General features: G+C 67.5%; 53 protein-coding genes and 1 pseudogene (1 of these 54 cut by a window edge). 27 read left to right on the forward strand and 27 right to left on the reverse strand.

Going from position 1 to position 55213, the window contains the following annotated elements; all coding sequences use genetic code 11:
• From tatC to ACW7G2_RS11295, 4 genes are all read right to left on the reverse strand, one after another.
• On the reverse strand, positions 1-654 hold the 5' portion of the coding sequence (gene tatC, locus ACW7G2_RS11280) for a twin-arginine translocase subunit TatC (RefSeq protein WP_456975789.1). Its footprint begins 120 nt before the window's first position; 654 of the gene's 774 nt are visible here — the first part of the coding sequence; the start codon lies at positions 652-654; the stop codon falls past the left edge of the window.
• Positions 638-1063: a Sec-independent protein translocase protein TatB gene (gene tatB / locus ACW7G2_RS11285; RefSeq protein WP_456975791.1), complete on the reverse strand. Its 426-nt coding sequence runs from the start codon at positions 1061-1063 to the stop codon at positions 638-640. The genes tatC and tatB overlap by 17 nt, the downstream gene beginning before the upstream one ends.
• 24 nt (positions 1064-1087) lie before the next feature.
• The gene (tatA, locus tag ACW7G2_RS11290) at positions 1088-1318 is read right to left on the reverse strand and encodes a Sec-independent protein translocase subunit TatA (protein WP_456975792.1); all 231 of its coding nucleotides are present in this window, start codon (positions 1316-1318) and stop codon (positions 1088-1090) included.
• Between the two features lie 86 nt (positions 1319-1404).
• Entirely contained in the window at positions 1405-2304 is a 900-nt protein-coding gene (locus ACW7G2_RS11295; RefSeq protein WP_456975898.1) for a lipid-binding SYLF domain-containing protein, read from the reverse strand.
• Positions 2305-2473: 169 nt separating this feature from the next.
• Between ACW7G2_RS11295 and hemH the strand changes: the two genes are divergently transcribed.
• Entirely contained in the window at positions 2474-3487 is a 1014-nt protein-coding gene (gene hemH / locus ACW7G2_RS11300) for a ferrochelatase (protein ID WP_456975794.1), read from the forward strand.
• 7 nt (positions 3488-3494) lie between these two features.
• Positions 3495-4337: an alpha/beta fold hydrolase gene (locus ACW7G2_RS11305; protein ID WP_456975796.1), complete on the forward strand. Its 843-nt coding sequence runs from the start codon at positions 3495-3497 to the stop codon at positions 4335-4337.
• 8 nt (positions 4338-4345) lie between these two features.
• On the opposite strand, the pseudogene ACW7G2_RS11310 reads toward ACW7G2_RS11305, so the two are convergent.
• From ACW7G2_RS11310 to ttcA, 4 genes and pseudogenes are all read right to left on the reverse strand, one after another.
• Positions 4346-4525 (reverse strand): annotated as a pseudogene (locus ACW7G2_RS11310) (M48 metallopeptidase family protein); the annotation flags it as partial.
• Entirely contained in the window at positions 4480-5298 is an 819-nt protein-coding gene (locus ACW7G2_RS11315; protein WP_456975798.1) for a M48 family metallopeptidase, read from the reverse strand. The gene ACW7G2_RS11315 and the pseudogene ACW7G2_RS11310, both read right to left, overlap by 46 nt.
• Before the next feature lie 74 nt (positions 5299-5372).
• Entirely contained in the window at positions 5373-6281 is a 909-nt protein-coding gene (locus ACW7G2_RS11320; protein WP_456975800.1) for a recombination-associated protein RdgC, read from the reverse strand.
• 87 nt (positions 6282-6368) lie between these two features.
• Positions 6369-7223, reverse strand: coding sequence for a tRNA 2-thiocytidine(32) synthetase TtcA (gene ttcA / locus ACW7G2_RS11325; RefSeq protein ID WP_456975802.1), 855 nt, complete (start codon positions 7221-7223; stop codon positions 6369-6371).
• Between the two features lie 98 nt (positions 7224-7321).
• Between ttcA and ACW7G2_RS11330 the strand changes: the two genes are divergently transcribed.
• Both ACW7G2_RS11330 and ACW7G2_RS11335 read left to right on the forward strand, forming a co-directional pair.
• On the forward strand, positions 7322-8371 hold the full coding sequence (locus ACW7G2_RS11330; protein WP_456975804.1) for a class 1 fructose-bisphosphatase: 1050 nt from the start codon (positions 7322-7324) through the stop codon (positions 8369-8371).
• 39 nt (positions 8372-8410) lie between these two features.
• The gene (locus ACW7G2_RS11335) at positions 8411-8617 is read left to right on the forward strand and encodes a YdcH family protein (protein WP_456975806.1); all 207 of its coding nucleotides are present in this window, start codon (positions 8411-8413) and stop codon (positions 8615-8617) included.
• A 45-nt stretch (positions 8618-8662) separates the two neighbouring features.
• On the opposite strand, the gene plsB is transcribed toward ACW7G2_RS11335, so the two are convergent.
• From plsB to ACW7G2_RS11350, 3 genes are all read right to left on the reverse strand, one after another.
• Positions 8663-11278, reverse strand: coding sequence for a glycerol-3-phosphate 1-O-acyltransferase PlsB (gene plsB / locus ACW7G2_RS11340; RefSeq protein WP_456975808.1), 2616 nt, complete (start codon positions 11276-11278; stop codon positions 8663-8665).
• 69 nt (positions 11279-11347) lie between these two features.
• Positions 11348-12028 carry a hypothetical protein gene (locus ACW7G2_RS11345; protein ID WP_456975810.1) on the reverse strand — a complete coding sequence of 227 codons (681 nt, stop codon included), beginning with the start codon at positions 12026-12028 and terminating at the stop codon, positions 11348-11350.
• Positions 12029-12131: 103 nt separating this feature from the next.
• Positions 12132-12455, reverse strand: a complete 324-nt coding sequence (locus ACW7G2_RS11350; RefSeq protein ID WP_456975812.1) for a hypothetical protein — start codon at positions 12453-12455, stop codon at positions 12132-12134.
• A 213-nt stretch (positions 12456-12668) separates the two neighbouring features.
• Here ACW7G2_RS11350 and sctU point away from each other — a divergent pair, with 213 nt between their 5' ends.
• Positions 12669-13778 carry a type III secretion system export apparatus subunit SctU gene (sctU, locus tag ACW7G2_RS11355; RefSeq protein WP_456975814.1) on the forward strand — a complete coding sequence of 370 codons (1110 nt, stop codon included), beginning with the start codon at positions 12669-12671 and terminating at the stop codon, positions 13776-13778.
• A gap of 24 nt (positions 13779-13802) precedes the next feature.
• On the opposite strand, the gene sctT is transcribed toward sctU, so the two are convergent.
• The 6 genes from sctT to ACW7G2_RS11385 are packed head-to-tail and all read right to left on the reverse strand — an operon-like array spanning position 13803 to position 18706.
• Complete coding sequence (gene sctT, locus ACW7G2_RS11360) at positions 13803-14591, reverse strand: type III secretion system export apparatus subunit SctT (RefSeq protein ID WP_456975816.1); 789 nt, start codon at positions 14589-14591, stop codon at positions 13803-13805.
• A complete protein-coding gene (gene sctS / locus ACW7G2_RS11365; RefSeq protein ID WP_343259032.1) occupies positions 14588-14863 on the reverse strand; it encodes a type III secretion system export apparatus subunit SctS in 276 nt (91 codons plus the stop codon). The genes sctT and sctS overlap by 4 nt, the downstream gene beginning before the upstream one ends.
• A gap of 33 nt (positions 14864-14896) precedes the next feature.
• Entirely contained in the window at positions 14897-15907 is a 1011-nt protein-coding gene (locus tag ACW7G2_RS11370; protein WP_456975818.1) for a hypothetical protein, read from the reverse strand.
• 9 nt (positions 15908-15916) lie between these two features.
• Positions 15917-17026: a type III secretion system cytoplasmic ring protein SctQ gene (sctQ, locus tag ACW7G2_RS11375; RefSeq protein ID WP_456975820.1), complete on the reverse strand. Its 1110-nt coding sequence runs from the start codon at positions 17024-17026 to the stop codon at positions 15917-15919.
• Positions 17019-17618, reverse strand: coding sequence for a response regulator transcription factor (locus ACW7G2_RS11380; RefSeq protein ID WP_456975822.1), 600 nt, complete (start codon positions 17616-17618; stop codon positions 17019-17021). Before ACW7G2_RS11380 ends, sctQ begins: the two co-directional genes overlap by 8 nt.
• Positions 17619-17620: 2 nt before the next feature.
• On the reverse strand, positions 17621-18706 hold the full coding sequence (locus ACW7G2_RS11385; protein WP_456975824.1) for a sensor histidine kinase: 1086 nt from the start codon (positions 18704-18706) through the stop codon (positions 17621-17623).
• Here ACW7G2_RS11385 and ACW7G2_RS11390 point away from each other — a divergent pair.
• The 13 genes from ACW7G2_RS11390 to ACW7G2_RS11450 all read left to right on the forward strand — a co-directional run bounded on the left by ACW7G2_RS11390 (position 18696) and on the right by ACW7G2_RS11450 (position 29584).
• Positions 18696-19277 carry a flagellar biosynthetic protein FliO gene (locus ACW7G2_RS11390; protein WP_456975826.1) on the forward strand — a complete coding sequence of 194 codons (582 nt, stop codon included), beginning with the start codon at positions 18696-18698 and terminating at the stop codon, positions 19275-19277. The genes ACW7G2_RS11385 and ACW7G2_RS11390 overlap by 11 nt on opposite strands.
• 283 nt (positions 19278-19560) lie before the next feature.
• Positions 19561-21609, forward strand: coding sequence for an FHIPEP family type III secretion protein (locus ACW7G2_RS11395; RefSeq protein WP_456975828.1), 2049 nt, complete (start codon positions 19561-19563; stop codon positions 21607-21609).
• 74 nt (positions 21610-21683) lie between these two features.
• Complete coding sequence (locus ACW7G2_RS11400) at positions 21684-22907, forward strand: FHA domain-containing protein (RefSeq protein WP_456975830.1); 1224 nt, start codon at positions 21684-21686, stop codon at positions 22905-22907.
• Between the two features lie 82 nt (positions 22908-22989).
• Positions 22990-23319 carry a hypothetical protein gene (locus ACW7G2_RS11405; protein ID WP_343259024.1) on the forward strand — a complete coding sequence of 110 codons (330 nt, stop codon included), beginning with the start codon at positions 22990-22992 and terminating at the stop codon, positions 23317-23319.
• Positions 23320-23345: 26 nt separating this feature from the next.
• On the forward strand, positions 23346-23786 hold the full coding sequence (locus ACW7G2_RS11410; protein ID WP_456975832.1) for a hypothetical protein: 441 nt from the start codon (positions 23346-23348) through the stop codon (positions 23784-23786).
• Between the two features lie 61 nt (positions 23787-23847).
• Complete coding sequence (locus tag ACW7G2_RS11415; protein WP_456975834.1) at positions 23848-24606, forward strand: hypothetical protein; 759 nt, start codon at positions 23848-23850, stop codon at positions 24604-24606.
• 9 nt (positions 24607-24615) lie between these two features.
• The gene (locus ACW7G2_RS11420; RefSeq protein ID WP_456975836.1) at positions 24616-25251 is read left to right on the forward strand and encodes a hypothetical protein; all 636 of its coding nucleotides are present in this window, start codon (positions 24616-24618) and stop codon (positions 25249-25251) included.
• On the forward strand, positions 25248-25940 hold the full coding sequence (locus ACW7G2_RS11425) for a FliH/SctL family protein (RefSeq protein ID WP_456975838.1): 693 nt from the start codon (positions 25248-25250) through the stop codon (positions 25938-25940). Before ACW7G2_RS11420 ends, ACW7G2_RS11425 begins: the two co-directional genes overlap by 4 nt.
• Entirely contained in the window at positions 25937-27262 is a 1326-nt protein-coding gene (locus ACW7G2_RS11430; protein ID WP_456975840.1) for a FliI/YscN family ATPase, read from the forward strand. Before ACW7G2_RS11425 ends, ACW7G2_RS11430 begins: the two co-directional genes overlap by 4 nt.
• Complete coding sequence (locus ACW7G2_RS11435; RefSeq protein WP_456975842.1) at positions 27259-27765, forward strand: hypothetical protein; 507 nt, start codon at positions 27259-27261, stop codon at positions 27763-27765. Before ACW7G2_RS11430 ends, ACW7G2_RS11435 begins: the two co-directional genes overlap by 4 nt.
• The gene (locus ACW7G2_RS11440; protein ID WP_456975844.1) at positions 27762-28439 is read left to right on the forward strand and encodes a hypothetical protein; all 678 of its coding nucleotides are present in this window, start codon (positions 27762-27764) and stop codon (positions 28437-28439) included. The genes ACW7G2_RS11435 and ACW7G2_RS11440 overlap by 4 nt, the downstream gene beginning before the upstream one ends.
• A gap of 222 nt (positions 28440-28661) precedes the next feature.
• Entirely contained in the window at positions 28662-29174 is a 513-nt protein-coding gene (locus ACW7G2_RS11445; protein WP_456975846.1) for a hypothetical protein, read from the forward strand.
• Between the two features lie 77 nt (positions 29175-29251).
• A complete protein-coding gene (locus ACW7G2_RS11450; RefSeq protein ID WP_456975848.1) occupies positions 29252-29584 on the forward strand; it encodes a hypothetical protein in 333 nt (110 codons plus the stop codon).
• A gap of 212 nt (positions 29585-29796) precedes the next feature.
• Here the strand turns inward: ACW7G2_RS11450 and ACW7G2_RS11455 are convergent, their stop codons facing one another.
• The 3 genes from ACW7G2_RS11455 to ACW7G2_RS11465 all read right to left on the reverse strand — a co-directional run bounded on the left by ACW7G2_RS11455 (position 29797) and on the right by ACW7G2_RS11465 (position 34559).
• Positions 29797-30312 carry a hypothetical protein gene (locus ACW7G2_RS11455; RefSeq protein WP_456975850.1) on the reverse strand — a complete coding sequence of 172 codons (516 nt, stop codon included), beginning with the start codon at positions 30310-30312 and terminating at the stop codon, positions 29797-29799.
• A 1309-nt stretch (positions 30313-31621) separates the two neighbouring features.
• Positions 31622-32515 carry a 5'-nucleotidase, lipoprotein e(P4) family gene (locus tag ACW7G2_RS11460; protein ID WP_456975852.1) on the reverse strand — a complete coding sequence of 298 codons (894 nt, stop codon included), beginning with the start codon at positions 32513-32515 and terminating at the stop codon, positions 31622-31624.
• A gap of 58 nt (positions 32516-32573) precedes the next feature.
• Positions 32574-34559 carry a UvrD-helicase domain-containing protein gene (locus ACW7G2_RS11465; RefSeq protein ID WP_456975854.1) on the reverse strand — a complete coding sequence of 662 codons (1986 nt, stop codon included), beginning with the start codon at positions 34557-34559 and terminating at the stop codon, positions 32574-32576.
• Between the two features lie 169 nt (positions 34560-34728).
• Between ACW7G2_RS11465 and ACW7G2_RS11470 the strand changes: the two genes are divergently transcribed.
• Positions 34729-35442, forward strand: coding sequence for a hypothetical protein (locus ACW7G2_RS11470; protein WP_456975856.1), 714 nt, complete (start codon positions 34729-34731; stop codon positions 35440-35442).
• 49 nt (positions 35443-35491) lie between these two features.
• Positions 35492-36115, forward strand: coding sequence for a thymidine kinase (locus tag ACW7G2_RS11475; RefSeq protein ID WP_456975858.1), 624 nt, complete (start codon positions 35492-35494; stop codon positions 36113-36115).
• A 19-nt stretch (positions 36116-36134) separates the two neighbouring features.
• Here the strand turns inward: ACW7G2_RS11475 and ACW7G2_RS11480 are convergent, their stop codons facing one another.
• From ACW7G2_RS11480 to mutM, 3 genes are all read right to left on the reverse strand, one after another.
• Complete coding sequence (locus tag ACW7G2_RS11480; RefSeq protein WP_456975860.1) at positions 36135-38978, reverse strand: protein kinase domain-containing protein; 2844 nt, start codon at positions 38976-38978, stop codon at positions 36135-36137.
• 43 nt (positions 38979-39021) lie between these two features.
• Positions 39022-39594 (reverse strand): ECF-type sigma factor, encoded by a 573-nt coding sequence (locus tag ACW7G2_RS11485; RefSeq protein ID WP_456975862.1) that lies wholly within the window; start codon positions 39592-39594, stop codon positions 39022-39024.
• A gap of 61 nt (positions 39595-39655) precedes the next feature.
• Positions 39656-40468: a bifunctional DNA-formamidopyrimidine glycosylase/DNA-(apurinic or apyrimidinic site) lyase gene (gene mutM, locus ACW7G2_RS11490; protein ID WP_456975864.1), complete on the reverse strand. Its 813-nt coding sequence runs from the start codon at positions 40466-40468 to the stop codon at positions 39656-39658.
• Positions 40469-40627: 159 nt separating this feature from the next.
• Here mutM and ACW7G2_RS11495 point away from each other — a divergent pair, with 159 nt between their 5' ends.
• From ACW7G2_RS11495 to ACW7G2_RS11515, 5 genes are all read left to right on the forward strand, one after another.
• Positions 40628-41836 (forward strand): DesA family fatty acid desaturase, encoded by a 1209-nt coding sequence (locus ACW7G2_RS11495; protein ID WP_456975866.1) that lies wholly within the window; start codon positions 40628-40630, stop codon positions 41834-41836.
• A 59-nt stretch (positions 41837-41895) separates the two neighbouring features.
• On the forward strand, positions 41896-42231 hold the full coding sequence (locus ACW7G2_RS11500) for an EF-hand domain-containing protein (RefSeq protein WP_456975868.1): 336 nt from the start codon (positions 41896-41898) through the stop codon (positions 42229-42231).
• Between the two features lie 169 nt (positions 42232-42400).
• Positions 42401-42712 (forward strand): DUF485 domain-containing protein, encoded by a 312-nt coding sequence (locus ACW7G2_RS11505; RefSeq protein ID WP_456975870.1) that lies wholly within the window; start codon positions 42401-42403, stop codon positions 42710-42712.
• The gene (gene actP, locus ACW7G2_RS11510; RefSeq protein WP_456975872.1) at positions 42709-44370 is read left to right on the forward strand and encodes a cation/acetate symporter ActP; all 1662 of its coding nucleotides are present in this window, start codon (positions 42709-42711) and stop codon (positions 44368-44370) included. Before ACW7G2_RS11505 ends, actP begins: the two co-directional genes overlap by 4 nt.
• 68 nt (positions 44371-44438) lie before the next feature.
• Complete coding sequence (locus ACW7G2_RS11515; protein WP_456975874.1) at positions 44439-44882, forward strand: universal stress protein; 444 nt, start codon at positions 44439-44441, stop codon at positions 44880-44882.
• A 301-nt stretch (positions 44883-45183) separates the two neighbouring features.
• On the opposite strand, the gene ACW7G2_RS11520 is transcribed toward ACW7G2_RS11515, so the two are convergent.
• On the reverse strand, positions 45184-46566 hold the full coding sequence (locus ACW7G2_RS11520) for a DcaP family trimeric outer membrane transporter (RefSeq protein WP_456975876.1): 1383 nt from the start codon (positions 46564-46566) through the stop codon (positions 45184-45186).
• Positions 46567-46754: 188 nt separating this feature from the next.
• On the opposite strand from ACW7G2_RS11520, the gene acs reads away from it, so the two are divergent.
• Both acs and ACW7G2_RS11530 read left to right on the forward strand, forming a co-directional pair.
• Positions 46755-48707, forward strand: coding sequence for an acetate--CoA ligase (gene acs / locus ACW7G2_RS11525; protein WP_456975878.1), 1953 nt, complete (start codon positions 46755-46757; stop codon positions 48705-48707).
• Positions 48708-48815: 108 nt separating this feature from the next.
• Positions 48816-49484 (forward strand): response regulator, encoded by a 669-nt coding sequence (locus tag ACW7G2_RS11530; RefSeq protein WP_456975879.1) that lies wholly within the window; start codon positions 48816-48818, stop codon positions 49482-49484.
• A gap of 33 nt (positions 49485-49517) precedes the next feature.
• Here the strand turns inward: ACW7G2_RS11530 and ACW7G2_RS11535 are convergent, their stop codons facing one another.
• From ACW7G2_RS11535 to cls, 3 genes are all read right to left on the reverse strand, one after another.
• Positions 49518-50153, reverse strand: coding sequence for an exopolysaccharide biosynthesis protein (locus tag ACW7G2_RS11535; protein WP_456975881.1), 636 nt, complete (start codon positions 50151-50153; stop codon positions 49518-49520).
• 78 nt (positions 50154-50231) lie between these two features.
• A complete protein-coding gene (locus tag ACW7G2_RS11540; protein ID WP_456975883.1) occupies positions 50232-53645 on the reverse strand; it encodes a hybrid sensor histidine kinase/response regulator in 3414 nt (1137 codons plus the stop codon).
• An 83-nt stretch (positions 53646-53728) separates the two neighbouring features.
• Positions 53729-55150, reverse strand: a complete 1422-nt coding sequence (cls, locus tag ACW7G2_RS11545; RefSeq protein WP_456975885.1) for a cardiolipin synthase — start codon at positions 55148-55150, stop codon at positions 53729-53731.
• Between the last annotated feature and the right edge of the window lie 63 nt (positions 55151-55213).

Here is a 55213-nt window from a genome sequence, read left to right on the forward strand (position 1 = left end):
CGAGATCACATCCGGCGGGGTCACCACCGCGGCCAGGATGAACACGCCGACGATCGCGTAGCCGCGCCATTCGCGCAGCTGGTCGGGGGTGACCCATCCGAGCAGGGTCAAGATCACCAGCGCCACCGGCATCTGGAAGCTGAGCCCGAACGCCAGGAAGATCACCATCACGAAATTCAGGTAGGCGTGGATGTCGGTCATCATCGACACGCCTTCCGGGGTCACCGCGGTGAGGAAGGTGAACACCACCGGCAGCACCAGGTAGAACGAGAACGCGCAGCCGGCGTAGAACAGGGTCACCGCCGAGACCAGCAGCGGCATCGCCAGCTTCTTCTCGCGCTTGTACAGGCCCGGCGCCACGAATGCCCACAGCTGGTACAGCAGCCACGGCATGGTGGCGACCAGGGCGATGAAGAAGGCCAGCTTGAGCGGGGCGAAGAACGGCGAGGCCACTTCGACTGCGATCAGGTGGGCGCCTTCTGGCAGCTTGTCCAGCAGCGGCTGGGCCAGCCAGGCGTAGAGCCGGTTGGCGAACGGCAGCAGCCCAAGGAACACCAGCATCAGCCCGGTCACCGCGCGCAGCAGGCGCGAGCGCAGTTCGATCAGGTGATCGATTAGGGTGGATTCGGACGCGCCCTCAGCGTTGCTGGTCATCGTCTGCCTCCGGCCCGGCGCGTTCCGGCAGGGCCCTGGGCTGGCCGGTGTCCGCTTCGTCCCCGTTGGCCGCCGGGGTTACCGGTGGCTTGAGCGCGTCGCCGGCGTCGCGGGCGGTATCGCGGACGGAGTCTTCGATCGTGCCCAGCTCGCGACGCAGGTCCTGGCCCGCGGTGCGCATGGATTCTTCCGTGCTTTGCACGGCCTGCTTGGCATCCTCAAGGCTGCGCTTGAGTTCATCGGCGGCCAGCTCGCGCTCCAGCTCGCTGCGCACCGAGTACCACTGGGCGCGCGCGCGACGGATCCACAGGCCGGCAAACCGCGCGGCCTTGGGCAGGCGTTCGGGGCCGAGCACGATCAAGGCGACAAGCGCAATGACGACGAGCTCGGAGAATCCAATATCAAACATGTCGCAGCCGCCGCGTCCGCGGCGTCAGCGCCGCGTGCTTTCTTTCTGCTGCGCGTCCCGCTGGGAGTCGGTCTCCCGCTGCTGGTCCTCGAGCTTGGCCGGCGGTGTATCGTCGTCCGCGTCGTGCATGCCCTTCTTGAAGCCCTTGATCGCCTCGCCCAGGTCACGGCCCGCGCCGCGCAGGCGCTTGGTGCCGAAAACGAGAAGCACGACCACCAGCACGATGATCCAATGCCAGATGCTGAAAGTGCCCATAAGCTGTGGTCGAAATTCCAGAGTGATCGGAGGGGTCAGGATACCGCAGCCACCCGGTGTTTGGCGGGGCGGCAGGGCAGGCCTGTTCAGAAGCCGTCGTCGAGCGGTTCGCTGCGGATCTCGCCTTCGGGCACCGGTTCGAACGGCTGCGGCTGGGCCTCGGCGTCCGGCAGCGGCAGGGGCAGGCTTTCCGCGCCTGTGTTCGCAGCAGCCGGAGCCTGGGCTGCTGCGGCGGCGTTGGACGGAACGTTGGTCGGCGCGCTGGTCTCGGTGCCGCGCTCGGCGCGGGCCACGGCGGTGGCTTCCTCCAGGCGGTCGCGGAAGTCCACCACCGCGTTGGAGGGCGGGTTCTGCACGCGGCCTTCGAAAATCATCCTTGGCGTGGTGCCGCGGCCGTAAACGGCCTGGTTGGCCCGGTCATTGATGCTCAGCACCGCGCCGTCCAGCGCCACCCCGGCGAACAGGCCGCGAGCGCGTGACCACGACCAGATTTCGGCCTTGAGCTGGCCATCGGTGGCGGTGGACGCGTTGCGGCCGAGCGGCCCAGCAGCCACGCCGACATCGGCACCCAGGGTCAGCTTGCCGTTGACGATGCTGTCCAGGCTGCGGTCGTTGCGGAACACCATCACCACGTCGGCGGACTGCACCCCCGCCTGCAGGCCGATGCTGCCCCCGGTCAGGGTTACGAAGACAGGCTGGGACCAGGTGTCATCGGCGGTCTTGACCGACATCAACCCGTGACCGCGGCGGCCGCCGATCACCAGCCCGGCCTTGATGGTGTCGGGAACCACCACGATGGCACGGGCCTCATCGAGCAGCTTGTTGGGAATCGCGCTTTCAGGGATCTCCTGGATCTCGGCCAGCACCCTGACCGCGTTGTGCGCGCGCACATCTTCCTTCTGGCCGGCGCTGGCTACGGTAGTGACCGCCAACGATGCGGCAAGGGCGACGGGCAGCAGCAGGCGCAGGCTGGGACGGCGGGACACGGGCATCGGGAGACTCCGGAGATTCGGCGGGATACGGGAAAGACCGCACCAGGCGGTGCAAGTTCAGGCTAGGGGTGGTGGCATGAATCGGCAATGAGCCTTGCCGGCGGAACCGACTGTCGCAGCCGGGGCGCTGACAGGTGGTGCGGCTGCCTGTCATCCTATACCGATGACAAATCAAGCTCATCCGTCCCAGTCGGCCGCCGCCGCTGCGCAAACTGCTTCATCCAGAGGGCATGATGCCCTGCTCCTGGTCAATCTGGGTACACCGGACGCGCCGACGGCCGGTGCCGTGCGCCGTTATCTGGGCGAATTCCTCAGCGACCGGCGCGTGGTCCAGCTGACCCGCTGGCTCTGGTATCCGATCCTGTACCTGATCGTGCTGCCGTTCCGTTCGCCGCGGGTGGCCAAGCTGTATGCCGGAATCTGGATGGACGAGGGCTCGCCGCTGGCGGTCTACACCAGGCGCCTGGCCGAGGCGGTCGCCGTCTCCATGCCGGATGTGCGGGTGGATTGGGCCATGCGCTACCAGAAGCCGTCGCTGACCCGCGCCATCGAGCGCCTGCGGGCGCAAGGTGCGCGCCGGATCCTCGTCCTGCCGCTGTATCCGCAGTACTCGACCACCACCACCGCCTCGGTGGAAGACGTGGCCAATCGCGTCGGTGGTGATGCGGTGCGGGTGGTGCATGATTACCACGACGATCCGCAGTGGGTGCAGGCCGTTGCCGACAGCATCCGCGACTACCGGGAACAGCACGGCAAGGGCGAGCGGCTGATGTTTTCCTATCACGGCATACCGCAGCGACTGGTGGATCAGGGCGACCCCTACCACCGCCACTGCGAGGCAGGGACGGATGCGATTGTGGCGGCGCTCGGCCTGCCGGAAGGCGAAGCCATCATGACGTTCCAGTCGCGCTTCGGGCGCGAACAGTGGCTGCAGCCGTACACGGCCGGCACCATCGAGCAGCAGGCGCGCGAGGGGGTGAAACGCATCGACGTGGTCTGCCCCGGGTTTGCGGTCGACTGCCTGGAAACCCTGGAGGAGATCTCGATCGAGAATGCCGAGCTGTTCCGCGAGCACGGTGGCGAGGAACTGCACTACGTTCCGTGCCTGAACGACTCGCCGGTCCACGCTGGCGTGTTGGCCGACCTGGCGCGGCGTGAACTGGCCGCCTGGGCCTGATGTCCTGATGGACGCTGTTTCCCTGCAGATCGCGGGCGGGACCATCGCCGGCCTGCGCTCGGGTACCCCCGGTGCGCGCCGCGCGCTGGCCCTGCACGGCTGGCTCGACAACGCCGCCAGCTTTGTGCCGCTCGCCACGCATCTTGAAGGCGTGGACCTGGTGGCGCCGGACCTGCCCGGCCACGGCCGCAGCTTCCATTTGGGCCCGGGGGCGGACTATTCGTTCGCCGGCGCGGTGAACACGGTGCTGGAGATCGCCGATGCGCTGGGCTGGGATACGTTTTCCCTGCTCGGCCACTCCATGGGGGCAGGCATCGCCAGCATGGCGGCGGCGGGCTGCCCGGAGCGGGTGGAGCGGCTGGTGGCCATCGAGGCCCTGGGCGCGCTGCCGGAGCCGGCCGGACGTACGGTCGATCGCCTGCGCGAAGCCGTGGCGGCCAGTCGCAAGTTGGGCAACAGGCAGCTGCGCGTGTTCGCAGATCCTTCCCCGGCGATACGTGCGCGGATGGCGGCCAACGCGCTCGGCGAGGGCAGTGCGCGCTTGCTGGTCGAACGTGGTCTGAAGGAAGTAGAAGGCGGCTTCAGCTGGAGCAGCGATCCGCGCCTGACCCTGCCGACCATGGTGCGGATGACGCCGGAGCAGGTTGACGACCTGATTGCCGGCATTGCCTGTCCCACCAGGGTGATCTATGCCGATCCCCCCCAGCCGTACCTGCCCGAACCCGACCGCAGCCGTCGCGCCCGACTGTTGCCGCAAGGTGAGCTGGTGGTGATCGCAGGCGGCCACCATCTGCACATGGAGCAGCCGGTCGAAGTGGCCGCCGCCATCGGCGACTTCCTCGCGCACTGATTGCATCCACCCCGTCGTAGGAGCGCGCGCAGGGTGCCCTTCAGTCGCGCCCCCTCGGCGCGGAAGTAATCCCGGTGCCGGCGCCAGTCCGGGCAGCGGACTTCCACCTCATGCCAGAACGCGGGCGAATGGTTGGCCTGTATCAGGTGACACAGCTCGTGCACCAGCACGTATTCGAACGCCGCCGGNGCAGCGCGCGCAGGGTGCCCTTCAGTCGCGCCCCCTCGGCGCGGAAGTAATCCCGGTGCCGGCGCCAGTCCGGGCAGCGGACTTCCACCTCATGCCAGAACGCGGGCGAATGGTTGGCCTGTATCAGGTGACACAGCTCGTGCACCAGCACGTATTCGAACGCCGCCGGTTCCCCCAGCACCAATGACAGATCCAGCGACATGGCCCCGCCCGGTGCCAGCGACCCCCACTGCGAGGACATCTGTCGCAAGCGGATCCGGCTCGGCGCAGCGGGAAGGCCGGGCAGGTAGCGCGGCAACCAGCGACCGATGTCGGCCCGGGCCTCGGCCTCGTAGAAATCACGCAGGGCACGGGAGATGGCCGCCGGGCCGGCGCTGGCCGGATATTGCATGACCAGCCCGCCGTCGTCCTGTAGCAGCCGGGTATAGCGGGCGGTCTGCCAGCGCAGCGGCAGCAAATCTCCCCGCAACGGCAGCTCGGCATCCTGGCCCGGGACCAGGGGGCTGGTGTCCACCGCGGTCCGCCTGCCGAGTTGCTCAAGCAGCCAGTCGCGGTGCTCGAGGACAAAACGCTCGCCTGCAGCCAGGCTGGCGCGCAGTGGCAGGGTCAGCCGTGCGCCGCGATCGCCGACGCTCAGGCGGATGCGGCGTGCGCGCGGATCGCGCACCCGCAGGATCTCGATGCCGCCGCCGTCGTCCAGCGGCACCTGCATGACGTCACGTTCGATCCTGCGCGGGCGCGCAGCGGACCTGCGACCGGGGAGAAGCGTCATCCGCATGATGATACGCCCCAGGCTTGCGCCCGGAGCGCGGACTCGCGTGCTCCGGGTGCCGTTCCCGCCCGTGCTCAGGCCGCGTCAGCCTTGGACAGCTTCAGCGCAGGCTCCAGGATCGAGAACAGGCGCCGGAATTCGCCGCTCATCAGGGCAAAGCGGGCGTCGAGTTCGGCGCGGATGTCGTCCGGATCGCTGGCTTCCAGCTGGTCCACGGCGCCTTCCAGGAACTTCCACTTGCGGATCACCAGGTCTTCGCCGAGCACGAACGAAACATGGTCGTCCAGGGTGAGTGCCAGCTTGGTGACCTGCTTGCCCGACTCCAGGTGCCGGGTGATCTCGTCGGACTGCAGTTCCTGGCGCTGGCAGCGCACAATCGCGCCGTGGTCGTCGGCGTCCTTGAGTTCGCATTCCTCGCCCAGCGACAGGCCCTCGGGCAGTGGCTCGCCGGCGATCCAGCCGGTCAGCACCGCGCGCGGCGAGACTTCGGCATTGAGCGGCAGGGCCGGGAAGCTGCCCAGGGCGCGGCGGATCTCCGAGACCACAGTTTCGGCGCTCTTGCGGCTGGAGGTATCGATCACGCAGACCCCGTGTTCCAGATCCAGCAGCGCGTCGGTGCGCCCGGGGCGCACGAAGGCGCGTGGCAGCAGTTCCTGCACCAGATCGTCCTTCATCTGCTTGCGCAGGCGGCTGCCGGGCTTACGGCCCTCTTTCTCCTCTATTTCGGCCAGCTTCTGGGCCAGCAGGTCGTTGACCACGGCGCCCGGCAGCAGCCGGTCTTCGTTGCCCACGGTCAGCCACAGCGCATCACCGATGCGGTGTGAGAGGGCTTCGGCGTTGCGACCGAAGGGGGAGATGAAGCCGCGCGAGGACAGCTCCAGCGGGCCGACCGGCTTGAGCGTGGTTTCAGCCAGCCCTTCGTCGAGGTGCGACAGGTCGAGGGAGGGAGAGAAACGGAACAGGGTGAGATTGCGAAAGAACATTGAGGGACCGTGTTGGGCAGTTGTCGGGAGAATCCGCCGGCGACCGCGCGCCGGGTGGGCGCAGCGGGGCGGCGGATGAGGGGGATATCAGACCGGGTTGGTGTCGCCGGGGGTGAGACCCAGGAAATCGAACAGTTTCGGATCGGCCAGCTGCGAGGGGCGGATGTCGGCCAGGGCGCGGGCGATGATCTCGATCCGCCCGGGGGTTTGGAGCTCCCATTCGGCCATCATCCGCTGCACCTGCTTGCGCTGCAGGTTCTCCTGCGAGCCGCACAGGTTGCAGGGGATGATCGGGAATTCATTCAGGCGCGCATACTCGGCAATGTCCGTTTCGGCCGCGTACGCCAGCGGCCGGATCACCACGTGGCGGCCATCGTCGGACAGCAGCTTGGGCGGCATGCCGCTCAGTTTGGCGTGGAAAAACAGGTTGAGGAAGAATGTGGCCACCATGTCTTCGCGGTGATGGCCGAGTGCGATCCTGGTGATCCCGTTCTCCGCGGCCCAGGTGTACAGGGCGCCGCGGCGCAGCCGGGAGCACAGCGAGCACATGGTCTTGCCCTCGGGCACCACTCGCGACACCACCGAATAGGTGTCCTGCTCGATGATGTGGAAATCCACCCCCAGCGAGCGCAGGTAGTCGGGCAGGATGTGCTCCGGAAAACCGGGCTGCTTCTGGTCCAGGTTGACCGCGATGATGGAGAAATCGACCGGGGCCTTCTTCTGCAGCTGCAGCAGGATGTGCAGCAGGGTGTAGCTGTCCTTGCCGCCGGACAGGCACACCATCACCCGGTCACCGTCTTCGATCATGCCGAAGTCGGCGATCGCCCGGCCGGCCTGATGGCGCAGGCGCCGGCCGAGCCGCTCAATGTCGCGGCGCTGGCCCGGCGGGTCGCCAGCGGGGCGCGGCATGACCGGTTCGGGCAGGGGGATGACGATGCTCATCCGGCCATTGTAGCGGCAGGGCCTGCGGGCCCCGGAGGCGTTTGCCGGCGGGAAAGGCGACAATAGCCCTCCATCCGCCGCCGAGGACCTTGCCTGCCATGTCCGACACCTCCCTGACCCGTTTTTTGATCGAGGCCCAGCGCGAGGGCCATATCAATCCGCAGCTGCGGCTGCTGATCGAAGTGGTGGCGCGCGCCTGCAAGCGGATTTCGGTGGCGGTCGCCAAGGGGGCGCTGGGTGATGTACTGGGCGATGCGGTCAGCGGCGCCGGCGGCAGCAGCATCAACGTGCAGGGCGAGGCGCAGAAGAAGCTGGACGTGCTGTCCAACGAGATCCTGCTGGAGGCCAACGCCTGGGGTGGGCACCTGGCGGCCTGCGCTTCGGAGGAAATGGAGCACTGCACGCCGATCCCAGACGCCTACCCGCGCGGCAACTACCTGCTGCTGTTTGATCCGCTGGATGGCAGCAGCAACATCGACGTCAACGTCTCGGTGGGCACCATCTTCTCGGTGCTCAAGGCCCCGGAGAATGCCGGCGAACCGCGCGACGAGCACTTCCTGCAGCCGGGCACCGACCAGGTGGCGGCCGGCTACTGCATCTACGGGCCCAGCACCCTGCTGGTGCTGACCGTGGGCAACGGCACCCATGCCTTCACCCTGGATCGCGAGCAGGGCGCATTCGTGCTCACCCGCAGCGACATCCGGATTCCCGAGGAGACCAAGGAGTTCGCGATCAACATGTCCAACCAGAGGCATTGGGAAGACCCGATGCGGGCCTACGTGGACGATCTGCTGGCCGGCGAGACCGGGCCGCGCGGCAAGAACTTCAACATGCGCTGGGTGGCCTCGATGGTGGCCGATGTGCATCGCATCCTCACCCGCGGCGGAATCTTCATCTATCCATGGGACAAGCGTGAGCCGGATCGCCGGGGCAAGCTGCGGCTGATGTATGAGGCCAACCCGATGGGCATGCTGGTGGAGCAGGCGGGCGGTACAGCCAGCGACGGCCGCCGCCGGATCATGGAGATCCAGCCGGACAAGCTGCATCAGCGCGTGCCGGTGTTCCTGGGCTCGCGCAAGGAAGTCGAGGAAGCCTGCCGTTATCACCAGGAACACGACGAGGCCGGCGGCGAACGCCCGCCACAGTAGGCGGAGGCCATGGGCGCCGGGCCGGGGTAAGCTTCGGCCATGGCGCCCGACGATCCGGACGGAATCACGCAGCAGCTTGCCCGCTTGCGCGGCGAGCATCGCGAGCTTGACCAGGCGATCGTGCGCCTGCACGCGGACATTGCCAGCGACGAACTCGCCCTCAAGCGCATGAAGCGGCGCAAGCTTCAGCTGCGCGATGCGATCGCCCGGCTGGAGTCGGCGCAAATTCCTGACGAACCCGCATGACACGCTGCCCTTGCGGGCGGCACGGTGTAGAAAGGCGGGAGCGCCTTAGGCTTCTTCCGGTTCTTCTTCCGGCCGGGCCGCTTCAGGGCTGACCTTCTCGATGGTGTGGCGCAGCTCGCGGCCCAGGATCAGCTTGGCATCCCGGGCCCAGCCGTCCAGGCGCTGGTCGAAGGTGAGCTTGCTGTTGCCGTCCAGCTTCACCAGCTCCAGCTCGCGCAGCTTCTGGATGAAGCCGCGGAACAGGCTCTTGTCGAAGAACTCAGGCGCCGCCGGCGCGTACAGCAGGCTCAGCCGCTGCGCGGCCAGCTGGCACAGGCTCTCCAGCTCGCCCGCGCCCAGGGCGCCGGGCCCGTTCTTGGCCAGCACCGAAATGGCGATGTAGTAGCGCTCGAATGCCTGCTGCAGCGGGTGACCCAATGCGCGCAGGCGGAACACCTCGTCGGTCTGGCCGGGGCTGCGCTGGTAGATGCCGCCATCGTCCTCGCCCGTCCGCTGCAGCAGCCCTTCGCGCACGAACACATCCAGCGTCAGGGCAATGCGCTCGGCGAAGGTGTCCGCCTCCCACGGCAGGAACAGCTCGGCCTGCAGGAACGGGTACAGCTCTGCGCCCAGCCGCAGTAGGGTGGCGTGGCTCATGCGCCGGTTGTGCAGGAAGCAGCACGCGATCCACGCTGAAGCGGTGAACAGGTGCACCACGTTGTTGCGGAAGTACGAGAGCAACACCGCAGTGTCGCCATCGACGTTGAGCACGTCTCCCAGCGGATGGGCAACGCGGTTGAGGATGCCGATTTCTTCGCCGTGGGCCACGATCTCGGCCGGCGTATGGGGGGTGATCGTGACCAGCTCGCTGTAGGGCACCTCGGCCAGCAGCGTCCGTGACAGGGCGATCTGGGCCAGCAGGTCGGCCTCACCCATGGCGTGCTTGGGCGTGGACAGCAGTGCCAGCGCCAGCAGGTTGACCGGATTGACGTCGGCGGCGCGGTTGATGTTCACCTGGATCCGCTGGGCGATGCGTTCGACCGTTGCCGACAGCCAGGCGGGCTTCTCGTCTTCGGAGATGGGGCTGCCGTCCCAGTCCGGCGCGTGTTCGGCCAGCGCTTCGGTGAGCGGGATCGGTTCGCCGAAGTTCACCACCACCTGGCCGTAGTTGGAGCGCAGCACCCGCGGGATGCCGCGCAGCAGCTGCCAGATCGACTCCTTCTTCTTGCTCTTGCCCGACAGCTCGTCCAGGTAGCTGTTGCCCTCCATCAGCTTTTCGTAGCCGATGTAGACCGGCTGGAACAGCACAGGCCGGGTGGGTTGGCGCAGGTAGGCGCGCACGGTCATCGCCAGCATCCCGCCCTTGGGGGCCAGCAGCCGGCCGGTGCGCGAGCGCCCGCCTTCAATGAAGTATTCGATCGAGTAGCCGCCGGCCACCAGCTGCGCCACGTACTCGGTGAACACCGCCGAATACAGCGCGTTGCCGCGGAAGCTGCGGCGGATGAAGAACGCCCCGCCCTTGCGCAGCACGGTGCCGATCACCGGCAGGTTGAGGTTGATGCCCGCGGCGATGTGCGGGGGCACGATGCCGCGCACGTACAGCAGATAGGACAGCAGCAGGTAGTCCATGTGGCTGCGGTGGCAGGGCACGTAGATGATCTCGTTGCCCGGCGCGATCGCCTTCAGCCGGTCCAGGTGGTGGACCAGCACCCCGCGGTAGATCCGGTTCCACACCGTGGTCAGCAGGAAGCTGGCCGAGCGCACCAGCGGGTGCGAGTAGTCGGCCGCGATTTCCCAGGCGTAGCCGTGGGCTTTCTTCCACGCTTCCTGCGGGGTGCTGTTGTCGCGGCGGGCCTGGTCGGCAATGGCATCCTTGACCGAAGGCGTGGTCAGGACCTTGTCGATCAGCAGGCGGCGGGTGGACAGGTCGGGCCCGATCACCGCCTCGCGGATGCGGTTGAAATGGGTGCGCAGTACCCGCGACACCTTGCGTACGGTGCGCTCCGGTGTCAGGCCCTCTTCCACGCTGGCACGAAGCTCCACCGGCGCGGCGAAGCGGACCATGGTGTCGCGGCCATTGAGCAGGATGGTCAGCAGCCGGCGGAAGCGGCCCACCAGCGCCCAGTTTTCCGAAAACAGCACCGAGAACCAGCCGCTGGCCTTGTCCGGCGAGCGGCCGACGAAAATCGACACCGGCACCAGCAACACATCAAGCGCCGGATCTTCGCGGTGGGCATCGAGCAGTCTGGCCAGCGATTCGGAATGGGTCTTGGTGGGCGGGCGCTTGCCCGGCGCCAGCGCGCCCAGGGTGGAGCCCGCGTTGCGGCGGGAGAGTGCCACGTAGGCGCGCTTGCGCCCCAGCGGGTCGCCGGGAAGCGGCTGCAGCGGCGAGGGCAGGCCGGCCTGGCGGCAGGCACGCTCCAGGATCAGGGCGTTGGACAGGCCATAGTCCTCAAGCACGTAACAGACCGGGCGCCCGTCCACGAACCGCTCCGGATCGGCGGGCTCGGTTTTCAGGCCGATCCATGGCCCCAACAGGCCGCCAAGCACGCGCGCCCACAGGGGGCGTTTGTAGGGGCTCACCGCGGCGCGCGCCGGCGCGGCCGGCTGGGTGTCGGAGGGCGCTGCCGTCCCCGGCTTTTCCGGAAAAGGCAGGCGCGACTGGTCAGAAGGCTGCGACATGGGCCCATTATCACCCAGCAACGCCGGCAACCGGGCCCGAACCGGCCCGGCCCCGACTGCGGCGCGGGGTTACAGGTCGCGGACCAGCCACGTGCCGGGGGGCTGGTCGACGTCCGGGTCCAGCGCTGCCTGGGCTACTTCCGCAGGGGATTTGCCCGCCTTCCATGCAGCCGCCAGCGCGGCGAGGCGCTCGCGGGTGGCCCGGGTGTAGGCGCCTTCCAGCTCGTTCTGCACGTCGGCGGCGATCTTCTGCGGGTACAGGGTGCGGGCTTCCTCGCTGTAGTTGAGCAATTCAATCAGCCGCTCCAGACTGGTGCGGAATGTCCCGGCGCCCAGTGGCATGCGCTGGGTACGCTGCAGGTGCCAGACCGTCAGGTACTCCACCGGGCCGAGCAGGCGTCGCGGCGTGGCGCCGAAAAAATGCCCGCTGAGGCCGCCGGCCGCAAATGGATTGACCGTGTCGGGCAGCCCGGTCGCACCCCAGGAACTGAGCGCCCCGCCGGGCAGGTCCATGCGCCGCAGCGCCGCGCCCAGGGTCTCGGCCAGCAGCCGTTTGGCGCGCTCGTCGTCGCTTTCCGCCACCACGCCCAGCAGCCGCAGGAACATCGGGTAGGAATCTTCCCCCAGCCGGCGGGCCAGGCGCTTGAGCACGGTCAGGCGGTACTCGGGGTCGCTGTGCGCGGCCAGGGTCGAGACCAGCCGGTCGGCGGCGGCGCGCAGGGCGGCGGGTTCGGGGGCGGGAACGTTCATGGTTGATGGCAGCAGGCCGCGGCCGGCAACGGCAGGCGCGGAGCGCCGGACATCCGGCAGCAGAAGGGATTGCTAGGGTATCGCGGCGCGTGCCGCGGGGTGATCAGGCGGCGCCGAGCGCGGCGAAGATCGCGTCCACGCCCTGGTCGGCAGCGGCCGAAAGGTCCAGGTGGCCGAGCGCGGCTTCAAAAGCGCCATCACCGGGCAACATGCGGGTGCCTTCGCCCGCGTCGCCTTCCCAGGCGGCAGCCTGCAGTACCAGTTCGCCGGCATCGACATCCGCCTGGGCGGTGCCCGGCTCACGCGGCGCCTCGACGTGCTCCAGTCCGGCCTGCTGGCGTCCCTGCAGATCGTCCAGCGCAACCTGGCTCCCCAGGCCGCCAAGGCCGGTGAGGTTGAGGTGCGGGTTGGAGCCGATGCTGCTCATGACTGTGCGGGAGATCCTGGAAGCGTGGGGGCGGTCGACCGTCTTTGGGACCGGAATCCAATGTATGGCGCTGCAGGTCCGGTGTCACCTCGGGCCGACCCTAGGTTCCAGCGCCTGTTTTCCCCTGTTCAGGAGAGCCGCACTGGAGGCGACAATGCTGCAGCGCGGGCATGCTAGCCTCCCGCACGGTACGGGGCAAACGCAGGCGGATGGATGGCCGACAAGGGCGACAGCGGCGACAAGACCGAAAAACCGACTCCGAAAAAGGTCCGGGACGCACGCAAGGAAGGCGACGTTGCCAAGAGCAAGGACCTGACCAGCACCGTCCTGGTGATGGGCTGGGTGGCCGGCGGCTGGATGCTGATGGGCCTCATGGGCCGGCGGATCGGTGATCTGTTCGACCAGTCGCTGGGCGCGGTGGGACTGCCGTTCTTCCAGGTGCTGCCGGAGCTGGGCTGGCTGGCGGTAATGACACTGCTGTGGATGGTGCTGCCGCTGATGCTGCTGGCGGTCACGCTGGGCGTGCTGATCGAGTTCCTGCAGGTAGGTCCGGTCGCCACCATGAAGAAGATGGCGCCCAAGGTGGACAAGCTCAATCCGGTGGAGGGCATCAAGAAGATGTTCTCGATGGACAACCTGATCGAGCTGGTCAAGTCGGTAATCAAGTGCGCGGCAATGATCGGGATCGGCTATGTGGTGCTCAGCGGCATGATCGAGCGGCTGATGATGCTGCCCCACGGCAACCCGGCCGGCATGGCCGCCGCGGTGTGGCATGGGATCAAGTGGATCATGCTGTGGACGGTGGTGGTGTTCTTCTTCGTCTCGGCTCTGGACGTGTGGTACCAGAAGTTTTCCTACACCAAGAAACTGCGCATGAGCCGGCGCGACATCAAGCGCGAGGTGAAGGACAACGAAGGCGACCCGTACGTGAAGCAGCGGCGCAAGCAGTTGCATCAGGAGTGGGCGCAGCAGAACATGCTCGGATCCGTGCGCAAGTCGAACGTTGTCGTGACCAATCCCACCCACATCGCCGTGGCCCTGCAATACGAACAGGGTGAAACCGACCTGCCCGTGGTGGTTGCCAAGGGCGAGGGCCACATGGCCGAGATGATCAAGCAGGCTGCCGAAGAGGCGGGCGTGCCGATCCTGCAGAACGTGCCGCTGGCACGCGGGCTCAACGAGAAGGTCGAGCTGGACGACTACATCAGCGACGAGTTTTTCGACGCCGTGGCCGAAGTGCTGTTCTGGGCCGAAGGCGTGCGCCGCGGCGACCTGGGAAGCGACGGCGCCGGCGGAACCGGTGCGGACGGTCAGGCGGACTGACGCGCGCGGCGGCCGCTGCCGGTTTCAGCCGCCGAAGGTCCGCTGCAGCAGTTCCACCAGGCCCTTGCTCGACGCCAGCCGGTCCAGCAGCACTTCCACATAGACCCCGAGCAGCAGCAGCAGGATTGCGGTGGCCAGCCAGGCCTTGATCGGCAGGGTCAGGGCGAACACGTTGAGCTGCGGGGCAAACCTGTTCATCAGCCCGAACGACAGATCGATCACCAGCAGGATCACCATCACCGGCGCTGCCAGCACCACCAGCGTGCTCATGAACCATCCAAAGTGGCTCACGAACAGGTTGATTCCGGCGCGCTCAAGATCGGGGAAGAAGGACGTGGGTGGCCAGATGGCATAGCTGTCCATCAGCAGGCCCAGGAAGATCATGAACGCACCGCTGGCCATGAACAGCCACGCCGCGAATTCGGACAGGAACTGCCCGTGCAGCGTCACCTGGTGTCCCTGGATCGGATCGAAGGCCTGGGCCATGCCCATGCCGACCTGGTTGTCGATCACCGTTCCCGCGGCGGAAAACGCCCAGAACACCAGCCCGAACAGGTAGCCGATCGCCAGGCCGATGAACAGCTCCTTGAGCACCATCATCGGCCACTGCAGCGAGCTCGTGGTCGCGCCGGGCGCCGCAGCCATCGCCACCGGCAGGGCCACGATTGCCAGGCTGACCAGGAAGCTGTTGCGCACCATGGCCGGCATGTTCGACTGGGTGATCAGCGGCAGCATGATGAACGCGCCGATGATGCGCGGCAGGGTCAGTCCCAGCGCGAGCATGGTCTCGCTGAGCGAGCCGAACGGGTTCACTGCCGGTTGTCCCTCACCAGGCCCGGGAAGGAAGTGAAGATGTGCTCGGTGAAGGTGTACATGCTCCCGCCGATCATCGAGGCGGTCACGAACAGCGCCAGCACGATGGTCAGGAACTTCAGCGCGTAGGCGAACGTCTGCTCCTGCAGCTGGGTGGCCGCCTGCAGGAAGGCCACCAGCAGGCCGACCACGGCCGCCGCGGCGATCGGCGGTCCCGACAGGACCAGCACCAGCCACAGTGACTGGCGGGTCAGTTCCAGCATCTCAGCCATGGTGGCCTCCTCCGGTGGTGGCGCAGATCCCGGTCATGTCATCGCGTAGGTCAGCACCAGGCCATGCACCAGCTTGGCCCAGCCGTCCACCAGCACGAACAGCAGCAGCTTGAACGGCAGGGAGATGATGGTGGGCGACATCATCATCATGCCCAGTGCCAGCAGGATGTTGGCCACCACCAGGTCGATGATGAGGAACGGCAGGAAAATCAGGAATCCGATCTGGAACGCCGCGGTCAGCTCGCTCACCGTGAATGCGGGAATCACCACGATGAAGTCGTTGATCGTCAGCGACGGGTGGTATTCCTCACGCATCAGGCGCTTGGCGTTGTTGAGGAAAAACTGGCGTTCGGTGCGGTGCGAGTGCTGGATCAGGAACGTGCGCAGCGGCTCCTTGCCCGCCTCGGCCAGGCCCAGCAGGTAGTTCGCGTCGATGCCGTCGGCCGGGGGGCCGGTGGCCGCTGGCGGTGGTGGCGCAATGATTACCCGCGGCGCCGCTGGATCCTGCGCCTGCGCCTGCGCCTGCGCCTGCGCGCCCCCGGCCGGGTCCGGATCCTGCCCCACGCCACCGGTCACGTTGCGAAACAGCTCGCCCCGTTCGGGTTCGGTCGCGGCCCGGGCTTCGGCCTGGAGTGCATCGGCGGCTGCCGGACTGGTGGCGGATGCGGCCGCACCTGTGCTGGACTCCGTGGCCACGTCGCGCATGGCGTCGGTCGCGGCCCGCGCCATCGCCGCCTGCTCCGCCTGGCGGGCCTGGATATGAGCCTGCACCGTTGGCGGTGGTGGCCGGCCCTCCATGTGCGCGGTGATCGCCGCGTGGGTGTCCAGGATCACCGGATACATCACGTAGATCGAGAGCACGATCGCCAGGCCGTTGATGACCACGTTCGGCGGCACCTGCTGCAGCCCCAGCGCGTTGCGCAGCAGGCTCAGCACCACCACCATCTTGGTGAAGGAAGTCACCATCACCGCCACGAACGGCGCCAGCGCCAGGCTGACGACGACCATCAGGACCAGTGCCGGGGAGTAATTGCTGAAGTCCATCGTTTCGGCCTACTTCCAGGACAACAGGCGCACGCCGAGGGTATCGCCGACCGAAACCAGCTCGCCCTGGCCGACTGCCTTGCCGTTGGCGCGGATGGTGACGTTGGCCCCTTCCAGCTGCGCGGGTACCGGGAACACATAGCCCGGCTGCAGATCAGCCAGCTTGCCCACCGGCATTTCCAGGCGGCCAATCTCGAACACCACATTGGCCGGCAGTCCGCGCACGGCGGCATCCGGGTCGGGCGGTGGGGTCGCGGCCTCGCCCTGGTCGCCGTCTTCTACGGCCTGGGAAGGGGTGTCGGTCATGGTGGAGTCCTCGTGCATGCGTGGAATGGGTTGCGCCGGGCCCTCGATACGCCAGCCGGCGCCGGTGGGGGCGAGCGGCCAGGATTGGCCGCAGGCATGGGCCTGGAAGGCCGGCCGGCGTCCGCCGCGGCCAACCACGAACACTGCGCCCGGCGCGAGGCCTGCCCAGTCGGCCGGGGTCAGCGGCGGGATGGCGAATTGCAGTGAGACGGAGGCCGGAATCCGGCTCCAGCGGCCCAGGCGCGGCGGCGCCTCGCCTTCGAACGGCGGCTCGGCACGGGTCAGCAGGCGCGGCAGCCATTCGGCGGGCAGGCGCAGTGAACCGTGCAGGCCCGGGGCGCGGCGCGCGGCGTCCGGGTCCTCCGCAGGGGGCTCGTCATCGATCAGGAAGTCGAGCCACAGCGGGGCGCTTTCCGGATCCTGTCCGCCGCCGGCTTCCAGCAGCGGGGTCAGGGCCACCCCCAGCGCCTCGCTCAGCCGCATCAGCTGGCTTTCGTGGGCCAGGCTCCAGGCCAGGACCCGCGAGGATCCGCTGAAGTCGCTCCAGTGCAGGCCCTCGCCGATAGCCGCCGCGGTGGCTTGCAGGCGCACGCCGATGCGCGTGCCTTCGGCATCCAGCTCGAAGATATCCCCGGCTGTGCCGGCCCGGCCGGGCATGAACATGACCAGGCCATGGTCCGCCAGCAGCCAGCTGTGCGGAGCGGAGAAGAATGTCCGCAGCGCCTGCGCGTGCCCAGGCGGGACGGCCGGGATGCGTCCGCGCAGCGACACAGGCGCCGATGCGGCGGATACCGCCTTCGCAGTCTCAGGCATGTCCCAGAGCCACCTTCATCAGTTCGGGCAGCGAGCGTACCCCGAGTTTGTTCATCATGTTCGACCGGTGCAGCTCCACCGTCTTGATGCTGATACCGAGGATGTCGGCGATGATCTTGTTGGGCTTGCTGGCCACCACCAGGTCCAGCACCTGGCGCTCGCGCGGGCTGAGTTTTTCCAGGACCTGCTGGTTGATGAACCCATCGGCACGGTTGCGGGCGCTGGCAAGCGCGGCCCCGATCGCTTCGATCAGGGTGTCGTCACCGAACGGCTTCTCCAGGAAGTTGGCCGCCCCTTTGCGGATCGCCTCCACCGCCAGCGGCACGTCGCCGTGGGCGGTGACGAACACCAGCGGCAGGGTGCTGCCGCGGCGGCGCAGCTCGTCCTGGAGCTGCAGGCCGCTCATCTGCGGCATGCGGATATCGGACACGAGGCAGGCCTCGTCGGTTGGACGGCCGGCATCATAGGCTGTCAGGAATTCGGCGCCCGAGGCATACGACTCGACCTTGAAATCGGCCGTTTCCAGCAGCCAGACGGTGGATTCCCTGAAGCCGTCGTTGTCGTCGACCAGGTACACCTGGACCTGTCCCATTCTCATGTCCTCCCTTCGGCGCGCGGCAGGGTAAAGCCGAAGATGCTGCCGCCGCTCTCGCGTGGTTCGAAGAACAGGCGTCCTTCGTGGTATTCGATGATCGACCGGCAGATCGCCAGGCCGATTCCCAGGCCGTCCGACTTGGTGGTGTAGAACGGCGAGAACAGCTGCTCGCTCTCCGCAGGGCTCATGCCGTGGCCGCGGTCGCACACCCGCACCTCGATCTCACCGTCCAGGTTCACCCGGCCCTCGATGCGCAGGTCACGTTCGCCAGCGTCCACCTCGCGCATGGCCTCGATGGCGTTCTTCACCAGGTTCAGCAGCACCTGCTCAACCATCACCTTGTCGGCGTAAACGTCGGGCAGGGTGTCTGCGAGCGCCACCTCGATGTCCAGCTGCTGGCGTTCGGCTTCCAGGCGCAGGAGTTCGAGCACGGTTTCGGCGATTGCGGCCAGGCTGTGGGCGTCGCGCCGCGGTTCGCGCGCACGGACGAATTCGCGCACCCGGGCGATGACCGCAGCCGCGTGCTCGGCCTGGGTGCGGGCGGCCACCAGGGCACGCTCCACCTGCGCCGGTCCGCCGGCCTGGCCGACCAGGCGCAGGCTGCCATTGAGATAGTTCACGATGGCAGCCAGGGGCTGGTTGAGCTCATGGGCCAGGGTGGCCGCCATTTCCCCCACCGACATCAGCCGCGAGGTGAACAGCAGTTTTTCCTGGCGACTCTTGTGCGAGTCCAGCGTTTCGATCCGCGCGCTGATGTCGACCGCGGTGAGCAGCGCGAGTGCCTGCCCCTGCTGGTCAACGTCACGCCAGTACAGCGAGTACCAGCGGCCGTTATGCGGTGCCCGCACCTCGCGCCCGGCATCGACGTCGACCTCGCTGGCGCGCAGCGAGTCCAGCAGCCCGGAGCGCCGGTCGTGGCCTGCCAGGGCGCCGAATTCACGCCGGTACAGATCGTTTGCAGCCCGCAGCCGGCCGTCGTCACGGTCGAAAGCAGCGCAGGCAAACGGCACCGCCTGCAGCAGCGGCTCCAACTCGGTGGCGAAGGGCACCCCTGCTTCTTCAGGGACGGTTTCGATGATCGTCATCGCCGATTCCCGGCCCGCCCCACCGTCCGTTCCACGCTGCCGACAATGGGATACCCTGCTGCCGCGTCCCACGCGCTTCCCCCTTTCATTTCCTCACGCACCCCTTCCCGTCATGTCCCATAGAGTGCTTCGCCGCCGTGCGGCCAACGTGATTGTCTTCGCCGCACTGGCCCTGGCCCCAGGTCTTGCCATGGCAGCCGCTGCGCCTGCGGCGACCGCGCCAGCCCCCTCGTATCTGCGGGAGCTGATGGGAATCGTGGTGCCACTGGGGTTCATGATTCTTGCCCTGCTCCTGGTGCTGCGCCTCATGCGCCGCCGCTACGGTTTGACGGGCAGCAAAGCCCATTTGTCAGTCCTGCAGATCCTGCCGGTGGGGCCGCGTGAACGCGTCGTGCTGCTCCAGACCCGTGCCGGGCGCGTGCTGGCCATCGGGGTGAGCGCGCAGTCGGTCAATCTGATCACACGCCTGGAACAGGACGATGTGACCATCGATCCAGATTCGGAAGAATCCGGATCGGCACAGGCCGCACGAACGGCGAAGTCTCCACTAGATCTGCTGCTGCGGCGTTAAGCCTCCGTGATCGATTTGCGTAACGGGACGCGCGTCACAATTTGCACATGTCCCCCGGCCCAGAACGCAAGTCGGGTCGACTGAAACATGATCTTTACGCTTCGTACACTTTACACAGCTATCGTAAGTTGGCACAAAGTGACACATGAGGTCAGGGGTGGAGCGGAAGCGATGTCGTTTGCGGCAGCAGGTGCGGATTTCCTCCGCAGATCGTTTGCCCCAGATGGCAGAAGTCCCACGCCTGGTTGACGCCGCGTACCGCGGCTACAGGGGGAGGTAAACAATGCGGGCGCTGATTGGAAACCTGTTCGCCGCGCCGGCGGGCTCGGCGCCACGCGGACGGCTTGGCTACAGCGATGTATTCCTCGCCTTCGGGGCGGTGCTGATCATCGCGGTGATGATCCTGCCGCTGCCGCTGGTGCTGATCGACTCGCTGGTGGCGGTCAACATTTCGATCGGTTTCGGCCTGCTGCTGCTGGGCATCTACATTCCCAGCCCTGTCGCGTTCTCCAGCTTCCCCAGCGTGCTGCTGCTGACCACGCTGTTCCGGCTGGCCATCTCGGTCGCCATCACCCGCTCGATCCTGCTCGATGCCGAGGGCGGCCACATCGTGGAGACCTTTGGCGCGCTGGTCGCGGGGGGCAACCTGGTGGTCGGCATGGTGGTGTTCCTGATCATCACCGTGGTCCAGTTCATCGTCATCGCCAAGGGCGCCGAGCGCGTCGCGGAAGTGGCCGCACGGTTCACCCTGGATGCGATGCCGGGCAAGCAGCTGTCGATCGACTCGGACCTGCGTGCCGGCCTGCTCGACAAGGACGAAGCGCGCAGCAAGCGCCGCCTGCTGGAGACCGAAAGCCAGCTGTACGGCAGCCTCGATGGCGCGATGAAGTTCGTGAAGGGCGATGCCATCTGCGGCATCGTCATCATCATCATCAACCTGCTCGGCGGCCTGGCCATCGGCGTGCTGCAGAAGGGCATGGACCTGGGTGAGGCCACCCGGGTCTATTCGATCCTGACCATCGGCGACGGCCTGGTATCGCAGATCCCGGCGATCCTGGGCACGATCGCCGCCGGTCTGGTGGTGACCCGCACTACCAGCGACGTGGACGACAGGCATCTGGGCGAGGCGATCACCCGCCAGATCACCAAGCAGCCGCGGGTGCTGCTGATCACCGCCATCCTCGCGTTCCTCATGATGCTGGTGCCGGGCTTTCCGAAGCTGGTGTTTGCCGCGCTGAGCCTGATCCTGTTCGCTGCCGCGGGCTGGCAGTACCGTTACCAGTTCGAAACACTGCGCAAGCTGTTCCGGGTCAGCGACGAGGACCTGGCGATCAGCCAGGTGACCGCGCAGAGCGATGACATGGCGCCGCCGGCGCCGCTGCAACTGGACATCTCGCCGTCCATTGCGGTCGCGTTCGGGCAGGAGCCGGTGCGCACCCGCATGGGTGAAATTGCCCGGCGCCAGCGCGAGGAGTACGGCGTACCGGTACCCACGCCGGTGCTGCGGGTTACCACGGGTCTGGAAGAGGGCGAATATCGGCTGACCGCCTTTGGTGCGCGCCTGGCTTCCGGACGCCTGCAGCTGGAAGGCGGGCTGCGCCCGGCGCGACCCGGTGCGGCCGATGCGCGCCTGACCGGGTTCTTCCCGCCGGTGTCGGGCGAGTGGACCACCGAGCCGTCCGAAGACGCACGGCCGCCGATGGAGGTGATGGTGGATCACTGCCGCGGCGCCCTGCAGCGCCGCCTCGGCGGCTTCCTCGGCATCCAGGAAACCTCCAACCTGTTCGGACGCATGCAGCGTGACTATCCCGACTTGGTGAAGGAAATGCTGCGCGTGGTGGCCCCGCAACGGGTGGCCGATGTGCTGCGCCGGCTGGCCGAGGAAGGCGTGCCGATCCGCAACCTGCGCGACGCCTTCGAAGCCATCACCGATGTGGGTGGGCGTGAGAAGGATGTGGTGCTGCTGACCGAATATGTGCGCGTTGCGCTGAAGCGGGAAATCGCCGACCGCTATTCAGACAGCGAGCGGAATTTGCACGTACTGTTGATCCATCCCGAGCTGGAAGACAAGCTGCGTCAATCCGTAAGGGTTGCCGGCGGCGCCAGCCAACTGGCCATCTCTCCCGAGCTGGCCGCGCGTCTTGGCAATGAAGTGCGTGCGAATCTGGCGCGCATGGCCCAGGACGTCCGCCCGGTGTTGCTGTGCTCGCTCGACGTGCGCCGACACCTGCGCAAACTGATGGAAGTGGATTTTTTCGAGCTGCCGGTGCTCTCTTACCAGGAACTGGCAGCGGATCTTCGCATCGTGCAATCGGGGCAGATCAATGCATGACCTGTCCGCTCCGGGAAGCATCGCGCCCCGCACGCTGATGCGGAGTGCCGGCAAGTGTTACAGGGAGGTATGGGATGTCTGAGCCGGACGCCAACGTTCCAGACCGGGAGGGTCGCAGGCTGCTGCGGATCATCTCCGGACTGCACGCGGGCGCAAGCCGGGAGCTGGCCGAGCGCGAGATGATCCTGGTCGGCAGCGGCGACGATTGCGACATCGTCCTGGCCGACGAGGGCGTCGCCCGGCACCATGCCCTGATCAGCGTGATTGATGGTCATGGCCAGCTGCGCGCGCTGGATGCGCCGCTGCAGCTGGAAGGCCGCGTGCTGCATCCGGGCGACCCGGTCGCCATGGACCGGTTGCAACGTGTCGGGCTGGGCGAAGCCGCGCTGGCCTTCGGCGAAGAGGATGACCCCGCATGGCTGGCGCTGGCCCCCGATGGCCAGGAGCCCAGTGCGTCGCGTGCGCGCAGGATCTCCGAGCCATTCACCCGCCGCCTGCCGATGATTGCCGCGATCGCGGTGCTGTGCCTGGCCGCGCTGGCCACGTTCGTCGCAGTCGTGCCCTCCTCCGAACCGGAAGTGGATCCCGAGCAGCGCCTGAAAGCGATGGCGCTCGAGTTCAACGTGTCGGGGCGGCGGATCGAGACGGACGTCAATGGGCGCCCGGTGCTGTCCGGCATGGTGGCGGATGACACCGTGCGCCAGCGGATGCAGCAGATGATCGTGGACGAAGGGCTCGATGCCGGGCTGACGCTGACGACCGGCGCAGACCTCGCCTCGGATGTTGGTGAAGTGCTGCGCGGCGGGGGCTATCCCGGCAACACCCGCTATCTGGGGCGCGGCGAAGTGGAAGTCACCGGTTACTACAAGGACGAGGCCGCCTTCCGTGTCTTCCTGGGGACCGATGCCATGCGCAACACCGGCGTGCGCAACGTGGCACTGATCAACCGGGCCGCGCCAGCGGCCGAAGAGCCGTCTCCCGAGGAGGCCCCCGCGGTCCGGATCGTGGCTTACGAACGCGGTGAAGATCCGCATCTGCTCGATGAGCACGGCAACGAATACCGGGTGGGCATGTTCATCCCGGGCGAAGGCTCGCTCGCGTCGCTGGGAAACCATGCGTTCGCCACTGCCGGTGACGGCACGATCCGCAAGATCACCATCCGCCCGCTGTCCCCGGAAGAGCAGGAGCCAGCGGCTGCCCCGGGTGCAGGCGGCGGATCGGCAGGAGTATCCGCCGCCGCTTCACGCTCGCACGCCTGGGCGATGGAGCAGGCACGCGCGGCGGGCAGCCGCCAATGAACATTCCAGGAAAGGAATCGCAGTACGGTCCGGGGTGCCGGACCATCCAGCAGTCTCAATCCATAGCAGAAGGAGCAGCATGATGAGCGTCGACAATTCAGCCCTGAACAATTTCATCGGGCACGCAACATTCAATAACGGCCCGGCCGCCAACGGTGGCCGCGGCAGCGCGTCTTCCAGCAGCGGCAGCAGCTGGTATGAGGCGATGTCCCGTGCCTGGGGCCAGGCCCTCGACGGCCAGGCGGCACAGATCACCGAGATGTCGGCAGAGATCCGCACCGGTGGCGACCAGCCATCGAACATGGTCCAGCTGACCGCGGCCAGCCTGAAGATGCAGTTCATGTCCAACAACGCCGCCACCTCGCAGAACGCGACCGGGCAGGCGCTGGAAACCCTGGGCAAGCGCCAGTAACGGAACATCTCCACGGGAGAGTTGAAATGATTGAAGCCATCCAGGCCGCCGGTATCGAAGCGACCACCGGCGCAGCCGGCGGCGCCAGTGCCGGATCAGCGGCCCAGCCCCAGGCATCAGCCACCGAAGTCCGCGATTTCGCCCAGGCGCAGGAACGCGTTTCAGGCACCAACCAGACGCAGCAGGCGTCCGGGGCCGAGGCCGTATCGGGTCCTGCCCAGGCCGAGCCATCGCAAGGCACGCGCATGCTCATGTCGGCGTTCGACGGCCTCAACGGCGGGGCGAAGAAGATCGCCGATCTCTCGCAAAGCATGGCCAGCGCCTCCACGGTGGGTGACCTCACCCCCAGCCAGATGCTGGAAATGACCATGAGCACGCACCAGTTCCTGTTCCAGTCGCAGCTGACAGCCAACGTGGCCAACCGCACGTCCGATGGCGTGCAGCAGCTGTTCCGCCAGCAGTCCTGACTGCCATGACGGGGGAGCAACAATGATCGCGACGACAACCGGGACCGTAAGCGGAAAATGGATGCGGATCGCGGTGGTGCTGGTGGCCAGCCTGATGCTGGCCGCCTGCAGCCGCGTGACGCTGAACGACGGCCTGGACGAGCGCCAGGCCAACCGTGTACTCGGGGTCCTGCTGGCCAACGGGATCAAGGCTGAAAAGCGCACCTCGATCGCCAGTGACAGCGGCTATCAGGTGCGGGTCGGGCAGGGTGATTTCGCCCTCGCCATGCAGATCCTCGAGGCGCGTGGCCTGCCGGGGGAAAGCTTCCAGTCAACCACCTGTGAGGTGTTCCAACGGCAGGGTTTCGTGTCGTCGGCCACCGAGCAGCGTGGCCAGGAGCAGTGTGGCCTGCAGCAGGATCTGTCGCGGACCCTGTCTTCCTATGCCGGCGTCGCCCATGCCCGCGTCCATATCGCCATGCCCGAGCGTGACCCGGTGCTTGGCAAGGTTGGCCTGGCATCGGCTTCGGTGGTGGTGTTCGAACAGGCAGGGGCCAATGTCCGCAACGAGGAACACAACTTCAAGGTGCTGGTGAAGGACGCGGTCCCGGGGTTGGAGAACATCAACCACGTGACCATCAAATTCAACACCCTCCCCGCTCCGACCGACCTGGCGGGACAGGGCCGTGCGCAACCGGTGATGTCGGCGATGAGCCCGGTGACCCTGGCCATCGTGGCTGGGGTGATCGCGCTGCTGGCGCTGGCCATGACCTTTGGTAACCGCCTGCGTGCGCGGCTGAAGGGGCCGGCCAAGCCCGACGATCGGATCTGGAAGGGGTGACCGGGCGCCATGCCGCTGCAACCGCTGTTCGCCGAGGTTGATCCGGGCTGGTATGCGGGTGACGCCGCGCCTCTGGACCAGCGCCTGGTGGCGCGTGCCGGCCGCTCGCAGCTGGGGCGCAGGATGCTGGCCCGCAGGCTGTTTCAGGCGGGTGCGGCGGAAGCGCTGCTGGCGCCCCGGCCGGGGCATGCAATCCCCAGCGCGGTCATGCGCTGGCCGCGTGCGCGACTGGCGGCGCTGATCCGGGACCTGGGCGTGCTGGCATACGCGCCGTTGATCCGCGCCGAGGTTGCGCGGGATTCTGTGCGAATGCTCAAGCGGGCGTTGGGCAGCAGCTACCTGCTGCCACTGGACCGCACCATCTGGAATGCAAGGGTGGAAGACGACGTGCTGCGTCGCCTGCAACAGGCATGGGCCCCGCTCATGGCGGAGCTGCGTGCGCGGGAGGATGATGCGGCACTTCATGCCCTGTTCGAACGCCAGGGCCGCAACGAATTGCGCGGCTGGGCGGCGCACCGGGATCGTCCGCTGGGCGAGTGGGTGGCGCTGCTGCATCCGCCCGAAGAGCCCGGCCCGACACACCTGCCGGAGAAGCCGGTGTTGCTGCTGGTCACCCATCACGAGACAAAGAGGGAAGGGGCATGAGCGCGTCGACCGCACCCGGACAGAACGCGGCCCTGGGCCGACCGACACCGCGGGTGCCCCAGGATGCAATCGTGGTCACCGACCGGCGGGCGTTCGTACGTTCGGTCACTGCACCGGTGGTGCCTGCCGCGGCCTGGGCCCGGCTGTCTGAGCTCGACAGCCTGCTCGACCAGGTCAATGCGCTGTATGCGCAGGCTGAAAAGGAAGTGGCAAAGGCCCGCGAGGAAGGTCATTCCGCCGGTTTTTCGGAAGGCCTTGCCCGTGCGCAGCAACAGATGACCGGCAAGATGGCCGAACTCAATGAGCGTCGCGCGCGGGTGTTGGCGGAAGCCGCGGGCCGGATCACCGACCTGGCCTGTGCCATCGTCGCCCGGATTGCCCCGGGCTTTGACGCGCTGACCGTGGTCCCACCGCTGGTGATGCAGGCCGTGGAAGCGGCCCAGGCGGAGCAGTTCCTGCTGATCCGGGTGCACCCGGATGTGCGTGAGCGCGTGGAAGCCGGCCTGGGCGCGGTGCGCCAGGCACATCCTGCGGTGGGCGTGATCGAGCTGGTTGCTGATGAAAGTCTGGATCCGCTCAGCTGCGTGGTGGTGTCGGAAGCCGGTGAGGTCAGGGCGGGTGTGACCCAGCAGATTGAAGCGATCCGCGCCGCCTTGGCAGGGGCTGCTGCGGAGGCCGCACCGTCGTGAACGCTCCCGCTGGCGATCCGCTGCTCAGTGCGCTGTCATCGGTCACCAGCATCGAGCGCGTCGGCCGGGTGGCCGATGCCTACGGCACCCTGATCCGGGCGACCGGGCTGAAGGCGTCGATCGGCGAGCTGTGCTACCTGCGCAATCCCCGCGGCGAGGGTGATCCCGATTTCCGGCTGGCGGCCGAGGTCGTGGGCGTGGCCCGCCAGCACACCCTGCTGACCCCGCTCGGAGCGCTGGATGGAATTTCGGCCACCACCGAGGTTTATGCCACTGGTCGCCAGGCGGCTGTGCGCGCCGGTGATGGCCTGCTCGGACGGGTGCTCAATGCCCACGGCGAGCCGATTGACGACAAGGGCCCACTGGGTCCGACGGTGGATGCCCCGATCTATGCCGATTCGCCCAATCCGCTCAGCCGCAACCTGATCGAGCATCCGTTCGCCACCGGAGTGCGTGCAATCGATGCCACCATGACCGCGGGCGAAGGCCAGCGCATCGGCATCTTTGCCGTCGCCGGCGGTGGCAAGAGCACCCTGTTGGGCATGCTCGCCCGTGGCGGCGATGCCGACGTCAACGTGATCGTCCTGGTCGGCGAGCGCGGACGCGAGGTCAACGAATTCATCTACGACAACCTGGGCGATGAAGGCATGGCCCGCTCTGTGGTGGTCGTGGCCACGTCCGACCGGCCTGCGCTGGAGCGCAGTCGCGCCGCCTGGGTGGGTACGGCGATCGCCGAGCACTTCCGTGATCGTGGCAAACGCGTGCTGCTGCTGGTCGATTCAGTCACCCGCTTTGCCCGTGCCCTGCGCGATGTCGGCCTTGCCATTGGCGAGCCGCCGGCGCGGCGTGGTTTCCCGCCTTCGGTATTCAGCGCGTTGCCCCGCCTGTTCGAGCGTGCCGGCAACAACGAGCACGGTTCGATCACCGCCTTCTACACCGTGCTGGCCGAGGACGAGGACGGCGGCGATCCGATCGTCGAAGAGGTGCGCTCGATCCTTGACGGCCACATCGTGCTGTCGCGCAAGCTGGCCGCCGCTTATCACTACCCGGCCATCGACGTGCTCACCAGCCTCAGCCGCACCATGCCGCGGGTGGTGGATGAAGCGCACCTGCGGGCGGCCGGACAGCTGCGCAAATACCTGGCCAAGTACGAAGACATCGAGATGCTGCTGCAGCTGGGCGAATACAAGCGCGGCACCGATCCGGAAGCCGACGTGGCGATCGAGAAGATCGGCCCCATCCGCAAGCTGCTGCAGCAGTCGTCGTCCGACCTGGTTGAATTCAGCCAGTCCGCGGACGCTGTGAAGAAGCTGTTCCGATGAAGCGCTATCCGCTCCAGACACTGGTCAAGCTGCGAGCCCACCGCACCGACAAGGCGCGCCTGGAAATGCTGGAGAAGCAGGCGGCGGCCCGGTCCTGTCGCGAGCAGTGCGAGCGAATCGAGGCCGGGATCCAGGCGCTGGGCGAGGAGCGCGCTGCGCAGCGTCACCGCCTTTTGGATCCGCCGCCGCCCGGCCATGCCTGGCCGGTGGCGATGGAACAGCGCGAGGCGCACATCGACCTGTTGGGCGAGCGCATCGTGGCTGAACAGAAGAACCTGCAGCAGGCCCGTGAGCGGCTCAAGGCCGCCGAACAGGCGCTCGACCAGGCCAGGCAGTCCTGGCTGCGGGCGAAGGGGCGCGAGGACGCACTGCACAAGCGCAGGGATGCCTGGCGCGTTGAGCAGTTTGCACTGGAAGGTCGGAAGGAAGAGGAAGCCACCGCCGACCTGCTTCAGGGCCGCGCCATGCGCGGCATGGCCGGACAACAACGAGGTGACCCATGAGTATCGAACGCAGCCAGCTGTCGGATTCGGTGGGCGAGGCCCGCAAGACCGGCGAGAGTCGCACCGGGCGCGAACCCGCCCAGCCGGAGAGTTCCGAACGCTTCCGCAACCTCATGCAGAGCCGCCAGGAGGCGCGCGACGAGTTCAGCGCAGCCCGCTTCAAGGGCGCCGGTGACCTCGGCAAGGAGCAGCGTGCCGGAGCGCAGGACGCTGCGCACCAGGCAGCCACGGCAGACGCCGTGGAGGCCGGCCGGCAGTTCAGCGGCGACAGCGAACAGATGAGGCAGTCGAACATGGATCCGGCCGAAGTGCTGGCCATGCTGCAGGCCCAGACCGCGATGCGGGATGGAGCACAGGCTGCTCCCGTCGTGCCGCTGACGTCCAATCCAGCGGCCTTTGCCGACCTGGTGGAACGACATCTGCGACAGCTTGCCGTGGGGGGTGGCAACAGTGCCGGCGATCGTGATGGCCAGGTGTTGCTGCGGATGGCCGATGCCACCCTGCCCGGTACCGACCTGCTGCTGAGCAAGACCGCGGATGGCTGGTTGCTGCGTGCGGACGTGCGTTCGCGCGAGAGCTTTGATGCCATCCAGGAAGCAGCGCCGGAACTGGCAAGGCGCTTTGCGGAGCGCAACCTGGGTACGTTGGAAATCGATTCGCAGTTCCATGGTTGAGGATCGTGGAATGCGGGCGTCCCTAGGGTACGCCCTAGTATCGACTGGGGCGGCAATCCCCTAGAGTCGAATTCAAGAAGTGATCGGGCATGCGGGCTTGTCAGCCCGGAACCCGGGTCACAAGGGAGACCGGATTACATGTCATTCGTTCGCCGCCCAGTTGCGCCCCGCAAGCGTCCCGCGCCGAGTACCGGTGTCGTGGCTCCGCAGGCTGCCGTCCCAGTGGAGACTGCATCACCTGTTGCTCCGGAGCAGAGCCAGGAAGAGGTGCTGCGGCAGCAGGTGATCGCTGACTTCGAAGCTTCCCTGCGTGAAACGTCCAGCCTGGATGACGGAGACCTGGACGGTCTGCTGGAAACCTTCCGGCAGGCGGTCGAAGACACCCCGCTGGATGTGGCGTTGACGCCATTCGATCCCGAAGACCTGACTCTGGCCCTCAACGGGCTGGTCGACAACGGGGTGCTGGCCGAGGACGAGCGCAATGACCTCTCCCGGCAGATTGATGACGCGCTGGGTCCGCTGCAGACACCGGACGTACAGATGGCCATGGAGTTCGCCTCGCGCTGTGAGCGCGATGGTGAAGAGGCCGCCCTGGAATGGTTCCAGAACGAACGCCGCAGGTCCGAGGAGTCCGGCCAGGAGGATGTTGCTCCTGCCGACGTATCCGGAATGCCGGGTCGTGATTCGATTGTGAACTCGAAGTCGCGGAGATTGCGTGGCCCACCTCGGCGCTGACGCTTCACAGCAGACGCGGTACCGAAGTGTGTTTGTCCATAGATCAATCTATCGCTAATCCAATCGAGGAACTCATCATGTCCAATGACGTCGGCTACAACGGCAATATCAACACCTACATTTCCACCATCACCAACGCGCGCGGCGCATCCGCCTCGTCCGCAGTCGGCAAGGGCTGGCTCGTGGCGGTTGCCGAGGCACTGGGCAAGATGGCAGACGCCCTGGGCCAGAAGATTGAAAAGCAGGCGGCCAAGCTGGACTCCGCCATCCGTGCCGACAAGAAGGACGTCACGGAAATGAACGCCAAGATGCAGGCCATGACCCAGCAGATGAACATGCTGATGAACGCCATCAGCACCATCATCAAGACCATCGGCGAAGGCAACACCGCCCTGGCCCGCAAGCAGTAAGCAGGACAGAATTCCCGGGGCGGCCCGCGCCGCCTCGGGAAGCTGGATCAAAGAGGCCCCGGTTCCCGGGGCCTCTTTTTTTGTGCGGTGGGATAAGACAGGCGCCGATGCCCGCTCGGCAGGCCGCCATGTCTTCTATCCGACATGTCCTCGTATCTGACAGCCAGGAAATCCGGATTCCCGCGATCGCTCCCGCTTGCGCGGAGCAAAAACTATCTCGGTCGTCGGGCCAGCAACCAGGCTCCGATTCCGGCGCCGAACCCCAGCGCGGCCAGGCCGAGCAGGCCCGCCAGGGAACGCTGGTGGCCGGCTGGCATCAAGGTGGTTCCGCTGCCACCAAGCAGGGGCAGGAGCAGGACTACGGTGAACGCGAGGCTGATGTAGGCGGTGAGAGCGAGCAGCCAGTAAAGCCGCCGGAAAGTGCGCTCGGCCCGCTCCTGCACGTCCGGTTCGCGGCCACGCGCAGCGGTGTGACCCGGCAGTGCCGCGTTGATCCAGCCGTGCAGTCCTGAGCGCCCGGTCCCCGCTTGCCGGCGTGCAGCCGCGCTCACCGTATGCCCATGGGCCGGGACCACTCCCTCACTGCGGGCCTGGGAAGGGGCGCCGGCAAGCATCGGGTTGCCGCCCGCGGTTACGGCGGGCGCTTGGGCAGGAACGGTCGCCTGGGTCGCAGCGGCTGCTGGATTCATCGACTGGGGATTGCCAGGGATCTGCAGCAGTGAAGTCATCTGCGGATTGACTGCAGGAGGCGTCAGGAACCCACTCGCCTGGGCGGCTGAGGCTTGGGAGCCGGCAATGTGTGTGGCATTGGAGTAAGCGGTGACCGATGTCGCAGCGGGTGCAGTTGTCAGGACCTGCGTTGGGGCCGAGGCTGAGGTTGAAGCCGGCATTGGGTAATTGCCCTGCTGGCCCGCGAGTACGGCTGATGGGTGGGCGCCCGCCTGGGCGCCGTGCGCACGCATTGGCAAAAATGCAGACGGCATGGTCTGGGTTGGCGCCTGGGTGATGCCGGCGTGGCTCATCAGGTTGGCAGGACCCGCCATGCCCGAAGCTGTGGCGACGCCGGGCGAGCCGGGGCTGGTGGCCTGCGGCATGCCGGAGGTCTGGATCGGACCCGCTCCCTGGGGAGTCATGGCGGCCCGCAGTGCCTGGACAAGGGCGGCCAATGTCTGGGCCGGCGGGGCCGGGGCAAGTGGACTGGCCGGCATGCCAGAGGCCGGTGTCCAGGGTGAGGCATTGCCCGGACCGGCGTTGCCCGGCCGCCCGGTCGCTGCATCGGATCTCAGCGCGGCGGCGTCAGGCAGGGTGGACAACAGACCGCGCGCTGCAGCCACGGTTTCCCCCAGCACCCCGCGGAAGGCGGGCGGGGCGGCAGAAGCCGGAGAACCCGACTGCCCTGGCAGGGGGGAGCTCCCGGGAAGGCCGGGATTGCCAGCAGGCCCTTGCGCGCCTGGAGACGGAAGTACAGGAGGTCCCGGTGTCGGCGCGTTGCTCCAGCCAGGCCCCCGCGACGCCGCGGGCGGTCCCCCTAACTGGGGCGGGGGACCGACTCCCGGGGGCGTTTCGACGGCAGGACGACCACCGGGACCGCCCGCCCAGGGCGGAGGTCCGGGGCTGCGTCCTGCGCCGGAAAAGCCGGCCCATGCGGGCGGGCCACCGCCGGGCGGGCCGTTGGAGACGTGGCGGAAAAGCGTTGAGGAGAGCGCGGAATGGACCGAGCGCAGCGGCGAAGGTCCTCCTCCGATGAGCGAGGAGATGACCCTGGATGGGCTCGGAATGGACACCATGCCAATTGCTCCGGGAACGGATTGCTGCGACGCCGCCCCCCGTCGCGCATGTTGCTGTAACGCTACCCGTGCGGGCGCTCCGTGAAAGCTGGGGCTGACCCTAGGTCCTTCCGCAAAAAAAAACGGGAAATCCGAAGATTTCCCGTGAATCGGCCGGAGCCGTAGGACCATGTTGTGGCCGGGAAAGGTTAACCCGGCATTAAACTTAATTCAATACGTTAGGACTTGCATACAAAGCTGTTGATTTATATCAATTTTCTGTGTTCAGAGCTTCGCGCTTCAGCGTGCGGCGCTGTTCTCGTGACAGACCCCAGTCGTTGTTGAACAGCGCCGGTTCCCAGCCGCCGTAGGTGGGATTGGGCAACATCCACCAGCGTTCTCCGAACCAGCCGCCGCGCTCGGCCACGGTGGCGTCACGCGCCTGGCTGGTGTTGACGGGCAGGTGGGCGAAGTCGGTGAGCTGGTCGCCGAACTGCATCAGGACCCGATGGCTGCGGCCCACCAGCTGGCGTCGGCACAGCTTGCCGCTGCGGCTTCCCGGCTGCTCGCAGTCCGCCACTTCCATGCCCAGGCCCAGGAAGACATTGTCGTGTGCTACCGGCAGGCCCAGGGCGCGCAGGTTGGCCAGGGTGGCGTCCTTCAACCGGTGCTCGCGGTTGGTCACGTAATACAGGGTCACGCCGCGCTCGCTGGCGGCGCGGGCGAACTCCAGCACGCCCGGCACCGGGGTCGCGCGCTGTTCTGCAACCCACTCGGCCCAGGTGTCGTCGTCGTACTCCAGCCCATCACGGACCAGCCGGGCCTGGTAGATGGAGTTGTCGAGCACGGTTTCGTCGATGTCCAGGATCACCGCAGGCGGCAGGCCGTGCCATCCGTCCGGGTTGTCGCGTTCGGCTGGAACCAGTGCATCCCACTGCGGATCGGCCAGGGCGGCATCCAGCTGGTTGATCGCGCCCCGGTAGAGCGAAAGCAGGGTGGTTTCAAATTCCTGCGAGCGCTGGACCCACAGCACGGCATTGAGGTTGTCGTCGGCCGATGCGGTGGTGGCCGGTGCCGGCGCGGTCAGCACGCTGGCGCAGCCGGTCATGACCAGCGCCAGCAGCGGCGCCAGCAAAAGGGTCTGGGACGGACGTTGCTGCTGCATCGCGGGCTCCGGGTCAGGATGGGCCGCCGAGTGTACCCAAGGTGCCCGGCGGCGGGGCTCAGTCGTTGAGCAGGGCCTGGATCGCGGCGAAGCCGGCATCAGCCCGCTCCTGCTTGCGTGCGGCGTCGGCCACCGGGTCGGCGCCATCGCGCTGCAGCTCCTCGGGCGGCAGTTCATCCAGGAAGCGGCTCGGCTCCAGGCGCAGCTTGCTGCCCCACTTCTGCACTTCGCGCGGGTAGGACAGCCACAGCCGCTCCTTGGCCCGGGTGATGCCTACGTAGAGCAGACGGCGCTCTTCATCCAGACTGCCTTCGTCGATGCTGGCTTCGTGGGGCAGGGTGCCATCGCTGACCCCGATCACGAACACGCAGCGGAACTCCAGTCCCTTGGCAGCGTGCATGCTCATCAGCCGCACCTGGTTGCCTCCTTCGTCGCGATCGGCGTGGGTCAGCAGGGCCAGCTGTGCGGCAAGCTCGGCGGCACCGGCGCCGCGGTTCTGGCGGCCCGGGCCGGCCTCGAACCAGTCGGCCAGCTCGTCCAGGTTGCCGCGGCGGATGCTGAACTGGGATTCGGTCTGGCACTGGGCGCGCAGCGCCGCCAGCAACCCGGAGCGTTCGCTGAGGCTGCGGACCAGATCGGCCGGCGGCAGCCGCGAGGCGTCGGCGCGCAGCCTGCCCAGGATGCTGGCGAACCCGCCCAGTGCGCTGCCTGCCCGCGCAGGAAGCTGCTTGAGCACGCTGATCGATTCGATCGCCCGCGCCATCGGCATGCCGGCGTTGCGGGCCAGTTCCGCCAGCCGCGCCAGGGTGGTGGCACCCACCTCGCGACGCGGCGACTGCACCGCGCGCAGGAAGGCGGAGTCGTCGTCAGGGTTGGCCACCAGACGCAGCCAGGAGAGCGCGTCCTTGACCTCGGCCCGTTCCAGGAACGCGGTGCCGCCGGACAGGTGGTAGGGCACGCGGATCAGCTGCAGGGCCTTTTCCAGCGCCCGCGACTGGTAGTTGCTGCGGAACAGAATGCAGAAATCGCTCCACGGAATCTGTTGCGAGTTGTGCAGGAAGTCGATCTCGGCAGCCACCCGTTCCGCCTCGTGGGCGGCGTCGCGGCACTCCCAGACCCGGATCCGCTCGCCATCCGGGCGGTCGCTCCACAGGGTCTTGAGATGCTCGTGCGGATTGTTGGCAATCAGCGCGTTGGCGGACCGCAGCACGCGGTTGGAGCAGCGGTAGTTCTGCTCCAGCTTGATGACTTTGAGGTCTGGATAGTCGCTGCCCAGCTGCGACAGGTTTTCCGGGTTGGCGCCGCGCCAGGCGTAGATGCTCTGGTCGTCATCGCCCACGCAGGTGAAGTTGCCCGCAGGACCGGCCACCGCCTTGAGCAACCGGTATTGGGCGTCGTTGGTGTCCTGACATTCGTCCACCAGCAGGTAGCCGATGCGTTCGCGCCAGCCCAGCCGCGCGTCTTCGTCATTCTCCAGGATCTGTACGGGCAGACGGATCAGGTCATCGAAATCCACCGCGTTGAAGGTTTCCAGCCGCGCCTGGTAGCGCGCGTACAGCGCTGCCGCTTCGTGCTCGCGATTGGTGCGGGCGGCCGCGGCGGCTTCCTTCGGCGACAGGCAGGCGTTTTTGGCCCGCGACACCAGCTGCTGCATGGACTGCACCACGTCGGACTTGGCGCCGGGAAGCAGGTCGCGGAACTGGCCCAGGCAATCATCCATATCGAACACCGAGAACCCGCGCCGCAGCCCGACACGCTCATGCTCGATCTGCAGCATCCGCAGTCCCAGCGCATGGAACGTGCACACGGTCAGCCCTTCCGCGCCATCGCCGCGGATCCGCTGCGCCACGCGCTCGCGCATTTCCTTGGCCGACTTGTTGGTGAAGGTGATCGCAGCGATGCGCCGGGCGGGGTAGCGGCCGGAGCTGATCAGCTGGGCGATCTTTTCCACGATCACCCGGGTCTTGCCGCTGCCGGCACCCGCCAGCACCAGCAGCGGGCCGTCGGAGTAGGCAACGGCGGCGGATTGTTGGGGATTGAGCATTGCAGGAAAGCTGTGGAATCGGCCGCGCGGACGGGCCGCAAGTCTACAGGGTGCGACCCGGGGGCTTCGCCGCGCGTATCCATGGGATCGTGCTGGCCGGAGCCGGCAGTGCGGCGGGTATCATTCAGCGCGGCCGTGCCGCGATGCAGAATCAAAAGGAGGGGATTTCATGCGTCATCTGTTTCTGGCGGGCCTCATCGGGGTGCTTGCCGCCGTGTCCGCGGCTTTTCCCGTGCATGCCCAGGTCAGTGAAGATCAACTGGTCACCAGCGAGACATTTCTGTCCGCCCATCCGGATCTCAGGTTCCGCCATCTCGGGTTGAAGGCTCACGGTGAGGGGCGTCATGAGGAGGCGTTCGTCTTCTTCCGGCGTGCAGCCCGCTATGCGGACAAGGTGTCGCAGGCGATGGTTGCGGAAATGCTGTGGAACGGCGAGGGCGTCGAACAGGATCCGGTGATGGCCTACGCATGGATGGATCTTGCCGCGGAGCGGGCCTATCGCGGATTTCTGACCCTGCGCGAACGGTATTGGAAGCAGCTGGACCCGCAGCAGCAGGCGGAGGCCATCCGCCGTGGGGAGGCGGTGTACGCGGAATATGGCGACGCGGCGGCACGCCCAAGGATTGATGCGGCCCTGCGCAGGGCGCGCAGCCGGATGACGGGAAGCCGCACCGGCTTCACCGGCACCCTGCAGGTCTTCATCGCCGGTCCGGGCGGGCAGATGCTGAGCATCGATGGCAGCCGTTTCTATGACCCCAAGTTCTGGGATCCCGAGTTGTACCAGGCCTGGCATGACGCGGTGTGGATGGAACCCCGGACCGGGAAAGTGGATATCGGTGACATCGAAGCGGTGAAGCAGGGCGAATCGTCCGACGACGATTGATCCTTGGCGCTCCCAGCTGGCCGTGGGCGGCGGGTATTAAACTCCCCCCATGGCCAAGCTCTACTTCTACTACTCGGCGATGAATGCCGGAAAGACGACCACGCTGCTGCAGTCGGCGCATAACTACCGTGAGCGCGGCATGCGCACGCTCATCCTCACCCCGGGGCTGGACGATCGCGCCGGCAGCGGGCGGGTGGCCTCGCGGATCGGGCTGCAGGCCGAGGGCGTGGCGTTTGCCGCCACTGATGACCTGCAGGCGCTGGTGCAGCGCGACATCGCCGCCAACGGAATCCTGCACTGCGTTCTGGTGGACGAGGCACAGTTCCTGACCCGCAGCCAGGTCTGGCAGCTGAGCGAGGTGGCCGATGCGCTGGGCGTCCCGGTGCTGTGCTACGGCCTGCGCACGGATTTTCGCGGGGAGTTGTTTGAAGGCAGTCAGTACCTGCTGGCCTGGGCCGACGAGCTGGTGGAGATCAAGACCATCTGCCACAGCGGCAGCAAGGCCACGATGACGGTCCGCGTGGATGAGGCCGGTTTTGCGGTTCAGGCCGGCCCGCAGCTGGAGATCGGCGGCAATGGCCGCTACGTGTCGGTCAGCCGGGCGGAGTTCAAGAAGATCATGCAGGGCCAGGGCCGGATCGAGCCGCTGCAGCCGGATCTTCCACTGGGCTGACCACTCCCGGCGTCTTCAGTCAGGGCGCCACGCCGGTTGGAGCCGTCACGGCGGCGCGTTCGCAGGTCTGTCGCAGGTCGCGGATCTGGCCGGCGATCGCCCCGCCTTCAGGCAGGGCTGCATGGACGGTGCCGTCCAGGTTGCGCAGTGCCTGGCGAGCCTGGGCGGCCGTTGGGGCATCCGCTCCGCAGCTGTTGGCGGCCAGATGGCCGCGGGCGAGCCAGGCCACTGCGCGCGCCGGGCCGCGGTCAGGGAGTTCTGCCAGTTGTTCGAGCCGCTGCGATGCGTCAGGGTCCCCCTGACGCTGCTCGAACACCGCCTGGGACAGTTCGATCCCCAGGATGGTCGGGTGACCCGGGCTTTCATCGCGTCGGGCGGCCTGTAAGGCACGACTGTATGCGTCACGGGCCTCTGCGGGCCGGTCCAGCGCGGCCAGGGTCTCGGCGAGCAGGCGCAGAGCGCGCGCCGACCCGGCAGGAGGCTCCAGGTCCGATCCGTTGGAGACGGCTTGCAAGGCCTGCTCCAGATTGGCCAGGGCCTCGCGGTGGCGGCGGTCGCGGTTGAGGATCATGGCCCGGTCGGCCAGGGCGGCGACCAGGCGGGGCGTATCAGGCTGGGCCTTCCAGATCGGCACGGCCTCGTCCAACTGCTCCAGCGCCGTTGCCCGCTGACCCTGCTGCCATGCGGTCAGCGCCAGCGCATGATGGGCCGCGGCTACTTCCGGATGGGCCGCCCCCAGGCGGGAGCGCAGCTGGGCCAGCACTTCCGCCTGGAGTGCCGCGGCCTCGGCGTGGCGGCCCAGCACCGCCAGCAGGGCGGCATGGTCACGCTGGGCGTCGATGGTGGTGCGATGCTGCGGGCCATGCAGCTCGGCCGACAGTGTTGCCGCCCGGGCGCAGGCACCCAGCGCCGCCTGCTGCTGGCCCGAATTCCAGCGCTGGGAGCAGAGCTCGCGCAATATCCGGATGGTCATGGGGTGGCGATCGCCGACCGTGTCCTGCAGCTGCGCCAATGCTGCCACCAGCCCCGTCAATGCTTCCTGCGGGCGGCCCGCATCGGCCTCCAGCCCGGCCAGGTCGGCCATGTTCTCGGCGATCCCGGGGCTGCCGGCCAGGCGGTCGCGGCGCAGCGACAGCGAGCGCCGGAACAGCGCGTTGGCGTGCTCGCTCTCACCCAGATCGCGATGGCAGCGACCGAGCTGGGAATAGAAACCGCTGGCCTGCCGCGGCAGCCGTCGTTCCTCGCGACGGACCAGGGGCTGCAGTGGACGCATGTGCTCGATGCATTCGGCCGGCTGCCGGGTCGCGCGCAACGCCCGGCCCAGGTCGGCGGCCGCTTCCAGCCGGAGCCCTGCCGGCGCGCTGTCCACGGTTGCCAACAATCCGGCCTGGCGGCGCAGCAGGTCCAGCGCTTGGGTGTGGTCGCCCAGGCCCAGCCGCAGCCGGGCAATCACGCCCAGCAGTCCGGCGCGTGCCACCGGCTGTCGGGCCAGCTCCACTTCACCCCGCTCCACGCCGGCCTCGAGCAGCTGGCGCACATCCAGCGGAGCGCCCTCCGGACCGTCGCCAGCATCCTGGAACAGGCTGATGACAAAGTTCTGCATGGCCTGCGCGCGGCCCGCATCCAACAGTGACTGGCGCGATTGCCAGGCCACCAGCCCCAGTGCCGCGGACAGCGCCACCACCCCAAGCAGGGTGGTGGCCAATGGCCAGCGGTGGCGGCGCATGAACTTGCCTACCCGGTAGCCCAGCCGCTGTGGGCGGGCCAGGACCGGACGACCTTCCATGTAGCGCTGCAGGTCCAGGGCCATCGCTTCGACCGAGGCGTAGCGGTGCTCGTAGCGCTTGGACAGTGCCTTGAGGACGATGTTGTCCAGATCGCCGGCTACCACGCGGGCACGCCGGTGCAGGGACTGGGCCGCCTCCGGCTCGGCATCGGCCCGACGCAGCAGGGCCTGTGAGGGTCGGATGGGATCGCTGGCCAGGATCGCCTCTTCCCACTGCGCGTCACTGGGCCGCTTGGGCACGTAGGGCTTGGTCCCGGCCAGCAGCTCGTACAGCACCACGCCGAGTGAATACACGTCCGTCAGGGTGGATACCGGTTCGCCGCGGATCTGTTCGGGTGCGGCGTAGTGCAGGGTGAAGGTGCGCGCGCCGGTGCGGGTCTGCTCCGGGGTGTCAGCGCTGTCGAGCAGCTTGGCAATGCCGAAATCGAGCAGGCGCACCTCGTCCAGCGGCGTGACCAGGATGTTGGACGGCTTGAGGTCGCGGTGGACGATCAGGTTGGCGTGGGCATGGCTGACCGCGTCACATACCTGCAGGAACAGCTGCACCAGCGGACGCACTTCCAGGCCACGGCGTGTGCACCAGTCGCTGATCGGCTCGCCGTCCACATAGTCCAGCGCCAGGTAGGGCTGGTTGTCGGCGCTGATGCCGGCATCCAGCAGGCGGGCGATGTGGGCATGTTCAAGCCGGGCCAGGATCTCGCGCTCCCGGGTGAAGCGCAGGCGCAGGCCGGGGTCGGCCAGGCCGGGACGCAGCAGCTTCAGCGCCACCCGGCGCTGGTACAGGCCATCGGAGCGGCTGGCCAGCCACACCTGACCCATGCCGCCTTCTCCCAACAGGCGTTCGAGCCGGTAGGGCCCAACCTCGAGGCCGGGCCGCATGCCGGGCAAAGGCGCCACCAGGGGGGTGTGGAGGAAGCCTTCCCGGCCGTGCTCCAGGGCGAGCAGTTGTTCCAGCTCGTCCGCCAGACCGGGGTCGTCTTCACGCAATGAAGCAAGGCTGGACTGGCGTGCGGCCGGCTCCAGCTCCAGCAGCGCGTCCAGCAGCGGAGACAGCTTGAGCCAGCTTTCGGCGTCCATGGCCGATCAGCCGCGGCGGCGGCTGGGGGCCCCCGTCACGGGTTCAGTCGGCCGGGTCATCCTGCAGCGCCGCCAACAGGTACAGCCGCGCCTTCTGCCAGTCGCGCCGCACGCTGCGCTCGGAACGCTCCATCAGGCTGGCGATTTCCAGCTCGGACAGCCCAGCGAAATAACGCAGTTCCACCACGCGGGCGAGGCGTTGGTCGGCAGCGGCCAGGCTGTTGAGGGCGGCGTCCAGTGCCAGCATGTCCTCGTCCAGGTGCAGTCCGCCGGGGAGATCCTCGGGCAGGTCGGTGACCCGGTGCATGTCGCCGCCGCGCTTGCGGGCCATGCGCTGGCGCGCGTAGTCCACCACCACGCTGCGCATGGCCGAAGCGGCGTAGGCAAAGAAGTGGGTGCGATCCTCGAAGCGGGCGGTGCGCCCGCCGACAAGCTTCAGGTACGCCTCGTGGACCAGTGCGGTCGCGTCCAGGGTCTGTCCATACTGGCCCGCCAGCTGTCGCCGTGCCATGGAGTGAAGCTCCTGGTACAAGGTGGAAAGCACCCGATCAAGCGCGCCGCGATCCCCGTCCCGAGCGGCGTCCAGCCATTGGGTGATGTCTCCGCTATCCGCCATCAAGTTCCCCCTCGGTGATGGGGTCACTATATACCTTATATATGAGGGCGCGCGGCGGCGCTCAGCGTTGGCAGTGGCCGCACCACACCGAGCTGCGCTGGCCGATCAGGGCCTGCTTGAGTGGCCGTCCGCAGCGTTGGCAGGGCTGGCCGCCACGGCCATAGGTGGACAGCTCCTGTTCGAAATAGCCGGGGGCTCCGTCCGGGGTGAGGAAGTCGCGCAGGGTGGTGCCGCCGCGCTCGATCGCGGCCAGCAGGATCTGCTTCACCGCTGCGGCCAGGGCCTCGTAGCGCTCGCGCGAGATGCGTCCCGCCGATCGGAGCGGGGAGATGCCGGCCATGAACAGGGCTTCGGCGGCATAGATATTGCCCACGCCAACCACGGTTTTCTGGTCCATCAGGAAGGTCTTGACCGCCGCCCGCCGCCCGCGTGAGCGCGACCACAGCCAGGCGCCGCTGAAGTCTTCCGACAGGGGCTCGGGGCCCAACGCTTGCAGCAGCGGGTGCTGCTCGCCGGGGGGCTGCCAGAGCAGGCAGCCGAAGCGGCGCGGATCGTTGAAGCGCATGGCCCGGCCGCTGTCCAGTACCAGGTCGAAATGATCGTGCGCGCGTACCGGGGTGGCCGCGTCGATCACCCGCAGGCTGCCGGACATGCCCAGGTGCATCAGCGCGCTGCCGGCTTCAGTTTCCAGCAGCAGGTATTTGGCCCGCCGTCGCACCCCGCCCACGTGCTGACCGGGCAGCAGAGCCTGGATCTCGGGCGGTATCGGCCAACGCAGGTCGGGCCTGCGCAGGATGACCTGGCGGATGGTGCGCCCGGTCAGGTGTGGCGCCAGGCCGCGGCGGGTGGTTTCAACTTCGGGAAGTTCAGGCATCCGCCCAAGGTGGCGGCGAAGGCGCGGGTGCACAAGGGCCGGGGTACGCAAGGGCCGGCGCTGAATGCGCCCCCTGCAGGAGCCCGGCAAGGATGGCAATCGCGGACAGCACCCTCCATCATGACCAGTCTTCCCCGCCGTTACGGTAATGCTCTCCCCATGTCCGCGCTCCTGCTCGATTTCCTTGCCGGGGGCCTGCTGCAGTTCGGTTTCTGGCAGCTTGTCCTCGTACTCCTGGTTGCCACCCAGCTGACGATCCTTGCGGTCACCCTGTACCTGCACCGCAGCCAGGCCCATCGGGGGGTGGATTTCCATCCGGTCATCGCCCACTTCTTCCGCTTCTGGACGTGGCTGACCACGTCGATGATCACCCGCGAGTGGGTGGCCATCCATCGCAAGCACCACGCCAAGTGCGAGACCGAAGAGGATCCGCACAGCCCCATGCACAAGGGCATCGGCAACGTGTTCTGGCGCGGCGTGGAGCTGTACCGGGAAGCACGCCGCCAGCGCGCGGACATGGAGCAGTACGGCAAGGGCACGCCCGACGACTGGATCGAGCGCCGGCTGTACACCCCCTGGGCCACGATGGGGCCGGTGGTGCTGCTGGTGATCCAGTTCACCCTGTTCGGCTTTGCCGGGGTGGCGATCTGGGCGATCCAGATGGCCTGGATCCCGTTCTGGGCGGCCGGCGTGGTCAACGGCCTGGGCCACTGGTGGGGCTATCGAAATTTTGAAACCAACGACACCGCCACCAACCTGACGCCCTGGGCGGTGTGGATCGGTGGCGAAGAGCTGCACAACAACCACCACGCGTTTCCCAGCTCGGCCAAGTTCGCGCTGCGCCGCTGGGAGCTGGATATCGGCTGGCTGGTGATCCGCGGACTGGAGAAGCTGCGCCTGGCCAAGGTGCTGCGGGTGGCGCCATCGCTGGATGTGCGCCCCAACATCAACGTGCCCGATACAGACACCATGCGGGCGCTGCTGGCGCTCCGCTTTCAGGCCATGACTGATTACCAGCGCAAGGTGCTCAAGCCGGCGCTGCGTGAGGAAGCGCGGTTGGCCGGCGAGAAGCTGCGCGCGCTGCTGCCGCGCAAGCTGCGCAAGGGTTTGGTGGACGACGGCCGCTGGCTTCAGCCGGAGGCGCGCGAGCAGCTGCAGCGCTGGGTGGAAGAGCGCCCGCAGATCCACACCCTGATCGAATACCGCGCGCGCCTGCGCGCCGTGCTGGAAGCCCGCAGCCATGACGCCTCCGAGCGCCTGGCCCAGCTGCAGGCCTGGTGCAGGGAAGCCGAAGAAAGCGGCAATCGCCTGCTGCACGATTATGCGCAGCGGCTCAAGGGCTATTCACTGCAGAACGCGCGGACGTGAGTCCGCACGCCGCAGGCCCCCGCTGCCAACCGCCCGCGCGGCGATCGGCGTTGGGACCTGTGGCGCTCGCAATCTCACTGGTGCTCATACTGGTGCTGGTGCCAGGGTGGGCATCGGCGCAGGTGCAGGCCACCGCTGAGTATCTTGAGCGGATGGACACCGATGGCGATGGCCGGGTCTCCCTGGACGAGTACCTGGCCTGGATGACCTATGCCTTCCAGCGCATGGACCGCAATGGCGACGGCGTGCTCAGCACTGATGAGCTGCCCGGCGGGCGGGGCCAGGCGTTGACCCTGGCCGAGCACCGCGCCCGCCTGACCGACCGCTTCAACCGCCAGGATGCCAACCGGGACGGGTTCCTGGACGCGCGCGAACTGGCCGCCCCGCCGCGCTGAGCCCGGTCTTCCCCGGCATGCAGGCTGGGGGCCGGTGTTATACCAAGGTCGTCTGTGCCCGCCTCCGGGCCCTCTCTACATTCGGCGATGTACCCGTCACCATCGGTCCCGCAGGCGCCAGCCAGCGGGCGGTCGGGACACGGGGCATCCATGAATGGAGGGAGTGGAGATGCAGAACGACGAGATGGTCCGTCGGGTGGTGGAGCACCCGAAATACCAGGAGCTGGTACACAAGCGCACCCGGGTGAGCCTGATATTTTTCGCGGTGATGATCGTGATCTATGCAGGCTTCATCGTCACCTTGGCGTACCTGCCGGAACTGTTTTCACGACCCATCGGGCCGGGCTTCACCATGAGTATCGGCGTGTTGACGGCCACCATCGTGGCGGTCAGCGCAGTGGTGATGATCGCCGCCTATGTGCGTTTTTCGAACAAGTACTTCGATCCGCTGCTTGAAGCCGTGCTGAGGGATGTGACATGAGCCGCCTTGCCCTTGCTGCGGCTGCAGCCCTGCTCCCGGTACCGGCATTGGCCGCGGCCCCCGGACAGGCCAACAATTCCGCCATCGTCATGTTCCTGGTGTTCATCGCGGCCACGATGGGCATCACCTGGTGGGCGGCAAGGCGTACCAAGACCACGTCGGACTTCTACACCGCCGGTGGCGGCATCACCGGCTTCCAGAACGGACTGGCGATTGCCGGCGACTACCTGTCGGCGGCGTCGTTCCTGGGTATCGCCGGCATGGTCTATGTCAGCGGCTTCGACGGCATGATCTACGCCATCGGGTTCCTGTTCGGCTGGCCGGTGGTGATGTTCCTCATCGCCGAGCGGCTGCGTAACCTGGGCCGCTACAACTTCGCCGACGTGACCTCGTTCCGGCTCGGGCAAACGAAGATGCGGGTGCTGGCTTCCAGCGCGTCGCTGCTCATCATCGCCCTGTACCTGATTGCCCAGATGGTGGGCGCGGGCAAGCTGATCGTGCTGCTGTTCGGCCTGCAGTACAACATCGCGGTGGTCATCGTTGGCGCGCTGATGATGGTCTACGTGGGTTTTGGAGGCATGACCGCCACGACCTGGGTGCAGATCATCAAGGCGGTATTGATGCTGTTCGGCGCCTCGCTGCTGGCGTTCCTGGTGCTGGGCGCGTTCAACTTCAACCCGGATACGATGCTGGCCGAAGCAGTGGCCGTGCACCCGACCGGTGCGTCGATCATGCAGCCGGGCTCGCAGGTCAGTGGCAATCCGCTCAACGCGCTCTCGCTGGGCCTCGCCCTGGCGTTCGGCACGGCGGGCCTGCCGCACATCCTGATGCGCTTTTTCACCGTGGCCAACGCCAAGGAGGCGCGCAAGTCGGTGATCTATGCGAGCACGTTCATCGGGTACTTCTACCTGCTGACCTTCATCATCGGCTTTGGCGCGATCGCCATCCTGGTGCGCAATCCGGAGTTCTTTGAAGTCGCGTCAAATGGCAGTTTCAACATGATCGACGGGCTGATTGGCGGCACCAACATGGTGGCGGTGCACCTTGCCAACGCGATGGGTGGCAGCCTGCTGCTGGGCTTCCTGGCCGCGGTGACCTTCGCCACGATCGTGGCGGTGGTGGCGGGCCTGGCTCTGGCCGGGGCGGCGGCGATCTCGCATGACCTGTATGCCAACGTGTTCGCCCGCGGCCGGGCCACGGAGAAGCAGCAGCTGCGGATCTCGCGCATCTCGACCGTGACCCTGGGCGTGGTGGCGATCCTGCTGGGCATCGTGTTCGAGAACCAGAACGTGGCATTCATGGTCGGGCTGGCATTCGCGGTCGCGGCCAGCGCCAACTTCCCGGTGCTGGTGCTGTCGATCGCATGGCGCGGGTGCACCACCCGCGGCGCGACGATCGGCGGCTTCACGGGACTGATCGTAGCCACGCTGTGGGTGGTGCTGAGCCAGACGGTGTGGGTGGACGTGTTCGGCTTCGCCAGCCCGGTGGTGCCGTTCCCGAACCCGGGCATCGTGTCCATCCCGCTGGCCTTCATCGCCATCTGGCTGTTCTCGGTGACTGACCGCAGCAAGGCGGCGGAGCAAGAGCGTCACGCGTTCGAGGCGCTGACGGTGCGCAGCCAGACCGGCATTGGTGCCACTTCGGCGTCTGACCACTGATCCGGCGGTACCGGGCCGCCCTGTGCGGCCCGGTACCATGGTGGTTCCACCGCTGAGGGAGTAATTCCATGTACAAGCACATCCTGATTGCCACGGACGGATCGGAACTGGCCACCAAGGGGCTTGAGCAGGGGCTCAGGCTGGCCGTGGCTACTGGCGCCGAGGCGACCATCGTGACGGTGACCGAGCCCTGGCAGTCGGTTGACGCCGGCCAGCTGTGGGGCGGGTCGGTGAGCATGCTCGACGAGTACCGGTCGCATAGTCGCGAGGCAGCCTCGAAGATCCTGGCGACGGCGGGTGATCGAGCGAGTGCGCTGGGCGTGACGCACAAGACGCATTACGTGGCGGACGCGTATCCGGCCGAGGCGATCCTTGAGGTCGCGAAGGAGCGGGGTGCGGATCTGATCGTGATGGCGACGCACGGGCGTCGTGGTCTCAACCGGCTGCTGTTGGGCAGCCAGGCGAATGCGGTGATCACCCACAGCACGCTGCCGGTGCTGGTGGTGCGCTGAGGGCGGTTCCGCTGCGGCGACAACTCTGGACCCGCGATCGGACGGTTTCGATTGCGGGTTTTTTTTTGCGGGAAGGCCTCTGGCTTCGATCCATGTTGCCGTGATCTGACGGGCCCCGTCGCGGCCGGGAGGCCTTTGCGCTCATGTCCCCCGGCCTCCGCCTGCGGCGGATGCCTCCTCCTTTACTTCCCGCAAAGGCCTCCCAGCCACGACGGGGCTCGGCTTGCGGGGGGGGGGGGGGGTGAGCCACCACAAAAAAGGGCCCGCTTGTGCGGGCCCTTTGGGATCAGTTGCGGCGGACTCAGAACGAGTAGCGCGCCGTGGTGTGCAGGCGGAGCAGTTCGCCGTCGACGCCGGATTCGAGCGTACGCTCGCCCCAGATCGCTTCGACGCCGAAGTCCAGCTTCGGCACCGGCGACCAGATCAGGTTTGCGTGGGTGGAGTGCACCCGGCGGGTGACGCCGAAGCCGGTCAGGTCGGTGCTGTTGTCCCACTGCGAGCGGGCGTAGTACAGGTTGCCGCGCAGGGTGGGGTTGAACACGTGGCGAAGGCCCACGTAGGCGGCCCAGCCGCCCAGCGCGTCGATGTTGCCGGCCGCATCGGCCATGGCGTCCTGCTGGATCGTGGCCAGGCCAACGTAGCGGCCGAAGCCTTCGCCGCCGGTGGCCTGGTAGCGGATGTCGGTGCGCTCGCCCAGCTTCACCAGGCCGCTGATGCTGGCGGCGAAGCCGGTCGCGGAGTCGGAGCTGCCGGCCACCGGTTCGTACTTGAGCTGGCGCACCATGCCGGCCATGCCGAAGTGGCCCCAGTCGGCCTTGTGGGTGTAGCGCGCAATCAGGTCCGGCACGCTGTTGTCGCCGGTGATCACCCGCGGGGCGCCGCCGAACGGTTGCACGGTTGTTTCCGGGTTTTCCAGCGAGACGGTGAGCGGGCCGTGGGTGTAGCGGATCTGCGGCTGGCGGACGAACACCACTCCGTCGGTCGGGCCGATGAAGTCCACCGCATCGATCAGTGCCCCGGTATCCATGAAGTTCGACCAGGTCTGGCCTACCAGCAGGTTGTTCCAGGTCACGTAGGCGTGGCGGACGATGGCGCCATAGGTGTTGGTGGCCGCGGTGTTGCCCAATGAGCCGCCGAAGAAGTCCATCTCGAAGCGTGCGCCGAGCTTGTCGCCGGTGTCGAGCTCGGTGCTGGCGTCGAACCACAGCCGCGAGAACTTGGCGGTGCTGTCCATGTATACGTCCGCACCTTCGCCACCCACAGGGATCACGCCGGGTACGTAGAAATCGCGGCCGGCGGTGCCTTTGGCGATCTCGCCGTCGGTGGTCTTGGTGGCCATGGCGTCCAGGCGCACCATGCCGCCTACGGTGAAGCGGGTGCCGGGATTGGCCTGCGGGGTGATGGTGGTGGTCTGGATCGGCTGGGCGCCGGCCGGCACGGCGGGCGCCGCTGCAGGAGCCGGCGCGGGCGCCTGGGCGGTGCCTTCCACGGTGGTGTCCCGCTGCTCAAGCAGCTGCTGGACGACCCGCTCCAGCTCGGCAACGCGCGCTTCCAGTTCCTGTTCGCGCGGGCTCTGGGCCAGTGCCAGGCCGGGGGCCAGCAGGGCCAGCAGGACCGCGGCGGCCAGGGGCCGGCGCAGTGGCGGTACGGTGCCGGCGGTGCCGGCGCGGTGTGATCCAGACATGTTTCTCTCCATGGAATCGGTTCCGGGACGCAGCGCGGGGCATGGCAACGGACGACCCGCTGACCTGTGCTCCCGAGCGTATTCCCAATTGGTTGTATTGCAGCATATGGATAGACCAAGGTCTAAGCCTGCCCGGTAACGGATGCGGCACACTGGAGTCGGGACCACAGTTTCGGGAGGAACACCGCATGACCACGCCCCAGGACATCTATCCGGTACCGGCCGATTTTGCCGCCAAAGCGCGCATCGGCAAGGAAGAATACGAGCGGCTCTACCAGGAATCATTGCGTGATCCGGACGCCTTCTGGGGCCGGGCCGCAGAGCGTCTGGAGTGGATGAAGAAGCCCACCCGGATCAAGGACACCAGCTTCGAGCTGGACGACTTCCGGATCCGCTGGTTCGACGATGGCGAGCTCAATGTCAGCGTCAACTGCCTGGACCGCCACCTGGCCGAGCGCGGCGACAAGACCGCGATCGTGTTCGAGCCGGACTCGCCCGACACCCCGGCGCAGAACATCACCTACCGCGACCTGCACGAGCGCGTGTGCAAGCTGGCCAACGCGCTGCGCTCGCTGGGGGTGAAGAAGGGTGACCGGGTCACCATTTACCTGCCGATGATCCCCGAGGCCGCAGTCGCGATGCTGGCCTGTGCGCGCATCGGTGCGATCCATATGGTGGTGTTCGGGGGCTTTGCGCCAAACTCCATCGCCGACCGGGTCGGCAACTGCGGCGCCAAGCTGATCATCACCGCCGATGAGGGCCTGCGCGGCAGCCGCAAGGTGCCGCTGAAGGCCAACGTCGATGCGGCCCTGAAACTGCCCGGCACCGAAACGGTGGAAACCGTGCTGGTGGTGCGCCACACCGGCGGTGCGGTGGACATGCAGATGCCGCGCGACCGCTGGTACGACGCGGTGGTCGACAGCCAGCCGGCCGAATGCGAGCCCGAGCGCATGAACGCCGAGGACCCGCTGTTCATCCTCTACACCTCCGGCAGTACCGGCAAGCCCAAGGGCGTGCTGCACACCACCGGCGGATATCTCGTGTACGCGGCCTACACCCACGAGCTGGTGTTCGACATCCAGGACGACGACGTCTTCTGGTGCACGGCCGACGTGGGCTGGGTCACCGGGCACAGCTACATCGTCTACGGACCACTGGCCAATGGCGCCACCAGCCTGGTGTTCGAGGGCGTGCCCAACTACCCGGACTACTCGCGCTTCTGGCAGGTGGTGGACAAGCACCAGGTCACCATCTTCTACACCGCCCCAACCGCAATCCGCGCGCTGATGCGCGAGGGCGAAGAGCCGGTGAAGGCCACCTCGCGCAAGTCGCTGCGGCTGCTGGGCACGGTGGGCGAGCCGATCAATCCCGAGGCGTGGCGCTGGTACTTCGATGTGGTTGGCGACGGTCGCTGTCCGATCGTGGACACCTGGTGGCAAACCGAGAACGGCGGCATCCTCATTTCTCCGCTGCCCGGTGCCTTCGATCTCAAGCCCGGTTCGGCCACATTCCCCTTCTTCGGCGTACAGCCGGCGCTGGTGGACGCCAACGGCGAGCTGATCGAGGGCGAAGGCGAGGGCAACCTGGTGATCACCGATGCCTGGCCGGGAATGATGCGCACGCTATACGGTGACGACGAGCGCTTCATCGACACCTACTTCAAGACCTATCCCGGGGCCTACTTCACCGGTGACGGCTGCCGCCGCGATGCCGACGGCTACTACTGGATCACCGGCCGGGTGGATGACGTGATCAACGTGTCCGGCCACCGCATCGGCACCGCCGAGGTGGAGAGTGCGCTGGTGGGGCATGAGAAAGTGGCCGAGGCGGCGGTGGTTGGCTTCCCGCACGACATCAAGGGCCAGGGCATCTATGCCTACGTGACCCTGATCGGCGATGAAGAGGGCACCGAGGAGCTGCGCAAAGAGCTGATCGCGCATGTGCGCAAGGAGATCGGTCCGATCGCGATGATCGATCACCTGCAGTGGGCGCACGCCCTGCCCAAGACCCGCTCGGGCAAGATCATGCGCCGGATCCTGCGCAAGATCGCCGAGAACGCTCCCGAGCAGCTGGGTGATACCAGCACCCTGGCCGACCCATCGGTAGTCGAAGCCCTGGTCAACGACCGCCGCCAGGCCTAAGCCGTTGCCAGTCGTGCGGCCCGTACTCCAGACAGGAGACGGGCCGCCGTGACGCCTGTGGCGTCATGGTGCACACTCGGACTCCGTTCAGCTGAGCTGCCGCAGCCGATGCCGACCCTGCTGATCGCAGACGATCACCCCCTGTTCCGGGAAGCCCTGCGGGGCGCCATCGCGCGGGTCCTGCCACAAGCGACCCTGCGTGAGGCCGAAGATGCCGACGGGCTGTTCCGGCTGATCGAGGCCGAGCCTGATGCCGATCTGCTGCTGCTGGATCTGAACATGCCGGGCGCGCACGGGTTCAGCGTGCTGGTGTATCTGCGCGCGCACTATCCGGAATTGCCGGTGGTGGTGGTGTCCGCCCGGGAAGAGCCGGCGGTGATGCGGCGCGCGCTGGATCACGGCGCGGCGGGTTTCATTCCCAAGTCGGTGGATGCCCAGACGCTGGGTCAAGCATTGCAGCAGGTGCTTGATGGCGAGCGCTGGGCGCCGGAAGCCGCCGCCGCGGCTCCTGCCGCGGACGAGGTCGAACAGGACGTCGCGGCCAGGGTGAGGGAGCTCACGCCGCAGCAGTTCCGGGTGTTGCAGATGCTCGCCACCGGCCTGCTCAACAAGCAGATCGCCTGGGAGCTGGGCGTGTCCGAAGCCACCATCAAGGCGCACATGAGCGCGATCCTGCGCAAACTGGGCGCCACAAACCGCACCCAGGCGGTGCTGATCGCCGGCCGGCTGGCGCTGGATCCGGACGGCGTGGCGGAAGGCGACGACGCCTTTTCCTGACGCCGTCGTCAGTGCTTCAGCCGTCGCCGGTCATCAGCCGGAGAAGTGTTGCCACAGGGCCAGCAGCGCCCAGCCGCCACCGGCGATCAGGAAGGTGAAGTACACCACCGTCACCACCGTGCCCAGGTGGCCGAGCAGGATCGCCACGCCGTCGCGCTGGATCATCCCGACCGCATAGAACAGCAGCGCGATGCCCGGCAGGGTGTTGCTGAACGGGATGAACCCGAACGGCATCATCAGCAGGATCGCGGCAAAGATGAAGGCCAAGCTGTTGATGATGTCCATCGCCCGGCCTTCGGCCAGCCCCGGCATCCGGTGCCGGCGGCTGATCCGCTCCATCCGATGCACCCAGGTCATCCCGCGGCCCAGCATCTCGCGCACCCGCTCGGCAGGCAGTTCGCGGTTGCGCAGCCTGGCCGGCAGCCACAGCGGCCGGTCCAGCAGTCGGCTGACTCCGATCAGCAGGATCGCGGCGCCAAAGACCGTGCTCACGCCGGGGATCGAGACCGGGATCAGGAACACCAGGGTCAGCAACGCGGCCAGCAGCAGCAGGCCCTGGGTGCCGACGTGGTCGAGCATCTGGCCCAGGGTGAGCGAGTCGCCGTCCAGGCCGGCGATGACACCTTCCAGCCGGTCGCCAAGGGTGGAGCGGTAAGTGGAGTCAGTCATTCCAGAGAGCCGGCGTGGTGCCGGTCCGGGGATGGACCGGGCGCTGCCGGAAAGATTGCGGGCGGGCCAGTGTAAACACTATTGTCGGCTGGCTGAGAGGAACGCCCGCAGCGAGGCCGGCTTCACCGGTTTGGTGAGCACGCGGTAGCCGCGCTGGCGGGCGGCCTGCTTGAGCCGGTCGCTGCCGTCAGCCGTGACCAGCGCGCCGGGCGCCTGGATGCCGGCGGCGCGAAGGGCATCCAGCGTGCCCAGCCCGTCCAGGCGGTCGTGCAGGTGGTAATCCACCAGCAGTACCTGTGGATCTTCGCCAGCCAGCGCCAGCGCCTGGTCGACGGTGGCTGCCAGCAAAGGCTCGACGCCCCAGCGTTCAAGCAGGGCGCGCATCCCGGCGAGAATCTCCGGATCGTTGTCCACGCACAGCACCCGCATGCCTTCCAGACCGTCATCCACCTGCGGCGGCGGCAGGGGTTGTTCACCACCAGCGGGGGCCCGCGGCACCATGATCGAGAACATACTGCCGTGGCCGACTTCAGAGCGCGCATCCAGGCGGTGGTCGAGCAGCAGCGAGATACGCTGGCAGATCGAAAGGCCCAGGCCCATGCCGCGCTCATCCCAGTCGAAGGGTTGTTCGAAACGCTGGAATTCGTCGTAGATCTGGCGCATGTGGTGTTCCGGAATCCCGGGCCCGGTGTCCCAGACCTGCAGCGCCACCTCGTTGCCCTGCGGGCGCACGGCCACCAGCACCCGGCCCTGGCGGGTGTAGCGCAGCGCATTGACCAGGAAATTCTGGATCACCCGGCGCAGCAGGCGGCGGTCGCTGCGCACCCACAGGGCTGGCGCATGCGCGCGCAATTCCAGCCCACGCGCCCCGGCCATTGGTGCGTGCTGGGCCACCAGCTCACGCACCAGGGCGCCGGCGTCGAACCTGGACCATTCCGGCCGCAGTGCGCCCGCGTCCAGGCGCGACACGTCAAGCAGGCCGTCGAGCAGTTCCTCGGCGGCGCGCAGGGATGAATCCACCCGCTCGGCCAGGCGCAGCTGTTCCGGTGGATCATCGGTTTCGCGCATGGCCGAGGTGAACAGCCGCGCTGCGTTCAGCGGCTGCAGCACGTCGTGGCTGAGCGCAGCCAGGAATCGGGTACGCGAGTGCTGCGCCATCTCCGCCTCGCGGGTGCGTTCGGTCACCCGCTGCTCCAGGGTCTCGTTGATCTCGCGCAGCGCCCGCTCCACCCGCTTGTACTCGGTCACGTCGCTGTAGCTGGTCACGTAGCCGCCGCCGGGCAGGGCCTGGCCGCGCACGTCGGTGACCACGCCCTTGCCGATGGTGCGCTCGGAGACATGCGGCGATCCGGCCTGCATGTAGACGATGCGCTTGTCGATCTCGGCCTGGATGCCCGCTTCGTCCAGCTCGCCGAGCTCGCCGCGCTCGGCGTTGTAGCGAATCAGGTCGCCAACGGGGCGGCCGAGGTAGAGCATCCCGTCGGGATAGTCGAACAGTTCCTGGTAGCGCCGGTTCCAGGCCACCAGGCGCATGTCGCGGTCGACCACGCTGACGCCCGGGTCGATGTTCTCCAGCGTGCTGGAGAGGATCTCGCGGTTGAAGCGCAGCTCCTGTCCGGCCTCGTCCAGCACCGCCATCACCTCGGGCAGCTCCATGCCCGAGCCGCGCAGGGTGCTGGTGATCACCAGCCGGGCAGAGGCGGCGCCGATGGCTGCTGCCAGCAGGCGCTCGGTGAACTGCACCCAGCCGCGGTCGGCCAACGTTCCCGGGGCAAGCTCCCGGCCTTGGCTGGCCGCGTAATCATCGAATGCACGCTGCGCGGCACGCGCGCCCACCACCCGGCGCGCGAGCGCCTGCAGGTCGGCGATGGGCGCGCCGCGCCAGTCATCGGCGCCCAGCACCCGGCGCTCGGCATAGGGGTCCAGGAAGGGTGCCGCGCGCAGCCGCTCGTCCAGCCCCGGACGCCAGCGCGCCGACACCAGCAGCAGGGCGCCGATGTTGAGCAGCAGCGCCCAGAACGTGCCGTGGGTGAGCGGGTCCCACCCCTCGACGCCGAACAGCTGCCGCGGCCGCAGCCAGCCAATGCCGAACGGGCCGTGCTCTACCCAGGCCGGATTCAGCCAGCCGGCGTCGGTAAGGGTGGGCAGCAACAGGGTGTACACCCACACGCCGAACCCGATCAGCAGCCCCGCCTCGACGCCCTGGCGGCTGGCACCACGCCAGTACAGCCCGCCGATCAGCGCCGGCGCAAACTGTGCCACTGCCGCGAACGCCATCAACCCATACGCCGCCAGCGTCGTGTCGGTACCACTGGCCAGGTAATAGCCATAGGCGAACAGCGCAAAGCACAGGATCGCGATCCGCCGCACCCACAGCACCGTGGAAGCCACGTCGCCGCCCTGGCGCTGGGCCCAGCGACTGCGCAACAGCAGTGGCATCACCAGGTCGTTGCTGGCCATGATCGCCAGCGCCACGCTGGCCACGATCACCATGCCGGTGGCGGCGGAAAACCCGCCCACGTAGGCGAACAGCGCCAGCGCGTTCTGGCCCTCGGCCTGCGGCAGCGCCAGTACGAAGGTGTCGGCCAGGGCAGTGCCGCCACCGAACAGCGCCATGCCGGCGGCCGCGATCGGCAGCACCATCAGGCAGATCACCACCAGGTAGCCGCCGAACAGCCAGCGCGCCTTGCGGATGTCGCCGGCGTCGACGCATTCCACTACCGCCACGTGGAACTGGCGCGGCAGGCACACCAGTGCGGTGAACGCGAGCAGGGTCTGGGCAACCACGCCGGTGGCCGGTGTATTGGCGAGCAGCTCACCGGTCGCCGCGGTCAGATCCAGGTTGTTGCGGCTGAACCAGAACACCGAGAACACCCCTACCGCCACCAGCGCCACCAGCTTGACCAGCGACTCCAGCGCGATCGCCAACATCATGCCGGGGCGGTGCTCGGTGGCATCCACCTGGCGGGTGCCGAACAGGATCGCGAACAGCGCCATCAGCAGGGCCACGTAGAGGGCCGGGTCACTGAAGGTGCCCCTTGGCATGCGATCGCCGCCCAGAACCTGCAAGCTCAGCGCCACCGCCTTGTACTGCAGCGCCAGATACGGCACCGCGGCAATCAGTGCTACCAATGCCACCATCGCGGCCAGCCGCTGCGAGCGGCCATAGCGGGCGGCCAGGAAGTCGGCGATCGACACCGTGTTCTGCGATTGCGCGATCAGCGCCAGCCGCTCGAGGATGCGCCAGCCGAAGATCAGCAGCAGCAGCGGGCCCAGATAGATGGGCAGATAGCCCAAGCCGTTGCGGGCTGCGGTGCCGACCGCGCCGTAGAACGTCCACGACGAGCAGTACACCGCCAGGGCCAGGCTGTAGACCACCGGGCGCAGCGCCGGGCGCTGGGTGAAGCCGGGGTTGCGGTCACCCCACCATGCCACGCCGAACAGCAGCGCGGCGTAGCCGAGCGACACCAGCAGCAGCACCCAGTTCGACAATTCCCGCCCTCCGCGCGAACGCGGCCCAGTGTACGCCGCCCCGTGCCGGACAGTGCCGGCGCAGCAGGGTTACGGGAGCAGGCCTACAGGAACGAATCCGCCAACCGGGCAATGGCTTCCAGGCTGCGCTTGAAGTGCGGCCGCTGCTGCCACTGCTCCAGTGACAGATGCACTGCATCGTCCAGATAACCGGCTTCGATCTCCCGCATCCGCGCCACCACGCGCTGGTCGTAGCAGATCAGGCCGATCTCGGCGTTCAGGGCGAACGAGCGGATGTCGAGGTTGAGCGAGCCGACCATGGCGATCTCCTCATCCACGCTCATATGCTTGGCATGCAGGAAGTTCGGCCGATAGAGTGAGATCCGCACCCCGCATGCAAGCAGCTCCTCGTAGCAGGCCTCCTGGGCCAGGTTGGCCAACGGCTTGTTGTTGCTGGCCGAAAGGATCAGCTGCACCTCCACCCCCGACAGCGCCGCGACGCGCAGCGCGTTCATGGTGCTGTCGTCGGGCACGAAGTATGGGGTGGTGATGACCAGCCGGCGCTGGGCCAGGTGGATCAGGGTTTCAACGGTGTCGCGGGCGTTGGGAAAGGGAAAAGCCGGGCCGCTGGGCAGCAGCTGCAGGGCCATGTCCTCGTCCTGCAAAGGCCGCGTCGGCGAGACCTCCAGCAACTCGCCCGTCTCCAGATACCAGTCAACCGCGAACATGGCTTCCACATGGGCCACCGCCGGCCCGCGGATGTGTGCCACCAGCTCCCGGTTGGGGTGGCCGGGAACGAATTCCGCGGCGGCCAGGTTCTGTGATCCGACAAAGGCCACGTCGTCGTCGATCACCGCCAGCTTGCGGTGGTTGCGCAGGTCCATCCTTCCGCTGCGCCGCCAGCGCAGGCCGCCGGGCAGCATGTCGTGCACTTCCACCCCGGCCGCACGCAGCCTGCGGGCATAGGCGCGCAGGCCCTGCTTGGCCCCGATGGCATCCAGCAGCAGGCGGCAGTGCACTCCGCGGCCCGCGGCGCGGATCAGGGCCTGGACGACGGCCTCGCCAACGGCGTCATCGTGCATCAGGTAATACAGAAGGTGTGCACGCGTGCTGGCGCCGTCGATGGCCTCGATCAGCGCCTGGAGCGAGCCGTCGTAGTCATCAAGCAGCTCCACCGAGTTACCGCGCACCGGCATGAACCCTCCCAGTCGCTCGACCAACGGGACGATCTCGCTGTCGGCGGCGGTGCCGGGCGGGGTCCAGCGCAGGGCGGCCTGCGGGGCCTGGCCTTCGCGGATGGCTTCGGAGGCTTCGGCCTGTCGGCGTACCCGTTCGCGCGAGAGCCATGGGTGGCCGAACAGCAGATACAGGGGCAGGCCGACCAGCGGCAGGAAGCCGACCAGCAGCAGCCAGCTGCGCGCGGCGGCGGGCGTGGTCCGGGTGGGGATCCAGAACAGGGCGGCGATGCGGATCAGCCAGTCGATGGCCAGCAGCCACAGGCCGATGTGGGAGTCATGTTCGAGCATGGGCCTGATTCTGGATGCAGGGGGGTGAACCTGCCATCGCAGGGCTGATGGGTCGCGGAAGCG

The organism is Luteimonas sp. A277 (genome assembly GCF_054052045.1).

Excerpts from the sequence above, each read along its gene's own strand:
- tatB (WP_456975791.1), bottom strand. The coding sequence starts at position 1,063 with ATGTTTGATATTGGATTCTCCGAGCTCGTCGTCATTGCGCTTGTCGCC.
- tatA (WP_456975792.1), bottom strand. The coding sequence starts at position 1,318 with ATGGGCACTTTCAGCATCTGGCATTGGATCATCGTGCTGGTGGTCGTG.
- hemH (WP_456975794.1), top strand. The coding sequence starts at position 2,474 with ATGACAAATCAAGCTCATCCGTCCCAGTCGGCCGCCGCCGCTGCGCAA.
- ACW7G2_RS11305 (WP_456975796.1), top strand. The coding sequence starts at position 3,495 with ATGGACGCTGTTTCCCTGCAGATCGCGGGCGGGACCATCGCCGGCCTG.
- ACW7G2_RS11320 (WP_456975800.1), bottom strand. The coding sequence starts at position 6,281 with ATGTTCTTTCGCAATCTCACCCTGTTCCGTTTCTCTCCCTCCCTCGAC.
- ttcA (WP_456975802.1), bottom strand. The coding sequence starts at position 7,223 with ATGAGCATCGTCATCCCCCTGCCCGAACCGGTCATGCCGCGCCCCGCT.
- ACW7G2_RS11330 (WP_456975804.1), top strand. The coding sequence starts at position 7,322 with ATGTCCGACACCTCCCTGACCCGTTTTTTGATCGAGGCCCAGCGCGAG.
- ACW7G2_RS11335 (WP_456975806.1), top strand. The coding sequence starts at position 8,411 with ATGGCGCCCGACGATCCGGACGGAATCACGCAGCAGCTTGCCCGCTTG.
- plsB (WP_456975808.1), bottom strand. The coding sequence starts at position 11,278 with ATGTCGCAGCCTTCTGACCAGTCGCGCCTGCCTTTTCCGGAAAAGCCG.
- ACW7G2_RS11345 (WP_456975810.1), bottom strand. The coding sequence starts at position 12,028 with ATGAACGTTCCCGCCCCCGAACCCGCCGCCCTGCGCGCCGCCGCCGAC.
- ACW7G2_RS11350 (WP_456975812.1), bottom strand. The coding sequence starts at position 12,455 with ATGAGCAGCATCGGCTCCAACCCGCACCTCAACCTCACCGGCCTTGGC.
- sctU (WP_456975814.1), top strand. The coding sequence starts at position 12,669 with ATGGCCGACAAGGGCGACAGCGGCGACAAGACCGAAAAACCGACTCCG.
- sctS (WP_343259032.1), bottom strand. The coding sequence starts at position 14,863 with ATGGCTGAGATGCTGGAACTGACCCGCCAGTCACTGTGGCTGGTGCTG.
- ACW7G2_RS11370 (WP_456975818.1), bottom strand. The coding sequence starts at position 15,907 with ATGGACTTCAGCAATTACTCCCCGGCACTGGTCCTGATGGTCGTCGTC.
- sctQ (WP_456975820.1), bottom strand. The coding sequence starts at position 17,026 with ATGCCTGAGACTGCGAAGGCGGTATCCGCCGCATCGGCGCCTGTGTCG.
- ACW7G2_RS11380 (WP_456975822.1), bottom strand. The coding sequence starts at position 17,618 with ATGGGACAGGTCCAGGTGTACCTGGTCGACGACAACGACGGCTTCAGG.
- ACW7G2_RS11390 (WP_456975826.1), top strand. The coding sequence starts at position 18,696 with ATGATCGTCATCGCCGATTCCCGGCCCGCCCCACCGTCCGTTCCACGC.
- ACW7G2_RS11385 (WP_456975824.1), bottom strand. The coding sequence starts at position 18,706 with ATGACGATCATCGAAACCGTCCCTGAAGAAGCAGGGGTGCCCTTCGCC.
- ACW7G2_RS11395 (WP_456975828.1), top strand. The coding sequence starts at position 19,561 with ATGCGGGCGCTGATTGGAAACCTGTTCGCCGCGCCGGCGGGCTCGGCG.
- ACW7G2_RS11400 (WP_456975830.1), top strand. The coding sequence starts at position 21,684 with ATGTCTGAGCCGGACGCCAACGTTCCAGACCGGGAGGGTCGCAGGCTG.
- ACW7G2_RS11405 (WP_343259024.1), top strand. The coding sequence starts at position 22,990 with ATGAGCGTCGACAATTCAGCCCTGAACAATTTCATCGGGCACGCAACA.
- ACW7G2_RS11410 (WP_456975832.1), top strand. The coding sequence starts at position 23,346 with ATGATTGAAGCCATCCAGGCCGCCGGTATCGAAGCGACCACCGGCGCA.
- ACW7G2_RS11415 (WP_456975834.1), top strand. The coding sequence starts at position 23,848 with ATGCGGATCGCGGTGGTGCTGGTGGCCAGCCTGATGCTGGCCGCCTGC.
- ACW7G2_RS11420 (WP_456975836.1), top strand. The coding sequence starts at position 24,616 with ATGCCGCTGCAACCGCTGTTCGCCGAGGTTGATCCGGGCTGGTATGCG.
- ACW7G2_RS11425 (WP_456975838.1), top strand. The coding sequence starts at position 25,248 with ATGAGCGCGTCGACCGCACCCGGACAGAACGCGGCCCTGGGCCGACCG.
- ACW7G2_RS11435 (WP_456975842.1), top strand. The coding sequence starts at position 27,259 with ATGAAGCGCTATCCGCTCCAGACACTGGTCAAGCTGCGAGCCCACCGC.
- ACW7G2_RS11440 (WP_456975844.1), top strand. The coding sequence starts at position 27,762 with ATGAGTATCGAACGCAGCCAGCTGTCGGATTCGGTGGGCGAGGCCCGC.
- ACW7G2_RS11450 (WP_456975848.1), top strand. The coding sequence starts at position 29,252 with ATGTCCAATGACGTCGGCTACAACGGCAATATCAACACCTACATTTCC.
- ACW7G2_RS11455 (WP_456975850.1), bottom strand. The coding sequence starts at position 30,312 with ATGACTTCACTGCTGCAGATCCCTGGCAATCCCCAGTCGATGAATCCA.
- ACW7G2_RS11460 (WP_456975852.1), bottom strand. The coding sequence starts at position 32,515 with ATGCAGCAGCAACGTCCGTCCCAGACCCTTTTGCTGGCGCCGCTGCTG.
- ACW7G2_RS11465 (WP_456975854.1), bottom strand. The coding sequence starts at position 34,559 with ATGCTCAATCCCCAACAATCCGCCGCCGTTGCCTACTCCGACGGCCCG.
- ACW7G2_RS11470 (WP_456975856.1), top strand. The coding sequence starts at position 34,729 with ATGCGTCATCTGTTTCTGGCGGGCCTCATCGGGGTGCTTGCCGCCGTG.
- ACW7G2_RS11475 (WP_456975858.1), top strand. The coding sequence starts at position 35,492 with ATGGCCAAGCTCTACTTCTACTACTCGGCGATGAATGCCGGAAAGACG.
- ACW7G2_RS11480 (WP_456975860.1), bottom strand. The coding sequence starts at position 38,978 with ATGGACGCCGAAAGCTGGCTCAAGCTGTCTCCGCTGCTGGACGCGCTG.
- ACW7G2_RS11485 (WP_456975862.1), bottom strand. The coding sequence starts at position 39,594 with ATGGCGGATAGCGGAGACATCACCCAATGGCTGGACGCCGCTCGGGAC.
- mutM (WP_456975864.1), bottom strand. The coding sequence starts at position 40,468 with ATGCCTGAACTTCCCGAAGTTGAAACCACCCGCCGCGGCCTGGCGCCA.
- ACW7G2_RS11495 (WP_456975866.1), top strand. The coding sequence starts at position 40,628 with ATGTCCGCGCTCCTGCTCGATTTCCTTGCCGGGGGCCTGCTGCAGTTC.
- ACW7G2_RS11505 (WP_456975870.1), top strand. The coding sequence starts at position 42,401 with ATGCAGAACGACGAGATGGTCCGTCGGGTGGTGGAGCACCCGAAATAC.
- actP (WP_456975872.1), top strand. The coding sequence starts at position 42,709 with ATGAGCCGCCTTGCCCTTGCTGCGGCTGCAGCCCTGCTCCCGGTACCG.
- ACW7G2_RS11515 (WP_456975874.1), top strand. The coding sequence starts at position 44,439 with ATGTACAAGCACATCCTGATTGCCACGGACGGATCGGAACTGGCCACC.
- ACW7G2_RS11520 (WP_456975876.1), bottom strand. The coding sequence starts at position 46,566 with ATGTCTGGATCACACCGCGCCGGCACCGCCGGCACCGTACCGCCACTG.
- acs (WP_456975878.1), top strand. The coding sequence starts at position 46,755 with ATGACCACGCCCCAGGACATCTATCCGGTACCGGCCGATTTTGCCGCC.
- ACW7G2_RS11530 (WP_456975879.1), top strand. The coding sequence starts at position 48,816 with ATGCCGACCCTGCTGATCGCAGACGATCACCCCCTGTTCCGGGAAGCC.
- ACW7G2_RS11535 (WP_456975881.1), bottom strand. The coding sequence starts at position 50,153 with ATGACTGACTCCACTTACCGCTCCACCCTTGGCGACCGGCTGGAAGGT.
- cls (WP_456975885.1), bottom strand. The coding sequence starts at position 55,150 with ATGCTCGAACATGACTCCCACATCGGCCTGTGGCTGCTGGCCATCGAC.